The organism is Chitinophaga dinghuensis (genome assembly GCF_003259435.1).
Lineage (GTDB): Bacteria > Bacteroidota > Bacteroidia > Chitinophagales > Chitinophagaceae > Chitinophaga > Chitinophaga dinghuensis.
On record NZ_QLMA01000003.1, the window covers coordinates 173,015 to 230,685 of the forward strand.

At 44.1% G+C, this 57,671-nt stretch carries 48 protein-coding genes and 1 tRNA gene (2 of these 49 running past the window's edge); 36 read left to right on the top strand and 13 right to left on the bottom strand.

All coding sequences use genetic code 11. The features are described from left to right. Positions 1-311: the 3' portion of a nuclear transport factor 2 family protein gene (locus CLV59_RS09720; RefSeq protein ID WP_111591840.1), read on the top strand. The gene continues 199 nt to the left of window position 1, outside the view; 311 of the gene's 510 nt are visible here — the last part of the coding sequence; the start codon falls outside the window, past its left edge; the stop codon is at positions 309-311. Here CLV59_RS09720 and CLV59_RS09725 read toward each other — a convergent pair. Genes CLV59_RS09725 through CLV59_RS09735 form a run of 3 tightly spaced genes read right to left on the bottom strand, consistent with a single transcriptional unit; the run spans position 308 to position 1,831 of the window. After that, positions 308-1,270, bottom strand: coding sequence for an alpha/beta hydrolase (locus CLV59_RS09725; RefSeq protein ID WP_111591841.1), 963 nt, complete (start codon positions 1,268-1,270; stop codon positions 308-310). The two genes, CLV59_RS09720 and CLV59_RS09725, sit on opposite strands and share 4 nt — an antisense overlap. 17 nt (positions 1,271-1,287) lie before the next feature. After that, positions 1,288-1,647 carry a hypothetical protein gene (locus CLV59_RS09730; RefSeq protein ID WP_111591842.1) on the bottom strand — a complete coding sequence of 120 codons (360 nt, stop codon included), beginning with the start codon at positions 1,645-1,647 and terminating at the stop codon, positions 1,288-1,290. Between the two features lies 1 nt (position 1,648). After that, positions 1,649-1,831, bottom strand: coding sequence for a hypothetical protein (locus CLV59_RS09735; protein WP_111591843.1), 183 nt, complete (start codon positions 1,829-1,831; stop codon positions 1,649-1,651). Positions 1,832-1,957: 126 nt separating this feature from the next. Between CLV59_RS09735 and CLV59_RS09740 the strand changes: the two genes are divergently transcribed. The 22 genes from CLV59_RS09740 to CLV59_RS09845 all read left to right on the top strand — a co-directional run bounded on the left by CLV59_RS09740 (position 1,958) and on the right by CLV59_RS09845 (position 24,617). Further along, positions 1,958-4,027, top strand: coding sequence for a carboxy terminal-processing peptidase (locus tag CLV59_RS09740; RefSeq protein WP_111591844.1), 2,070 nt, complete (start codon positions 1,958-1,960; stop codon positions 4,025-4,027). A gap of 89 nt (positions 4,028-4,116) precedes the next feature. Continuing rightward, positions 4,117-4,653, top strand: coding sequence for an RNA polymerase sigma-70 factor (locus CLV59_RS09745; protein ID WP_170137698.1), 537 nt, complete (start codon positions 4,117-4,119; stop codon positions 4,651-4,653). A 50-nt stretch (positions 4,654-4,703) separates the two neighbouring features. After that, positions 4,704-5,852, top strand: coding sequence for a FecR family protein (locus CLV59_RS09750; protein ID WP_111591846.1), 1,149 nt, complete (start codon positions 4,704-4,706; stop codon positions 5,850-5,852). Positions 5,853-5,927: 75 nt separating this feature from the next. Continuing rightward, the gene (locus CLV59_RS09755; protein ID WP_111591847.1) at positions 5,928-9,509 is read left to right on the top strand and encodes a SusC/RagA family TonB-linked outer membrane protein; all 3,582 of its coding nucleotides are present in this window, start codon (positions 5,928-5,930) and stop codon (positions 9,507-9,509) included. Positions 9,510-9,521: 12 nt separating this feature from the next. Then, a complete protein-coding gene (locus tag CLV59_RS09760) occupies positions 9,522-11,024 on the top strand; it encodes a RagB/SusD family nutrient uptake outer membrane protein (RefSeq protein WP_111591848.1) in 1,503 nt (500 codons plus the stop codon). A 29-nt stretch (positions 11,025-11,053) separates the two neighbouring features. Next, positions 11,054-11,923: a hypothetical protein gene (locus CLV59_RS09765; protein ID WP_111591849.1), complete on the top strand. Its 870-nt coding sequence runs from the start codon at positions 11,054-11,056 to the stop codon at positions 11,921-11,923. A gap of 17 nt (positions 11,924-11,940) precedes the next feature. Further along, positions 11,941-12,912 (top strand): TlpA family protein disulfide reductase, encoded by a 972-nt coding sequence (locus tag CLV59_RS09770; RefSeq protein WP_111591850.1) that lies wholly within the window; start codon positions 11,941-11,943, stop codon positions 12,910-12,912. A gap of 68 nt (positions 12,913-12,980) precedes the next feature. Further along, positions 12,981-14,405 carry a TlpA family protein disulfide reductase gene (locus CLV59_RS09775; protein WP_111591851.1) on the top strand — a complete coding sequence of 475 codons (1,425 nt, stop codon included), beginning with the start codon at positions 12,981-12,983 and terminating at the stop codon, positions 14,403-14,405. 66 nt (positions 14,406-14,471) lie between these two features. Next, a complete protein-coding gene (locus tag CLV59_RS09780) occupies positions 14,472-15,590 on the top strand; it encodes an AhpC/TSA family protein (RefSeq protein ID WP_111591852.1) in 1,119 nt (372 codons plus the stop codon). Positions 15,591-15,795: 205 nt separating this feature from the next. Next, positions 15,796-16,224 carry a MarR family winged helix-turn-helix transcriptional regulator gene (locus tag CLV59_RS09785; RefSeq protein ID WP_111591853.1) on the top strand — a complete coding sequence of 143 codons (429 nt, stop codon included), beginning with the start codon at positions 15,796-15,798 and terminating at the stop codon, positions 16,222-16,224. A gap of 123 nt (positions 16,225-16,347) precedes the next feature. Then, positions 16,348-16,911 carry a C1 domain-containing protein gene (locus CLV59_RS09790; protein ID WP_111591854.1) on the top strand — a complete coding sequence of 188 codons (564 nt, stop codon included), beginning with the start codon at positions 16,348-16,350 and terminating at the stop codon, positions 16,909-16,911. A gap of 27 nt (positions 16,912-16,938) precedes the next feature. After that, on the top strand, positions 16,939-17,379 hold the full coding sequence (locus CLV59_RS09795; protein ID WP_111591855.1) for a hypothetical protein: 441 nt from the start codon (positions 16,939-16,941) through the stop codon (positions 17,377-17,379). Positions 17,380-17,394: 15 nt separating this feature from the next. Continuing rightward, positions 17,395-17,880 carry a hypothetical protein gene (locus CLV59_RS09800; protein ID WP_111591856.1) on the top strand — a complete coding sequence of 162 codons (486 nt, stop codon included), beginning with the start codon at positions 17,395-17,397 and terminating at the stop codon, positions 17,878-17,880. Between the two features lie 22 nt (positions 17,881-17,902). Continuing rightward, positions 17,903-18,307 carry a hypothetical protein gene (locus tag CLV59_RS09805; protein ID WP_111591857.1) on the top strand — a complete coding sequence of 135 codons (405 nt, stop codon included), beginning with the start codon at positions 17,903-17,905 and terminating at the stop codon, positions 18,305-18,307. Positions 18,308-18,342: 35 nt separating this feature from the next. After that, the gene (locus CLV59_RS09810) at positions 18,343-19,032 is read left to right on the top strand and encodes a hypothetical protein (protein ID WP_146616155.1); all 690 of its coding nucleotides are present in this window, start codon (positions 18,343-18,345) and stop codon (positions 19,030-19,032) included. 130 nt (positions 19,033-19,162) lie between these two features. Continuing rightward, positions 19,163-19,909: a hypothetical protein gene (locus CLV59_RS09815; RefSeq protein ID WP_111591859.1), complete on the top strand. Its 747-nt coding sequence runs from the start codon at positions 19,163-19,165 to the stop codon at positions 19,907-19,909. A gap of 28 nt (positions 19,910-19,937) precedes the next feature. After that, complete coding sequence (locus CLV59_RS09820) at positions 19,938-20,534, top strand: Crp/Fnr family transcriptional regulator (RefSeq protein ID WP_111591860.1); 597 nt, start codon at positions 19,938-19,940, stop codon at positions 20,532-20,534. Between the two features lie 54 nt (positions 20,535-20,588). Beyond that, positions 20,589-21,038 carry a DMT family transporter gene (locus CLV59_RS09825; RefSeq protein WP_111591861.1) on the top strand — a complete coding sequence of 150 codons (450 nt, stop codon included), beginning with the start codon at positions 20,589-20,591 and terminating at the stop codon, positions 21,036-21,038. Positions 21,039-21,044: 6 nt separating this feature from the next. Beyond that, the gene (locus CLV59_RS09830; protein WP_111591862.1) at positions 21,045-21,776 is read left to right on the top strand and encodes a GNAT family N-acetyltransferase; all 732 of its coding nucleotides are present in this window, start codon (positions 21,045-21,047) and stop codon (positions 21,774-21,776) included. Positions 21,777-21,780: 4 nt separating this feature from the next. Beyond that, a complete protein-coding gene (locus CLV59_RS09835; protein ID WP_111591863.1) occupies positions 21,781-22,659 on the top strand; it encodes a dienelactone hydrolase family protein in 879 nt (292 codons plus the stop codon). A 109-nt stretch (positions 22,660-22,768) separates the two neighbouring features. Further along, positions 22,769-23,206, top strand: coding sequence for an aminoglycoside 6'-N-acetyltransferase (gene aac(6') / locus CLV59_RS09840; protein WP_111591864.1), 438 nt, complete (start codon positions 22,769-22,771; stop codon positions 23,204-23,206). Between the two features lie 307 nt (positions 23,207-23,513). Further along, a complete protein-coding gene (locus CLV59_RS09845; protein WP_111591865.1) occupies positions 23,514-24,617 on the top strand; it encodes a DUF2911 domain-containing protein in 1,104 nt (367 codons plus the stop codon). 87 nt (positions 24,618-24,704) lie between these two features. Here CLV59_RS09845 and CLV59_RS09850 read toward each other — a convergent pair whose 3' ends face one another. The 6 genes from CLV59_RS09850 to CLV59_RS09875 form a co-directional block, all read right to left on the bottom strand. Then, positions 24,705-25,484: a zinc metalloprotease gene (locus CLV59_RS09850; RefSeq protein WP_111591866.1), complete on the bottom strand. Its 780-nt coding sequence runs from the start codon at positions 25,482-25,484 to the stop codon at positions 24,705-24,707. A 29-nt stretch (positions 25,485-25,513) separates the two neighbouring features. Next, complete coding sequence (locus tag CLV59_RS09855; RefSeq protein WP_111591867.1) at positions 25,514-26,557, bottom strand: DUF1735 domain-containing protein; 1,044 nt, start codon at positions 26,555-26,557, stop codon at positions 25,514-25,516. A gap of 27 nt (positions 26,558-26,584) precedes the next feature. Beyond that, positions 26,585-28,162 (bottom strand): SusD/RagB family nutrient-binding outer membrane lipoprotein, encoded by a 1,578-nt coding sequence (locus CLV59_RS09860; protein ID WP_170137699.1) that lies wholly within the window; start codon positions 28,160-28,162, stop codon positions 26,585-26,587. Positions 28,163-28,187: 25 nt separating this feature from the next. After that, positions 28,188-31,622, bottom strand: a complete 3,435-nt coding sequence (locus tag CLV59_RS09865) for a SusC/RagA family TonB-linked outer membrane protein (protein WP_170137700.1) — start codon at positions 31,620-31,622, stop codon at positions 28,188-28,190. A 159-nt stretch (positions 31,623-31,781) separates the two neighbouring features. Continuing rightward, complete coding sequence (locus CLV59_RS09870; RefSeq protein ID WP_111591870.1) at positions 31,782-33,017, bottom strand: FecR family protein; 1,236 nt, start codon at positions 33,015-33,017, stop codon at positions 31,782-31,784. 96 nt (positions 33,018-33,113) lie between these two features. Further along, positions 33,114-33,761 carry an RNA polymerase sigma factor gene (locus CLV59_RS09875; protein WP_111591871.1) on the bottom strand — a complete coding sequence of 216 codons (648 nt, stop codon included), beginning with the start codon at positions 33,759-33,761 and terminating at the stop codon, positions 33,114-33,116. Positions 33,762-34,000: 239 nt separating this feature from the next. Between CLV59_RS09875 and CLV59_RS09880 the strand changes: the two genes are divergently transcribed. Continuing rightward, a complete protein-coding gene (locus CLV59_RS09880; RefSeq protein ID WP_111591872.1) occupies positions 34,001-34,861 on the top strand; it encodes a hypothetical protein in 861 nt (286 codons plus the stop codon). A gap of 250 nt (positions 34,862-35,111) precedes the next feature. Next, positions 35,112-35,630: a hypothetical protein gene (locus CLV59_RS09885; protein ID WP_146616156.1), complete on the top strand. Its 519-nt coding sequence runs from the start codon at positions 35,112-35,114 to the stop codon at positions 35,628-35,630. Between the two features lie 224 nt (positions 35,631-35,854). On the opposite strand, the gene CLV59_RS09890 is transcribed toward CLV59_RS09885, so the two are convergent. After that, a tRNA-Asp gene (locus CLV59_RS09890) sits at positions 35,855-35,928 on the bottom strand. A 167-nt stretch (positions 35,929-36,095) separates the two neighbouring features. Here CLV59_RS09890 and CLV59_RS09895 point away from each other — a divergent pair. Together CLV59_RS09895 and dapA are read left to right on the top strand one after the other, a co-directional pair. Then, the gene (locus tag CLV59_RS09895) at positions 36,096-37,049 is read left to right on the top strand and encodes an acetyl-CoA carboxylase carboxyltransferase subunit alpha (RefSeq protein ID WP_211323787.1); all 954 of its coding nucleotides are present in this window, start codon (positions 36,096-36,098) and stop codon (positions 37,047-37,049) included. 79 nt (positions 37,050-37,128) lie between these two features. Further along, positions 37,129-38,007 carry a 4-hydroxy-tetrahydrodipicolinate synthase gene (gene dapA, locus CLV59_RS09900; protein ID WP_111591875.1) on the top strand — a complete coding sequence of 293 codons (879 nt, stop codon included), beginning with the start codon at positions 37,129-37,131 and terminating at the stop codon, positions 38,005-38,007. A gap of 73 nt (positions 38,008-38,080) precedes the next feature. Here dapA and CLV59_RS09905 read toward each other — a convergent pair whose 3' ends face one another. Then, positions 38,081-38,989: a ribonuclease Z gene (locus CLV59_RS09905; protein WP_111591876.1), complete on the bottom strand. Its 909-nt coding sequence runs from the start codon at positions 38,987-38,989 to the stop codon at positions 38,081-38,083. Positions 38,990-39,018: 29 nt separating this feature from the next. Next, entirely contained in the window at positions 39,019-39,393 is a 375-nt protein-coding gene (locus tag CLV59_RS09910) for an STAS domain-containing protein (RefSeq protein ID WP_111591877.1), read from the bottom strand. Positions 39,394-39,695: 302 nt separating this feature from the next. Here CLV59_RS09910 and CLV59_RS09915 point away from each other — a divergent pair, with 302 nt between their 5' ends. From CLV59_RS09915 to cmk, 5 genes are all read left to right on the top strand, one after another. Continuing rightward, positions 39,696-42,230 (top strand): ATP-dependent Clp protease ATP-binding subunit, encoded by a 2,535-nt coding sequence (locus CLV59_RS09915; RefSeq protein WP_111591878.1) that lies wholly within the window; start codon positions 39,696-39,698, stop codon positions 42,228-42,230. 586 nt (positions 42,231-42,816) lie between these two features. After that, complete coding sequence (locus CLV59_RS09920; RefSeq protein ID WP_111591879.1) at positions 42,817-44,526, top strand: hypothetical protein; 1,710 nt, start codon at positions 42,817-42,819, stop codon at positions 44,524-44,526. Between the two features lie 79 nt (positions 44,527-44,605). Next, positions 44,606-46,420, top strand: coding sequence for an autotransporter outer membrane beta-barrel domain-containing protein (locus CLV59_RS09925; protein WP_111591880.1), 1,815 nt, complete (start codon positions 44,606-44,608; stop codon positions 46,418-46,420). 22 nt (positions 46,421-46,442) lie between these two features. Then, positions 46,443-48,035: a T9SS type A sorting domain-containing protein gene (locus CLV59_RS09930; RefSeq protein ID WP_170137701.1), complete on the top strand. Its 1,593-nt coding sequence runs from the start codon at positions 46,443-46,445 to the stop codon at positions 48,033-48,035. Positions 48,036-48,123: 88 nt separating this feature from the next. Next, positions 48,124-48,813 carry a (d)CMP kinase gene (gene cmk / locus CLV59_RS09935; RefSeq protein ID WP_111591882.1) on the top strand — a complete coding sequence of 230 codons (690 nt, stop codon included), beginning with the start codon at positions 48,124-48,126 and terminating at the stop codon, positions 48,811-48,813. A gap of 475 nt (positions 48,814-49,288) precedes the next feature. Here the strand turns inward: cmk and CLV59_RS09940 are convergent, their stop codons facing one another. Then, entirely contained in the window at positions 49,289-50,164 is an 876-nt protein-coding gene (locus CLV59_RS09940; RefSeq protein ID WP_111591883.1) for an AraC family transcriptional regulator, read from the bottom strand. A gap of 342 nt (positions 50,165-50,506) precedes the next feature. On the opposite strand from CLV59_RS09940, the gene CLV59_RS09945 reads away from it, so the two are divergent. The 4 genes from CLV59_RS09945 to CLV59_RS09960 form a co-directional block, all read left to right on the top strand. Beyond that, a complete protein-coding gene (locus CLV59_RS09945; RefSeq protein ID WP_111591884.1) occupies positions 50,507-53,635 on the top strand; it encodes a SusC/RagA family TonB-linked outer membrane protein in 3,129 nt (1,042 codons plus the stop codon). 21 nt (positions 53,636-53,656) lie between these two features. Then, a complete protein-coding gene (locus tag CLV59_RS09950) occupies positions 53,657-55,174 on the top strand; it encodes a SusD/RagB family nutrient-binding outer membrane lipoprotein (protein ID WP_111591885.1) in 1,518 nt (505 codons plus the stop codon). Between the two features lie 69 nt (positions 55,175-55,243). Continuing rightward, the gene (locus CLV59_RS09955) at positions 55,244-57,064 is read left to right on the top strand and encodes a sodium:solute symporter family protein (RefSeq protein WP_111591886.1); all 1,821 of its coding nucleotides are present in this window, start codon (positions 55,244-55,246) and stop codon (positions 57,062-57,064) included. Positions 57,065-57,077: 13 nt separating this feature from the next. Beyond that, on the top strand, positions 57,078-57,671 hold the 5' portion of the coding sequence (locus CLV59_RS09960; RefSeq protein WP_317048645.1) for a glycoside hydrolase family 130 protein. Its footprint extends 597 nt past the window's final position; the window shows 594 of its 1,191 coding nt (coding positions 1-594); the start codon lies at positions 57,078-57,080; the stop codon falls past the right edge of the window.

Sequence of the window (57,671 nt, forward strand, 5' to 3'; positions counted from 1 at the left end):
ATGACGTAGGTGGTCCGTTGTTTGGATTACCCGCATTAACAGCCTCTGTGAAGGATAATCTGTGTAAAGACAGAGAGAAATTCAAACTGCGTAGAGAAGCGGTTCCTGGAACCGTCAAGGTATATGAATTGGAAAAGAACCATGAAGTATATGGTGCAGTCATTTCCGGCGAACACCGGTTTTATGTATCAGAAGATGGAAAACCAGAGCGACTCACTGGTATCGCCAGGTTCACTCATCTATGGATGTTGCAGAATGGCGAATGGAAAATGACCCGCATCATGAGTTATGATCATCGGGAGGTGAATTAACGGGCGAAAACCTTTTCCAGAAAGGCAGACATGTATTGAATAGTGGGTGAGAACCATGGCTCGAACAGACAAAAAGTATGTGGCGTATTGTCGAATTCATGTACTTCTGTGTAAATATTTGCACTTTGAAGTATGTTGATAAAATCCGTTCTGCCGGCATGGAACCTGGGATTGGAGCTATTGATAAATAATGTTGGCGGCGTATGTGCGTTGGCGTAACTAAGGGCAGATGCCGCATGCCATTGGTCTGGTTGTTCTTCTTTCGTATAGCCGAACCAGTAAGTAGCAGCAGAAGTGGATTTACTGTCGTTGCCTTCGGCAGATTCGGGATGAATGAAAGCGAGTATCCCATCTATAGAAATGATAGCTTGTACATTGCTACTGGCTTTCAGTTTCGCCGGATGCTCCAATGCAGTAAAACCATTGGTGCTTCCTATGAGGGCGGCTAACTGTCCGCCCGCTGAAAAGCCTGCAACAGCAATACGGGTCGTATCAGTATTCCATTTTTTATGATGCACCTTTATCCATCTGAGAGCTGTTTTCAGGTCCTGTATCGCCGTCGGAAATAAAGCATCCGTGGATAACGTATACGATGGTGCATAGCAAATGTATCCCTTCGCAGCCAGTTGTGCCGCCATGGCACGATGCTGCTGGCGGTTACCACTTCTCCACCCGCCGCCATGGATGATCAGCACGCCCGGTAAAGGTCGACGCTTTCCGGTAGGATAGAAAACATCCAGTTGTAAATGATTATAATAAGTTATGTTGGTGTCCATCGCCACGCCTGTAGGTAGCGTATCCGGGGCTAAGCGGATCTCCGGCCATTTTTTAATGGCATTACGATAAGCGGACGAGTTGTTAAAAGAAGTGTCAGGGATATGCGTAATGCCGGATGTTTGCTGGGCAATACTTTCCAGGGCACAGGCACTCAGTAGCAGTATAGCGAATATAGTTTTCATAACGTATATCCAATATACTAAACCTTCTGGAATCGCTGGTGTACAAAATGATAAAACAAAGCGCCACAGAGGTAGGCAACTCCATCGAGGATATCCGCGGTGTATTTTGGAGAAAACGCAGGCATGACAACCTCAAAAACAATGGTGGTATACAGGGCGATGAATAGCAGGTAACGCAGTGGATACGTGTACTGGCTGTCTCTCAAAACCACCGTACGAGTAAAAGTAAGCGCCAGATGCGCGATAACAGGCACGGCTATAAAATCGGTCAGCTGTCCGTTCAGCCAGGGAATCGGTGCTCCCCAGCGCCTGCAACTATGTATGACTATCCATATCACACAATAGCCGATAAACAGTGGATCAAACAGCTTTTTCATTTTACAACACAAAAGTAATGGCCGCCGCCAATGCCAGCGTAACAAGACTTACCATCAGCGCTGCCATGTAAAAGGCGGAATTTTTTAAAGTCTTCTGCACTATATTATCCGTTGGCTTTAATGGAAAAGCCATCTCCCGGATACGTTGCCATAGCGTCTGTTCCTTTTCTTCCTCTGGTAACATATTATTTATATTTAGTACAAATGTACTAAAAAATAGTACAAATGGCCTAATTTAATTTCGAAGTGGTATTTCACCCTTTTTGCAGGTGATGTTGCCTTAATAGCAGTATCATACAAACAGAACTATATGACAATTGCTAAATACTGGGGTTTTCTGCCATTGTTGGCAGTAGGGGTAACTGCTTTTGCAAATAATAACACTGATGAACAGAAAGAACTAAACCGGAAGAATACGATTCGTTTGGTGATGAAGCATATCCGGGAAGAGCATTATGCTCCTAAACCGCTGGACGATGCTTTTTCAAAAATAATCTGGAAGAAATATTTACAGGCGTTAGATGCCAATAAAAGTACTTTTCTCCAATCGGATATAGTGGCTTTACAGCAATATGAAACAAAGATAGATGATGAATTGGAGACGCCGTCCCTTGAGTATTTCAACGCTATTTTTCGTATATCCATGCAGCGTTTGCAGGAATTACAACCGGTATATCGTGCGTTACTGAGCAAGCCAATGAGTTTCAGGGAAAATGAAACCTATCAGCCTGATCGCAGCCAGGCTGCCTTTCCATCGGATGTTGCCGCCCGAAAGGAAGTATGGCGTATAAGTTTGAAATACCAGGTTTTGCAGAAAATGGTAGAAATTCAGCAGCAGGATAAGACGAAAAGTGATGTAGTGGCCGAACAGGAAGCCAGAAAAGCCGTATTGGCAGCTATCGACGGACTTTTCAAAAATCTGCTCGCCAACACGGCTGAAGATGATCGTTTTAGTGCCTATATGAATACGATCACATTAGAAATGGACCCGCATACTTCCTATATGGCGCCGGCGGATGCTGGAATACGTGAATCGATGATGTCTCATCGGTATTATGGATTGGGCCTGGAATTATCAACGAAAGATGGCGCTATTGTTATTAAAAGAGTGTTGTCTGGCGGTACCGCTGATCAGAGTGGATTTTTCAGCGTAGATGATCATATTCTGCAACTGAGCGACGATAATGGCAAAATGGTGGATATTTCCGGGATGAGCATTGTAGAGGTATCAAAGATGATTCGCGGAGAGAATAATACTTCTTTGAAATTGCTGGTACGCAAAGCTTCCGGGGTGGAGAAGATAGTAATCGTAAAAAGGGGAGAGATTAAGGAAGACGCGAATGCCGCGAAGAGTGCAGTGATTACACAAGGCGAAAAGAAACTGGGACTTATCCAGCTGCCGGAGTTTTACTATGATTTCAAACGTCCGGAGGGGGCTCGTTGTGCGGCAGATATCGCAACAGAAGTACAGAAATTAAAAGCAGAGAAAGTAGATGGAATTATAATTGATCTCAGAGGTAATCCGGGTGGATCGCTGGATCAGGTGGTAGCAATGACCGGACTTTTTGTAAAAACAGGGCCGGTAGTACAGGGAAAAGACAGAGCAAATATTGAGTCATATCGTATCCAGAACGGGGATGTTCCCTTGTATGACGGGCCTTTGGCGGTTATGATTGACGAAGGTAGCGCTTCCGCTTCTGAAATATTTTCAGCGGCCATACAGGATTATCGTCGCGGCATTGTAATTGGCAGTCCTTCTTCCTACGGAAAGGGTACCATGCAGAATACTTACCCAATGGGTAAATTAGGAGATGAAGAGAAAGGTATTCCTGATGTCAACTATGGTTCCCTGGCGCTCACTATCAAGAAGTTTTACCGTATCAACGGCGGCACTACGCAGCTGAATGGCGTTATACCTGATATCATTTTCCCAAGCAAGAAACAATTTGCCAAAATACGGGAACGCGACAACGAATCGGCGCTCTTATCTGATTCTATTCCGAAGGCTTACTATATGACTACCAGCACTGGAGAGGCATTGCAAGCTATCGCAGTAAAGGCGCAGCGCCGGATTGATCAGGACACTGCCTTTAATTTAGTGAAACGGGATGTAGCCTGGTTAAAGGCACATGAGGGGATTGTATTCAGTCTTGAAAAGAATGCATTTAAAAAACAACAGAACGAAATCCAATCTTATAATAACGCCATTGATAAGGCATTAAAACTGCCAGCTGATCAACAACTGGCTATCAAAGGCACTTCCATTAAACAACCATCACCAGACAAACTAGCTAAATACGAAGAATGGATGAACAATTGCCGTACCGATAGATATCTTGCCGAAACAGTAGAAGTCCTGACGGATATGACGGTCAAATAGCCTGTGATATAGAAAAAATCCGGATTTTAGTCTATTTTGCGTTGATAAATTAATGGAGGGGGCAATGGAATATGTATCAACCAAATTCGATGGAACCGGCTTCCTTTGAGGAGCTTTTCCGTACGCACTATTCTTTTTTATGCGCAACTGCTTACTATGTCGTAGAAGATGAAGATACTGCCAAAGATATTGTTCAGGATTTTTTCCTCTATTGCTGGGACAAGCGACAAATTATTCAGATTACACAAAATTTTAAAAGCTATGCCACGCGTGCGATACGTAATGCCTGTCTGAACTACCTGAAGAAAAAAGGTAAAATAATATTTAACGACCCTTCCAGTTTTCCTGATGAGGAGATACCGCCGGCCGAAGAGGATAAAGAACTGGAAGAGACACGAAATGCCGCCTTATGGGCGGCTATCGGTCGTTTACCCATACAACGGCAACGCATATTTTTACTGAGTAACCGCGATAACCTGAAATATAAGGATATCGCTGATCAGCTAAATATTTCCGTTAATACTGTCAAAACACAAATTAAACTAGCCTACCAGTTTCTGAGAAAAGAGTGTGAGTGGATGATCATCTGTATCGTCCTGATATTATTATTTTTTGAAAAAAAATAATTTCCTCTTCACCCTTTTTTTAAAGATGGTTGCCTTTAGTATATATCGTTATGGATACACCAGGAAACGACATTGATTGGGATAAACTACTGGATGCATTGGAAAATGCAGATACTTCAGCGCTGAATGAAGACGAGCTGGCTATGTTAGATGCCGCGAGAGAAATGAAGCGCAGGGTAAAGGTGGCAGACAAGTTCCCTACAGAAGAAGGATGGCAGCGGTTTGTAGCAGCACGCGACAAACGGCGGCTAAAGGTGAGCTGGCGCAGACGACTGACAGTAGCGGCGGCAGTGTCCCTGCTGGCGATAGGCACTGGTACATGGTGGTTCCAACATAAACAAACGAAACAGCAACAGCTGCCTGTTATTGCGCAAGCAGATCTGAAACCACAAAATGGCATTCAAATAAAACTGTCCGATGGCAAAGTGCTGACATTGGATAGCACTGGTACCATCGTTCAAGGTATCAATGGGACTACGATTAAAGCCGGCAGTACAGGAATTGTCTACGATGCTGGTACTCGACCGGAACCAGGAATAGTACAATACGATACCCTGGTTGTGCCTAGAGGTAATAAAACGCGTATAGCCCTTGCCGATGGTACGCAGGTATGGGTAAACGCGGGATCTGTGCTGATTTATCCCGCGGCCTTTAATGGCCAGTCCAGAGAAGTAACCGTGCAAGGGGAAGCCTATTTTGACGTGGCTGCCAGTGCGCAACGCCCGTTCAGGGTACATGCTGAAAATGTAACAGTGAATGTCTTAGGTACTTCTTTTAATGTAAATACATACAATTCTAAAACCATACAAACTACACTGACCAGTGGTAAAGTAAGTGCAACCGCCAATGGAAAAAATGTGATACTGTTGCCCGGACAACAGGCCGTGTATCACGCACAGACGGCCGATTTGCAGCAACTGACAGTAGATGTCAGACGCTTTACCGCCTGGAAAGATGGAGATATCTATTTTGAAGAATCTAATTTATCAACCATAGTAAATAGTCTGGGCCGCAGCTTTGATTATGAATTTAAGTTTGAGGATGCATCATTAGAGAAATTGAATTTTACACTGGATATGAACAGACCTGCTAATTTACAACAGGTGCTGGATCAGATCAGGATTACCAACGGCGAAATTTCATTCCGGGTACAAGGCAGAACAATCTATGTAACGCATACTGCACCGGCAGGACAATGAACAAACAGGTAGAAACAAAGCTGGCTATTCTTATGTGAGGCCAGACAGGGAGTTTAATCTTTATATCAAACCAAAATGAAAAAAATGATGGGCTTACCTTCATGCAGGAGGGTTATGCAAGGCTGTGCCATGCCGCTACTGCTGCTATCCCTATTTTTCCTGCTAACAGGCAGATTGCTTGCGCAGGACAACCCGGCACTGAATACTAAGATCAAGTACAAGGCAGTAAATCAGCCTTTAGCCACTGTTTTAAAAGAAATCCGTACTATTAGCGGCGTGCGCTTCACTTATAATACAGATCAGGTCAAGAAAGCGCCAGCTGTTACGGTGGATCAGCAAAGTGGCACATTAAAACAACTGCTGGAACGCGTACTTAGCAATTCTGGTCTTGATTTCGCCGAGTACTTTGGTGGCATCCTTATCTATCCGGATAAGCCCAAAGCCAACCCTGATAAAAGGTTAAGTTTTCCAGTCAGAGGCCGTGTGGTGGATGCCGCTAATAATCCGCTGGGAGGGGCTACTATACAGGTAGTAGGAACACAGGATGGTTCCGTTACATTGCCCGATGGTTTGTTCTCGCTGTTAATGCAAGAGCACCAGCAACTGAGAGTATCCATGCTGGGTATGAAAACAACCATACGTACGGTTACTATGAACGAAGCAAGTGATAATCTGGTGGTCATCAGACTGGATACCGCTGCACAGGCTATTCAGGAAGTAGTGGTAAACGGTTATCAGAAAATCGATGCCCGTATGTCTACCGCCTCAGTTTTTAAACTGAATGCGGCCGATATCATCCAGCCTGGCGTTTCTTCGCTGGACAAAATGTTACAGGGTAAAGTTCCGGGCCTCATGATAATAAATACTACGGGCAGTGTAAACGGAAGACCAACCATTCGCATGAGAGGAACCTCTACTTTCGTTGGAAATCCAAGCCCGTTATGGGTGATAGATAATGTGGTAAGACCTGACCCGGTGGATATCTCTACTACCCAATTGAATAACGTATTATCTGATGCGCAGACAGGTAACTTCTCTCTGGTTGGAAATGCGATCAGTGGTATAAATCCATATGATATTGAAAGCATCACTTTTCTGAGAGATGCTGCCGCTACTGCAATATATGGTGTACGCGCTGCCAACGGGGTAATTGTAGTAACCACCAAAAGAGGGAAGGCCGGACCTATGCAGATTTCGTATAACACCAGTTATTCCTTTCAGCAACGTCCATCCTATCGCAATTTAAACCTCATGAACTCCCAGCAAAGAGTACAGCTATCCCAGGAAATGCATGAAGATGGCCTGGCGCTGAACTCTTATGACGGCCTTAAAGAAAGCATTTCATATGAAGGACTGCTTCAGGCGCTCTATGCCAGAGAGATTACAGAAACGCAGTTCAAAGTGGCCGTTACTAAATTGGGAGCACAAAATACAGATTGGTTTAAGGTATTATTCAGAAATGCCTTTAGTATGAACCATTCGTTACAGATAGATGGAGGCGCTGGCAAAACTACCTACCATGGCTCCATCAGCTACAATGATAATAGAGGAGCCGCCCAGTTGGATGGTAATAAAAATTATACTGCCAATTTATCCCTACATACAGAAGCAGGAAAAAGATTGTCTTTTGATTTTAATCTCATGGCTAATTATTCACAAATGCGTGGATATTTTTCAGGTGTAAGCGTATTGAGTTATGCCCTGCAAACTTCCAGGATTCTGGATCCTAATATTGTTTATCCGGTAAGGCCAGCTGATATTGGTTTTTCTGCGCTGCCATTTCCGCCCCCTATCACCTTCAATATGGTGAATGATTTGACCCAGTCCGAGAATACCAACAGTAAAGGATCTCTCCTGACAAGTTTAACGCTGAATTATAAAATCATGAGTGGCCTGTACTTCCAGAATGTATCCAGCGTAATCACAGATGCAGTTGAATCTATGTCGGCAGCTTATGAGGGCAGCCGATATATCTCTCAAATACGTGGCTGGCCCTTAGACTATGTTCCTACTGATAAACAAATTGCAATATCAAACCTGCCCTATGGTGGTATCGCTAATCTGGCCAATCAAAATGTACTGACATATAGTACCCGTAATATGCTGACCTATAATGCCAGTTTTTTTAACAACAGAGATCAGTTTATCGTCTCTGGTGGTACTGAGATCAGCTCCAGCCAAATAAAAGGGCAATCTTCTGTTGAACCGGGCTATTATCCTGACAGAGGAATGAGCTTCTATCCAGACTCCAAAAGCTTGTTTCTACAAAGTAAACATAGTCTTACCAGAACTACCAACAATACGCTTGGAATGTTTGGGACGGCTACCTACAGCATGAATAATAAATATGTACTGGGTGGAACCATACGTACAGATGGGTCCAACAGATTTGGACAATATTCTAATGCTAAATTCCTGCCCAACTATGGATTATCGGCCAGATGGAGTGTAGGGAATGAATCATGGTTACAAACCAGTCGTCTAATCAGTGGACTGGATCTAAGAGCAACATTTGGCACACAAGGAAATGTGGTAACAGCGGTAGGGCCTGAGCTGATCGCGACCTATTCGCCCGTAGGAACAGATATTAATCCTGCAACAGGTATACCGTTGCTGGGAATTAAAAGCCTGCCATATCCCTATCTGCGCTGGGAAAAAACTGCTCAGTGGAACTTTGGAATTGATCTTTCCTTGTTCGATCGCAGAGTGAATGTAAGTGGTGATTACTATCTGAAACGTAGTAAAGACCTGATAGCGACCAAAGTGCTTCCATATGAGTATGGAGTGGATGTGATGTACAAAAATGCGGGAAGACTCCTCAACAGGGGAGTGGATTTCCACCTCAGCGTGGAAGTAATCCGACGTAAAAATACTAATCTGATAATCGCCTTTAATAATAGCAAAAATTTCAATGAAGTAGGGCCAAATGATTTCCAAAATGATTTCAGCGCTTACCTGAATGGGCAGGCATTTATTCCAGGCAAACCTATTAGTGGTTTTTATTCATACAAGTATACAGGATTGAGCCCTGTCAATGGGACGCCTACTTTCAGTAACCTGAATGGTAAAACTTATATGGAAGGCGATCCATCAACTTACCTGGTGTATTCCGGCCAAATGCAACCTGTCATCACAGGAGGGGTTTCACCTACTTTCAGGTATAAGAACTTTTCTGCCAGTATGTTGCTTTTCTATTCGCTGGGAGGGCATAAACGTTTGAATACACTGAATCCACAGGTGGCTGGTACTGCGAGTGTGCCTAATCCTTTTGTCAATGTGAACAAAGCATTATTGGACCGCTGGCGTAAACCTGGCGATGAGAACAGAACGAATATTCCTGCCATTGTTGACCAGACAACCAACACTGCGATTCCTGATTTCCCGGATAACCTATACTCAGCTTACGATAAATCCGACTATAGGGTGGTAAGCAACAACTTTATTCGTTGTAAGCAACTGAGTTTCAGTTACCTGCTTCCAAAACCGCTGGTGACTAAAATCGGAGTGAAAAATATCTCTGCCGGATTATTTGTTTATAACCTGTTTACCATCGCTAATAAAGCGTTACAGGGGCAGGATCCTGAAATAGACGGAGTGGGTACCTCTGCTTTGCCTCTAACAAGGCAATATGGATTCAATATGAATGTGATTTTTTAAAAAAATGCGCGTATGAGAAATAGCATAATTATCGCCGTATTAGCATTAGGTTTGGTATCCTGTAAGAAATTTCTGGCAGAACAGTCCCAAACCGATGTCATTCCTAAAACAGCCAAAGATTTTGGAGAAATCCTGTATACCAATGGATATCCTACCACATTCACTTTCCTGCAGCCATATTTAACGCTAATGGATGATGATGTGGAGTGTTATAACGGACCCTCATTGTCTGATCAACTAGCGGTCATTACAACAAATGCGGGCGCATTTCAATGGCAACCAGATTTTATTGATGTCTGCACACGTGCCGGCAGCGTAGAGAAAATGAATTTTAATTCATGGAGAGCCTATTATCAGTTGATTCTTGGTACCAATGTGGCACTTCAATACCTGGATAATTCCAATGGTACCGCCGCTGAAAAAGCCATGTATAAGGGAGAAGCTTTTACCTTAAGAGCATTTTATAATTTTATGCTGGTAAACATCTATGCCAAACCTTATAATGATTCCACAACGACGCCGGATCAAAGTCCTGGTATCCCTTTGAAATTAGATGCCGACCTGACAGATCAATTACCAGTTAGGAATACAGTTAAGGAAGTATATGCTCAAATCACTGCTGATCTGGATAGCGCTATTTATTATCTGGGGAAAAATAAAACAGAGCAGAAACTTTTCCGAATATCCCATGTGGCGGCACATCTGCTGGCAAGCAGGGTATATCTGTATATGGAACAATGGGATAAAGTAATTGAACATGCCGATTACGTACTCGCTTACCATCCGCAGCTGATGAATCTGCAAAACTGGGGATATCCTGATGTGTCTACAAAACCCATCCTGGGGATTGGCAATGTTGAGTCTATCTGGTATTATGGCACGGTGGCAGAAAAAACGCCGATGGGAGCAACTGGCGCTTACAGTATTTCACACGATCTGGCAAATACCTATGAATCCAACGATCTCAGAAATGGAATTTATTTCCTTAACGTTCCTCCTGAATGGAAACCTTACTTCGCAACAGACTTTATGCTGAGTAAATTTACCCTGGAGGCAATAAATGCTGCAGGGCAGGTAAATATGGGAAGCAGCTGGCGCAGTTCAGAAGCCTATCTGAACAGAGCAGAAGCTTATATCCAGCTATATAAAACGAAAGGTGATGCCACCGCTGCGCAGCAAGCGCTGACCAGTCTGAATACGCTCCGTCAATACCGGTTCGATCCTGCCAACTTTGTACCATGGACCATTCGTCCGGCAGCAGAACTGTTGCAAATGTGCAGAGATGAACGCCGCCGCGAATTATGCTGGGAAGGCGCTCATCGCTGGATGGATTTGAGAAGATATGGTATGCCTGCCATTAAACATTATTATCAGCCAATCCAGGGCATGATCCAAACGTTCACACTGCAGAAACATGATCCACAGTATGTAATACCCATACCGAATGAGGTATTATTACGCAATCTCAAACTTTCGCAGAATCCACAGCTAGGAAGCCTTAGACAACCTGAATAACACTATACGATCTTTAAAAAAACGATTTTATGCGTACGATCATTCAACGTATAATCATAATAGGATTATTGCCGCTATTCCTGCTGTCAATGTCCGCCTGCCATAAAGAAAAACTGGGAAAGACAGAAGTACCAGACTTTTATGTACTCCCGCAAGGCAATCAACCCTATGATGATTCCATTGTGGCATTTCATAAAAAGTATGGTTCTTATATCCTGTATAACTTTAATGAAAAAGACTTCAGATTTGATTTCATAAGATATCTGGATGCTAGCGCTAAAGTGGGCAATCCTGCTTATGTTGCCAATACCTTGCAGTTTTTTAAATCGCAATGCCTGAATTATTATCCGGAAACCTATCTCCAGAAAACCATGCCATTCAGGATATTGCTCTCTGCCGCCATCGATACTATGTTTTATCAGTCTGTCACTAGAGAACTGCACCGATCTTACTCCGGATTTTATGCCACCAGAACCATGATGGCAATCGGATGGACAGATAGCACATTGCTACAACAAACGCCTGAAAGATTAAAAGAATTGCGTGGTTTCATGCATATGGCATATACGCAACAGGCGTTGTTATCAGGAGCACTGAAATTGCCGGATGATTACCTGAAGTATACACTTCCTTCTTATACCAGCATTGCTGGCTGGAACTTAGGCGAAATAGGACAGGTCGCAGATGTGAATTTTTTAATTCCTATTGAACGTAATGAGGCATGGGACTTCGCCACTTTTGTAGGGATGATCACATCTCATACAAAGGCTGATCTGGATACAACCTTTTTAAGTGCTAGTTATGATACTAAAGGCCTGGTGAATCTTAAGTATAATGTTGTCATCCGGTTTTATAAAGAGCTGGGAATTGACCTCCAGGCAATAGGCGAACTCCCTTAAACATTAAATCAACAAACATGCGTTACCTTATTTATACACTGATCGTACTGCTTATGTGCATGGGCGAAAGTGATGCGCAGGCAGGAAAGGACCTACTTGCTTTTCGCTCCCCGGCTCCTCCGTTTTCCCTCGGCACCACCAGTGGCCGCCAGATAACATTATCTGACTTCAAAGGGAAAATGGTGGTCATCTATTGCTGGGATAACGAGGATAAAAACAGTCATGTACTGGACACCATGCAGAGGGTAGTAAAGGAATACCAGGAAGATACATCCATTGTTTTTCTGGCAGTAACCACTCAGCCTATAGCGCCAGGCGTCTTCCCCAATAAATCAAGACTACTCAATGTGAAAATTACAGAGGCGCTTAAAAATTCCTTTTTTAAAGACTATGGCGTTGCCCAACTGCCAAAGACAATCATGATTGGCAGACATGCAGACATACTCACAACGGGCCTGCCAGAAGGAATGTTTGCTATTTTTCTCAAACTAATGAGTCAGATAGAAGAAAGTGCCGATGAAGCAAATCATCCTCCTTACTGGGATTATAAAGCAAGAATAGGAGATCTGGTGCCGGGAGATATTAAACTAAAAGTAGTGGATGGGAAAACTTACACTATGTCGCAGTTACGCGGACAGGTAGTGTTACTGGAGTTCACTGCCAGCTGGTGCGGCGTATGCCGCGAATTAATGCCCCACCTGGAAAAAGATATCTGGCAGGCATTTAAAAGCAAAGGCCTGAAAGTATTCGGCGTTGACCTGAAGGAACCGCCGGCGACTATACGAAAATTAGCCAGTGCTACAGGTATAACATACCCGCTGGTACAAGACGAAGACGGCAAAATATTCTATCATTTTGTGAGAGATATAGGAAGCGTTACCAAAGTAATGCTGATCGACAAATCCGGTCATATTGTATACCTAAGCTCTAATAAAATGGACCAGGCAGAACAAGCCACCCTACGGGATAAAATTGCTACTATGCTGTAGAAAAAATTCTCCTTTTCAATTCACCCTTTTTTGTTAACCCCTTGCCTTTATTTAAACCATAATACTGAATGATGAAGGCTATACGTTTTTTCTTGTTCTTGTTACTATGCCATACGCTAACGTATGCTACCACTCCGCCAGTAACAACACTCCATGTAAAAGTAAATATCTTGCCAACTTATTCCGGAATGATCAACCTGAATACGCTTGACAGTAAGTCGGACCTGTGTAAAGGAGAAATGTTCTTCCTGGATAAAAGCAAGCCTGTTGCTGTTTTCTCAAGGCCGTTGGCTGCTGCTACGCAGATTATGTCTCTCAATGGTTGTTCATTACTGACGAATGCAGGCGATCAGGTAAACCTGGAGCTCTTCCCTTTATACCGCGGAACCGAAGTCATTCAAGGCAGATTCAGACCTGTTTGCAGCGGAAAAGAAGGTGCAAGACAAGTATTACCTTACCAGATCGATAGCCTGTATAGCAAAGCAGATTTAACTGCCATTACCACTACGCAGCAAGCTACTGATTTCATCACCGCTACCACTGCCAAAGTAGCTAAACTGATCAGCGCTGCGAAAGTGATCAATCCTGAGAACTTAGCCGCTTTACAATCTTTTGAACAAAGCAAACAACTACTCTTTAAATTCAATTTCCTGGATGCACACAAAGAACTGGCCCGCACAAAAGAAATAGGCGACTGGTACTTATCCGGATTCGACATTGCAGCTCCCGGCCTCTCTGCCATTGGAGATGATGAATTAAGTCGCCAAACCACTCATCTGTGGTGTACTGGCAGAAAGATGCAGGACAGCATTATGACAGAGGCCACTCAGACACAGGAAATTTTATTGCTGTGCAAAGCGAACAGGATAAAAACGCGAGTAGGTATCGACTGGCTGGCCCTGGAAGGACGGACGAATGCCTTTACGCCTGATATGAAACAAATATATCCGCTTATCAAGGAAGCGGTGAAATACAACCCTCAGGCAACTCGTACGCTGGATTCCCTCTATCAATCCTATCAACAAATGACACCTGGCACGCCAGCTTATAATTTCGCGCTGGAAAATGATAAAGGAGAAGTGGTTCGCTTGTCTGATCTGAAAGGGAAAATCGTTATCCTGGACATCTGGGCAATGTGGTGCACCAGCTGCGTAGCTTCCCTGCCACATTTCAGAGAACTGGCCGACTCATATAAAGACAAAAAAGATATCATCTTCCTGACGATCGCCTGGGAAGATCCTTCCTCAGCCAATCGTGCGAAGTTGAAACAATTTTCTGTGGAGCATAAAATAGATGGCGCAAATAATTTATTTCTTACAGCCGATAGAACAGATCCGCAAGGCAAAGCTTTCGTTGAACGCTACTGCATGACAGGTATCACCCGTTGGGTAGCCATTGATCAGGATGGCAACATCATGAACGGTAACCTGGGACACCCACTGGTAGAAGGCTTTGATCAAAAGATCGCGAACTGTTACCAGAAAAGAAAATAAACGACTGTCACTTACCACTGCATAAGATTCAAAAACATTTTTTATCCATTTTTAAATATAAATACCATGTTAAATAAAGGACTGTTCTTAGGCCTCGCACTTTGTACTGCAATGGGCGCCAGCGCACAAAAAAGATTACAGTTGGATGTAACCATAAAAGGATTACCAGAAGGAGATAGCGTATTCCTGTGGGCTCCGCTGCCACAGCATATAGATACCGCTGTAGTAAAAAATGGACATTTCAGATTTGACAGAGATATGTCAGAAGGTGGTACTACTTATATCTTGCAGGTAGGTACCAGTGGAAAACAAGAGCATGGAACCTTCATGTACCTGGAAGCAGGTAAAGTGAATATCACCGGTAATGGTCCATACTTTAAAGATGCAACCTATACCGGAAGCCCATTTGTAGCCGACTGGGTAGATATTCAAAAGAATATCATCTCTATGAATGCACCTATAGAAGCGAAAAGAGAAACGTTGTACAAGAAGCTGGAAACGGCTGTCAACCTCGGAGATCAGGACGCTGTAAATGCATTGCAGACGGAAGTGAACAAGTTGGAACAACCTATGCTGATGGCTAGCTGGGATTGGATCATGAAGCATCCAAATTCAGGTGCTGCCTCTTTCCTGATAAATGCCAACTTCGGGCAAAAACTGAGCAAAGGCGAATTCCAGGATCTGATGGTGAAAATGGGGCCGGAAGTGAAAAATACCTTTACCATCAAGAAAATGTCTACCAATGTATTCGGAGGTGATAAAATTCTGGGTATGCTGGATAAAGCGGCGCCAGCATTCGTATTGAACGATATGAATGGGAAAACAATCTCCCTGGCCGATTATAAAGGTAAATATGTATTGGTGGATTTCTGGGCTAGCTGGTGTAAGCCATGCAGAGAAGCAGTTCCTGCTTTAACCGCTACCTACAATAAGTTCAAAGATAAAGGTTTCACGATCGTGTCTGTATCAATGGACGATAAGAAAGATAAATGGCTCCAGGCAATTGCTGAAGAAAAAATGCCATGGGCACAGGTGTCTGATCTGAAAGGAGGGGAGAGTCAGGTGGCAAAAGATTATGGCGTAATGGCGATCCCTGCTGCATTTCTCGTTGATCCTAACGGAAAAGTTATTGCGTTGGGAACTGGCGAGCAATTAGAGAAAAAATTAGCAGAAGTGCTGAAATAATTGAAAACCCGACCATACGATTAAAGGCTATCTCAGGAAATGAGATAGCCTTTTTATTTACGTCTTTGCCGTATTTTTTAGGGAGACGACAACTGCACTGCCCTCCATCTGCTCTACAGGAAAGGGTTTTAGGGCTATCAGATGCGTGTCTCCCTAAATTATTTTCATAGTTAGCCGACTAACGTCAATTTATTACCTTTGCCGGATGAAGTCAGGCAAACCGCATAACTCACTGAACGGGTTATTAGTTGAGATCAGCAAGATCAGAAGAAACAAGAGCAATGAATTATTGTCAGGAACGGGAATACACGCAGGTCAGGATATTCTGTTATACTATCTTGATTTGGAAGACGGACAAACAGTATCAGCCCTGGTAGAGAAAATGGGAATACAGCAGGGAACCATCGCCGCTATGATTGAGCGTATGGTGAATGCAGGAATGATTACCAAAAAGAAAGATGCCAGCGATAAACGTATATCCAGGGTCTTTATCACTAAGAAAGGAAAAGCGGCCCACCAACAGGTAACCGATACCTGGCGGAAAATGGAAAGTATTACCGCTAAAGGACTTTCCCCCATCGAACAAGCCCAGCTCATTACGCTGCTGGAAAAAGTTAGAGATAATCTCTCCTGATAAAATCGCCGGTAATACACCGGCGATCTTTGTTTTACGCATCTTATCATGTGGGCTGTTCGGCCAAAACCGGAATGAAAATTGCCCTACCTTCGGAGTATCAAAAATGTGAATGCGTTTACTATGCAGCAATCTAAATGCCCTAACTGTGGCGCCAACGTCAATATACCTATAGCAGTAGATTATCATGAAATAGTCGCTGTACCTTGTACTTACTGTAATTCACAATTCACTGCAAAAAATCCTGCCTATAAACCGGACGCTTACAATCCTGAACATGAGGCCAGAGAAATCGCAGAACTGGAAGCATTCGTGAAAAAGATGGATGAACCAGTTGCCTACGATCCGAAACTGGAAGCGAGAGAAATGGCGCAAGTAGAAGCGCTCATGAGAGAGATAGATGAACCAGGCATTAGTACCTATGACCCGGAGCAGGAAGCAAAAGAATTAGCGGAGTTGGAAGCATTCGCAGGAATATCCAATACCTCTCATATCCCTGAAGGAAAGAAAAAAAGTAAAGTAAAGAAGATTGTAGGATTCGTATTGGCATTCCTGTTTTTCCCCGTTGCAGGCGGCAGCTGGTCGGCTGTATTCCAGCAACCAAGTGCGGTTACCATCATCGCGGCAATTGTCCTTACCGGCCTGGTGGGGTATTTTATCTATCTTGGTAAAAGCAATATGGAATAAATATTTGTAGATAAATTCATCCCTATCATGAACCAGGTAAAATGCACCAACTGTGGCGCAGCTATATTCTCTTCGGCAGTAGCAGCCGAAAGCCAGGCTACCGTTACTGTTAACTGTCAATACTGTGGCAGCCAGTTTGAAACGCGAAATCCCAACTACAGCCCTCATACAACAGCACCTGTAAATATTTATAAGACAGAAATCAAGTATACTTATACAGAACCAGCTCCACCGGAAAGTGCCTGGAAAGCTGCATCTGATCTGCAACATAAAATAACTAAAGTGTTGGGATATATTATGGGCGGCATCGGTGCATTATTTGCACTTGTTATGTGGATAGTCGCATTTTTGCCAGATACAGACATGCCGGTTGGAGTGCCAGTGATCTTCTCCCTTCTCGTATTTGGTATATTCATGCTGGCAAGGGCTTCTTCCAGGGAGCTGAAAAGACGGCATGGGAAATTATAATGTTTATCTTACAATATGGACCAAGTAAAATGCCCAAGTTGTGGAGCCACCGTATTCTCTGCTCCCATTGCTGAAAATCAACAGGAAGTAACCCTTAACTGCCAATACTGTGGCAGCCAGTTCCAGGTTAACAGGGATGGCTATACGATGCCCGTGAAAAAAACACAACCTGCTCCATCACAGCATAATGTGGGAATCCCGGCCCCGCCCCCTGGCAGCCTGGTGAAAGTTTCCCCTAAGTGGCTACTGACTGTCGGCATGATATTCGGTTATCTTGGCGCAGCAGGGGCATGTTGTTCCATCATCGCAGGACTCCTCAACAAGAATAATGAGCTTATCCATAAAGTGTTTGGGATAGCTTTCCTACTACTCATCTTTATAATGCCGTTGTCTATCCTGGGAAGGAGATGTCAAATCGCATTGAAACACAGAATAGAAGAGGAGAAAGCCGCCGCTGAAAGATGGGCGCAGCAATCCTCACAAAATAAAGAACAAGCATAATTCCTATTACCCTTATTACCTTATGAATCAAGTAAAATGCCCTAACTGTGGAGCAACAACGTTCTCCAATGTCGTAGCAGATAAACAACAAAAAGAAATTACGATCGCCTGTCAATACTGCAACAGCCAGTTTAAAACAGAAAACCCGGATTATGTAGCGGAAATACAGGAGCCTAGAAGGCCCACTCCCGCGCCTGTCTCTGAAGAGGAGAAGCAATACAAAAAGTATAAATTATGGTCCACTCAAGGTTATGTGGGCGGTGCATTTATGGGTTCTGTTGGACTTATACTTTGGAAGTCCTATCTCAAAACAGGAGAAGGAGATAAACGATTGGGCGCCGTTCTCTTATTAATTGGAGGTGCCATACTTATCTGGAGTGGCTGGGCCTACGGAAAGAAAAAGAAATCATTTCAGCAGAAGCCATAGTTACGGGTCTTCCGCACAATATTAATTCCTAACATATGGATGAACCGACTGTCGTCCCTCTTCTTGATGGATGTAAACTCCTTACTCAAGGAGCCGAAATGGCATTGCTGGATGCCTCCGGAAAGGTGCTCTTGCCTTTTGCATTGCATCAGATCCGCTATAATGCGCCATTACAGGCATACATCGTCAGAGAGAATAAACTATATGGGATCTTCCTGCCAAACCAGGGATGGTTGTTACCGCCTGCCTATACGTCGATAAAACCTTTGAAGCCTTCTGCTGTCGGTTATTTTAATGAACGATTAGCAGTTGTAAAACATCTGGATAATGCGGGCGTATTTGTCATAGGAGATAATCCCCGCTGGATGATGCCGATGGTTTACAGGCATTTTATGCACTTAAGCCTCGGATTTCTTGCCTACAGAGAGAAGGGTTTTTGGGAAAGCTGGGGATTGGCAGATTTTCATGGCCAGTTGCTGGGTAAATGTTGTTTCTTTAGTATTAATGGTAAGAATGGGTATTTGAATAATGGAGTTGCACTTGGCTTTTTTGACAGAGCAATTTATATATTGCATGGGGATGGAAATGCGGTAAGAATCAATAGGAGTCAGGCAGAAGCGGAACTTGCTTTTTATCCCGAAGAATTCTATACTAAACATCAAATACACTGCTTTAGGGAAGAAATCAGATATGGTTCTTTAGGGGGATTTCGAGGACCATTCTGATAATGTAATAGTAAATGACCGATGCTCTATATGACCGAAACCCGGTTCAATCCTAGAATAGGATGAATATATTGAAAAATATAAATCAAGATAATAAGTCAGTTTTAACCATCATATAAACCTTTTCACTTTGAATTTGTCCAGCTATTTGTCCGGTTTGTTGCCTAAGTATCTTAGCCTGATAGCAGAACAACGACCGTTCGTTATTACGGATGAGGAATTGACCAAACTGCTGAATGCACATCCTGCCCATCTGGAAAGCAGGAGATTACTAACAGCGTCTGAATGTATATCCCATAAATTCGATCAGGCAGCATTTCACAGATACGAAGAAAAATACCAGGTTAAATTGCCGGTATTTGCGAAATACCTGCTATCGGAACTGGGGCAGAGCAGGATGTTGGGAATAACCCTGGCGGATATTAGCAAAAAAGAAATCTGGGCGCCAGAATGCTATTTGACATATGATTTTTTTATTGCCTGTGTACATGCGGGAATGAAGCAGGAAAAAATTGATACCCTGATTTCCCAGTATCAGCTGCACACAAATAGATTTATCGATGAGGAAGCACAACGAATATACGAGGGTTTCGGATGTGAGGTAGATAAGTGCGTCATCAAATTATTGTTTATAGGACACGGTTCCTGCGCAGGAAGCCAATATGTGGTACTGAGTGAATGTGATGCGGGTAGAATTGTTCACGATGGCGATGCTGCCGGTGAAAACTATGAGTACAATGGCGAAACATTTTGGCTGGATTCTTTTGGTAGAATGCAAGTCCCTCCTTTTGAGGAATATTGTATAATACTACTGGAAAGAAGATTAAAATACTTGTATACTCGGGAAGAAATAGATAGCTTGCTGCAGGGAATTTAATTTCTAACATTAACAGCAAATAGCAGTAATGGAGGAAACACAATATTTATCCGCCTTTAAGGACAAAATTTTATCCTACTACCCCGTATCGGAAGAGGCGTTCGAACTTTTTAAAAGTATTACGGTTTTTCAAACTATCGAAAAAGGCGAAATATTATTACGTACCGGACAGGTATCCAAACATATTAACTTCATCTGTAAAGGGGCTATCATCGCCTACTTTACAGACAATGAAGGAAATACTTACAATAAAAATATCTTCCTGGAAAATCAGTTTGCCGGATCTGCTGTTTCTGCTATGTTAAAAGCGCCCTCGGAATTCGCTCTCCAGGCAATAGAAGATACGATCATAATCCGGATGGATTACAGTTTGTACAAAGAATACATTTATAAAAATGATGACCTGAAAAGCTTCTACATTGCTTACCTGGAGAAAAACTGGATCATCGACAAAGAACAAAGAGAAATTTCTCTCGTAATGGAAAATGCAACGGTTAGGTATCAGAAGCTCCTGGCTACCTATCCAGACATAGATAAACGAATCCCCTTACAGCACATCGCGTCTCACCTGGCCATTACACCCACCCAGCTAAGCCGTATCCGGAAGGAACTAAAGGAAAAGTAACCCGACTCAACATATGTAAAGAGTGCTACAAAAGTATAAGGCTACTTTTGTCCAATGAATCAATATTTCTATTCAACAGTGGCCTTTCTGGGTGGTATTTTCCTGGCTTTACAGGCGGGCTTTAATGCACAGTTGGGAACCATATTGAAGAAACCCATCTTAGCCTCCATTTCCCAATCAATTAGCAGTTTACTATTCGCGACAGTTTTCTTTTTACTGTTCTCCAATCAACTCCCCAGTATCCAGACGGCCAAACAAATTCCCTGGTATCTTTGGTTTATCAGCGGCCTGTTCAGTGTAACCGGTATCACGCTATACTATATTACAATTCCTAAATTAGGTATGGCAAAGATGATTTCTTTAGGCTTATGTGGACAACTTCTGATATCCGCTTTAGCAGGACATTTTGGTTGGCTGGGACTACCAGTAGAGGCTATCTCATGGAGAAAAACAATAGGAATAGCAGCTATGTTAACAGGTATTATTTTAATTAATTCTAAATAAAGTAGCATGGAAAATTTGAATCAGCAGAGTATAGATAACCTGACTTCTTTATGGTTGGCAGCAGGTATAGCATTCGGCAATTATCAACAACATACCGCATTCGATTCCATTCAGGTGCCTGGATCGGAATGGCCCAACAGAATCTGGCTGAAGAGCGCCATTTCCCCGGAAGTATTGAGTGATGCGGCAGATTTCAGCAGGAATAATCAGCTGCCTCTCACATTGAGTCATTGGGGCGATTTTGAAAATAGTTTACAGCCCCTGTTTGAAGCGGCCGGCTTTGAAGCGAAATCAACACAAATTGGGATGTCCCTGAAACTATCCACTCCTTTTGAACATCCCGGCCGGATCAGCTTGGAAACAGTGACCACTTCTGAGCAGGCGAAGATTTGGGCTGAACTATATCCACAGAGTTTTGGTTATACTATTTCCGCAGAGATTCTAGAAAAGGCAAATCATACGGTCCAGTTTTACCTGGTCAGGAAAGAAGAACAGGCTATCGGAACAGCCATGATACTGGAATCGAATGGAGTTGTCGGGATTCATGGGGTAGGCATTATCCCGGATTTCAGAAAGCAGGGTTTTGCAGAAGAGGTGATGGCGGTCTTACTAAACAATGCAATAGCAAAAAATATAAAACTGGCTACCCTGCAATCCTCCGCCATGGGAAAAAATATATACCAAAAGTTAGGGTTCACAGCAGATTTTCTGATGACCAATTATCGGTTGAAAATTTAAACTTATGAACAAAGCAGATATCAATCCTACAGTTTTTGAATTGTACAACGATTACGCGCATAACCGCATCAGCAAAGAAGATTTTACGGACCGGCTATCGGCTTACGCTACCAACGGCTGGACGGTCCCTGCACTGATATCTTACCTGACGCCGGACTATATAGCCGCTATCCAGGTGAAAGCAGATGATCCGCGCATTGTCTCCTCTTATATAACCTATCCATCTCCCAAAGGAGGAGGCACTATAAAAGCCTTGCTATGTATCCCTGCCGGGAATACTGGAAAACTCCCGGGAATTATAGTAGTGCATGAAAACAGGGGACTGAACCCTCACATTGAAGACGTCGCCAGACGCGCCGCCCTGGAAGGGTTTATTAGTCTCGCTCCGGATGCTTTAAGTCCGTTAGGCGGTTACCCCGGAAATGATGATGATGGACGTGCCTTGCATAGTAAAAGAGATCCAAAGGAAATGCTGGAGGATTTCATCGCTGGCTTTACCTACTTACAACATCATGCAAATTGCAATGGGAAAATAGGCGTGGTAGGGTTCTGCTTCGGCGGTTGGATTTCCAATATGATGGCGGCACGCATTCCGGAATTGCTGGCAGCCGCACCATTCTATGGAATGCAGGCCCCGCTGGAAGAAGTACCTGCTATCCAGGCTGCGCTACAGCTACATTATGCTGCCTCTGATGCGAGCATCAACGCAGGCATCGCGGCTTATGAAAAAGCGTTGCAGGATAATGATAAGGACTTCGTCGTTTATCATTACCCGAATACCCATCATGGCTTTCATAATGATACCACGCCAAGATATGATAAGGATGCCGCTGTGCTGGCATGGACGCGTACCATTACTTTTTTCAAAAAGAAGCTGCAATAACTGTTTAGCACTCCATCTACATATATTAAAGCCGGATGAATGTATCACTCATCCGGCTTTCCTGTTTATTTTTAAGTAATTTCAGTCATTCAGAAACGATAGTAAGCTTATGGAAATAGAAATACTTTCAGTAGAAAACCTGCCCTCATTGATGCCCCTGGTTGCTGGCCTTTGGAGTGATGGTGATATAGAAGAGGAAACTGATAATTTCCAACAAATAATACCTGCTCAGGATGAACTTTGCTTGCTTGCCAGAGAACAGGAAGAATACATTGGATTCATCCATGTGGGTATTCGGCAGGATTATGTAGAAGGTGCAATCGATTTACCGGTTGCATATGTGGAAGCGGTGTATGTGAAGCCGGCGTTTCAGCAGCAGGGTATTGCCAGAAAATTAATGTTGGCAGCAGAAGACTGGGCCAGGAAGATGGGACTCAGTCAATTGGCATCTGATACAAGTATCTCCAATAATACCAGTATAGATTTTCATAAGAAGATTGGGTTCGAAGAAGCAGCCAGGATTGTCTGCTTTATAAAAAAGTTATAAGTCTTCACAAGATCGCTTCATTATCAACAAAGAATTGATTTGTAGTGTAATATAAAAGAGTGGTACTGTATCTGTTACTGCACTATCTGTTTCCCCATGCAGTCACTATTTTGATGGACGGTCAAAAAAGCCCCTTCTATGCCGGCCTTGTCTGCCGGAATATTCCTAACTTTTATAAATGTTGTTACAAAGATAACTACTGCTATTTGCGCCCCTATGGTAGACGAACTACAGGCTACCTACATCTCGCCATAGGTGCGAAAAAACTGGTATCTATTATTATTCCTCACACTACAAAAATCAAGTAATGAAAAAGACAATCATTGCCTGTGTATTCCTGTTAACGACCATTTCTACTTATGCACAATTCAACACAGTACCTAGTGGTGATAATAAACGCGCTTCCGTCAGCGAAGGTATTGGCATTACACAAGTGACCATTAATTACAGCCGCCCTGGCGTTAGAAACAGAGAGGGGCACATCTGGGGAGAGGTAGTACATAAAGGTTATGCTAACCTGGGCTTCGGTACCTCTAAAGCTGCACCCTGGCGTGCTGGCGCTAATGAAAATACCACCGTTACATTTTCCACAGATGTAATGGTAAACGGTCAGCCACTGGCTGCCGGTACCTATGGCTTCTTTGTAGCCTATGACCCCAATGAAAGTACCCTGATCTTTTCCAAAAATGCTAGCTCCTGGGGCAGCTTCTATTATGATCCGAATGAAGATGTGCTGCGTATAAAAGTTAAGCCTGTGGCCACAGACAAAAGTGTGGAATGGCTGAAATATGAATTTATTGATGAAACGCCCACCAGCGCTACTGTTGCATTGGAATGGGAAAAACTGATGATCCCATTTAAGATAGACGTAGATCTGGTAAAAACACAGATCGCTTCTTTCCGCAAAGAATTAAGAGGTACCAGTGGCTTTGCCTGGCAATCCTGGGACGCAGCAGCCAGCTTCTGCGCACAGCATAATACAAACCTCCCGGAAGCCCTGTTATGGGCCGATTCAGCCACCAGCATCAGCACAGGAGGCTCACTGAGCTTCCAGGCATGGAGTACTAAATCTGCTATCCTGGACAGCCTTGGCCGCCACGAAGAGGCTATTACTGTCATGAAAAAGGCGCTGCCCTTCGGAAGCCTCAATGATCTGTATTTCTATGCCCGGCAACTGGCGCATCTGAAACAAGGAAAAGAAGCCTTCGATATCTTCAAGTTAAACTACGATAAACACCCCGACGAATTCCTCACCAACGCTGGCATGGCCCGGGGATACTCCGCAATCGGCGACTATAAAAAAGCATTAGGCTATGCCCAGAAATCCCGCGCACAAGCGCCAGACCTGCCCAATAAAGACAGACTTGACAAAATGATAAAAACCCTGCAGGAAGGAAAAGATATTAACTGATAGTCCTGCTTGCAAAAGACTATAAAACAACAAACCTCAGATCATCAGATCCGAGGTTTGTTGTTTGTTTAAAAATTCATACTAGAATTAATAAACGTCATATGGCGGTTTCAGACTATAATACCAATTAATTTGTGCCAGATCGCCTTTTGTGAAAATGTAAAACGGATTAGTGCCAGCATCAAAATCAGTGGGTGCTTCATCATATCCTGTCAATGAATACAGCGAATTATAACTAGACATAATCGCCAGAGAAGGGTCCTGAGCTGTTTTATGAGTATTAGGGATCGCCATTTCCGCTACGTTGGCATCATAATCTCCGCCAGATACGGCACCTGTATGTCCATACCCAAGCGTATGCAGGAATTCGTGAACAATTAAGCGGGTATAATATACATGCGCCCATTTTAAACTGGTCTGATTTAAATCGAGGTTAATAGAAATCAGATCGCCCACTCTGCCTGATCCATCAGGGATATGTGCCCATGCTGGCGCCGAATTTGTTCCGCTGTTATCCCCTCTGATCACCACATCATAAGTGGTTCCCAGTGTAGGCAGCACATCGCCGTAGGTGATACTGGTAATGTTGATATTGGGAGATATCTGACTTAGGTACTTTTGGGCTACAGGAAGCGCAGATTTAACGGCCATTGCAATCACGTTTCCGTCGGCGCCGGAAAGCTTGTTATCCACGAATACAGTGATGTTTTTGCTTCGAGTAAAATCTACCTTTTTATTAAACCAGATATTGTCTGCCGGTTTAATGGAGGTCAGATTATTTTCGAAATACAATTCCTCCTGTTTGCTGGGTTTGCTGCAGCTAAAGCATAATAGTAGGGCTGCTATGATGAAATATTTTTGTTGCATAAAGAACGTGTTCCAGGTTAAATAATAAATTAAGGTCGGTCACTTACAAAAGTCAGGTTATCATAAAACCAAACTTTAGATCCTTTCCATCCGCCTGTAAAGGAGCCATCATACATGAGGTAATAGGCTTTTACATTTCGGGTAACAGGGTCCCAGGCGGAATTGGCTGCCTCTGTAGGATCTGGACTTAATGCAGCAGAACGCCCTCTTACCGGATCTGGCTGTCCAAAATAATTGGTGACACGCGTGATCTGACCATTCCCGTTAGGATTGAAATGCAGTACAGGGCAAAAGTATCCATACCAACTCCAGGCGTTACCTGATTTACTCCAGAGCAGATGCCCATTTACCGGCTGATTGTTAGGATCTTTGGAATTAGGATAATCGTGATATACATAAGCATCTCTCATCAGACAAGTGGAATCATCTATCGTCACCAGTTCTACTGTTGTACTACCAATAAAAACATTATCAGGAACCTGGTAGTCGGTCATACCACCGGAGCGCAGTGAATAGAAGCCATCGTATTTATTTCTAACGACCATTTTATAATATACATAGAACCTGTCAGCGCTGATAGATAACGGTTTGGGCACTTCGGCAATATTATAGGCGATCATGTATTTGTCGTCCGACAGCACTTTCAGCGTATTCACCACCAGTTTAAAGTATCCCACATTTTTGCCGGCAGGTATCGTCACTTTCAAATTTTCACTGACAATGGTGTTCTCCGGAAAGAAACTCCAGTTCGTTCCCTGAGCGAGGTTGTATTTAGCAATTGCAGCCGTATCTCGTGCAAGCGTTACCGTTACATCATGATCCAATGGACCAGTGGTGCTGCCGAGGTAAACCGGAATGGTCATGGTATCTGTGGCGCTCAGAGTGGATGGCAGCCTGCTGATTGTTTTCATCCGGCTGTTGATGGAGGTGGTAGCCCCATCATCCAATGGCGCTAATTCCACAATTTTGGTGGCCGGTACATCAGACACGGATATACCGAATTTATCTTTCAGGCATGACTGCATGGTAACTGCCAAAAGACTTATATAGATTAGGTTGATATGTTTTTTCATCTTTAAATAGTTTGTAAGGACTATAAATTATCTTCCCCAGAATATTTTTTTGGTGAGTAAATCTTCTCCTTGCGCTTTTACATTCACTGCGTTGGTAGCGTATTCCAGGCTAGGATAGAATACTCTTTTTGGTAAGGCAGGCGCGCCTGGATATTTGGAACCATAGATGTAAGTAGGCCATCCCGTACGTCTGAAATCGGCATATGGTTCAAATGGATTTACGCCATTCATGGAAATCCATTTCTGTGATAAGATGGTTTGTAGTGGATCAGAGCTTAAGTCAATATTGAAATTGTTGACCTTACCGGTGGTCTGTGCCATGTAACCATTTGCATCTGCAATAGCGTCTGCTGGCTGATAATAAAGATTACCAGATGGATCAGGCAATGAACCTTTGTACAGGTAAGTGAAGTTGGCACGAACGCCATTTTTGTATAACTCTTTATAGTCGCCAGGAATAAGGCCTCTGTAGGCTGCCTCTGCCTGGAGGAAAAAGCTTTCGAAAGCGGTGAGCATTGGTATAGGCTGATTCACATTTTTGATAATGCCAAAGCCATTGCTACCCGCAAAACTGCCATTAACATTGTCTCCCCATGATAAACCTGATAGTGTATCATTGTTGGCAGTAGGTACGCCGAAATAACCTCCTTTAAAATGGTCCGGGTTTTTATCATACGGGGCATACATTCTGTATAGACGCCAGTCGCCATATCCATTGAATCCATCCCAATAGAAGTTAACCGCAGCGGCATTTGCGCGATAGTAATTGTAGCTGGATGTTTGCTGGTTTTGACTGATGTTCCAGAATCTCTCCACGAATGGATTACCTTTTCCGCTTTGATTGAAAAATCCTGGGTTTGCATTTCCTTCCGACTGCACATTTGAAATGTATCCGTCAGTTGCTGCACTAGTCAATAAATGTTGTAATGCAGTGGCATAGTAAGGCGGTTTAGTACCTACCTGACTCACTCTGAGCAAGAGTCTTAACTGGAGAGTGTTAATAAATTTAATCCAGTTAGACTTACTGCCATTATACATAATATCCCCTTTCGGTAAGTTCCCGTTCCAGTTTTTAATCAAGTCCCTGGCACTGTCCAGTTGCTGATATAAGTCATTGTAAATAGTGGCCGCATCATCGTAGGCAGGCGTAGGATATCTGTCTATTTGCAACGCCTGTGTGTAAGGAATATTTCCAAACAGATCAACCAGGTTATGATAACAGATAACGTTCATCGTTTTCACAATACCTCTGTAGAAGTTATTACCGTTGGCATGTTGATCTATGTACCGCAAATTACCGAGGTATCCGTAGTAACTGGTCCACATACCCTGGAACCACTTATTGTCGAAAGTGTAATTGAACACGTATGAATTCACAAAGGAGCCACCGCCGATCGTCCAATATCCCATCCAGTAAGACATGTCGTCGGAGCCCATATGCTGTATGTAAGCAATGTTCTTCAACTGTGGAGATAATACCAGGTCTACATCGACATTGTTGGGATTATTGGGATTGTTTTCATTTATATCGAAGTATGTTTTTGAACAGGAAGAAATCCCGGCGATCAAGAACAATACGATTATATATTTAGTGAGTACTTTCATTTTGTAAAAGTTTCCTGTTGAATAATTAGAATCTGACACTGATATTTCCGCCAATGAATCTGGTTGGTGGCGTTTGGGAGGTATTGGTGGTACCATCTGCATTATAGCCGCCTCCAATATTGAATTCGGGATCAGTCCAGATATTTTCGGATGGTCTCCACATAAACAGGTTCCTGCCGGTAACCGCTATAGTAGCTCCTTTGATGATTTTAGTTCCTTTGAAAACAGATGCTGGGAAGGTATAAGACAATACTACTTCTCTGAGCTTCCAGAAAGCGTTGCTGGTCACATATGGTGTACCGATTGTACTATATGCCTGCCAGAATTGATACACATTCGCGATCTGTCTGGAAGTATTGGGTACATAGTGCCCGCTGCCATCATCATAAACGGAGTTGGGGAATACAAAACGCTGACGATTTCCATAAGTGGAATGTTCAGAAGCGCCTGTCCAGTCTAATGTTTGTCCGATCTGATTGAATAATACGCCACCGCCTCTGTAATCTGCTACTATGGAAAGTCCGAAGTTCTTAAAGGAAACAGATGTATTCAGGCCCAGACGGTATGGCTGAAAAATGGAGCCCATGAATTTGTAGGCCGCTGCACGGGTAGGATAACCGTTATTGTCTACAATCACTTTTCCAGTGGCAGGGTCTCTGTTGAAGTCTGTTACCTTCAACGCAGGGAAGGCATAGCCTACTACGGCATAGGCGTCATTGGTCATTGATAGATCCGCGCCTCCGTTAGGCAACGCTACCACCTTGTTTTCAATATAAGTGAAGTTGGCGCCTATATCCCATCTCAGACCATTAGACCTGTTGTCAATGAGATTCACTTTTAAATCAGACTCAACACCGAAGTTGGAAGTCTCTCCGCCATTCACAAGCATAGAAGAAAATCCTGTTGCAGGGGATACCTGAGAAGGGATGGTCTGATTTTTTGTTCTTTGTTTGAAAACTGTTGAAGTGAAGTTGATTCTATTCTTCAACAGGCTCACCTCAATACCGGCTTCAATTTCAGTGGTACGTTCATCTCTTAGGTTAGGATTTGGCGCCAGCGAATTTTTAGTGTAACCAACACTATTATTATAAGGATAACCAGACGCCACATTGAAAGACGGAGTGGTCAAGTAAGCGCCATAAGTACTAACATTGCTTAAGTTAACCTGACCAGTCTGGCTGTACGCGAGTCTCACCTTACCAAAACTGATAACATCATTGTTAAACATTTCTGGGAAAGCATCTGAAAGAATGAAGGCTGCATCTGCAGATCCATAAGAGAATCTTCTGTGTGCAGCAGCGAGAATGGAAGTCCAGTCGAAACGATAGCTACCATGCAAGAACAGAAATTTGTTCACGCCAAAAGATAAATCAGCAAATGCTGCCTGTTGATTACGTGCTGCCTTGCTCTCTGCGGCATACTGCTGGCCAATGTAACTGGAAACATTATAAAAATCATTGAATGCAAGGGTATTGGCGCCAAAGCTTTCTGTATTGTATTTATCCTGAACGATGGAATGACCTAACAACAGTTTGGAGTTAATAGCCCTCGACAATTGCTTTTTATATGACAATATGAAATCTCCCGTTAATCTAGATTCAAAGCTGGAGCCACCATTCGCGGTAGGCAATAGTACTTTCCTGTTAGATGCCTGCGTCCCGCCTGGAATATTATAGGGATTGGTTTGCTCATAGTCAGAATATTTCCAGCCGTTGCCCGTATTCTTGTAATTAAAGGAACTATAGGTGTAACCGAAGCGGTAACTGGCTTCTAAATTATCGGTGATCGCAATTCTTGCTGCTACGTTTCCTACGAATTTATTATCTGTACTCTTAGATCTGAAGTTGTTCAGGTTCCACCAGGGATTATCATTCCAGGCATTGTAGTAGTTGTCCGGAGAAGAAAAGAACCCGGTTTTGAACCAGTTCAAATCCACATGTGACGGGGAGTTCAGGATTTGATTATATAAACTTCCTCTGTCCCAAATCTGGTCGGTATAGGTATTGGTATAGCCCAGTGTATAGTCAAGACTCACAATATTGTATTTGGTACTTCCATTAAGTTTAAAGAAGTTCTTGGTGAGTTTGTTTTCCGGTACGATATCAGATCTGTCTGTACGCTGATAGGCAATATAGGTAGATGAATTTTGTGTGGAGGTACCGAGTGACAAGTCATACTGTTTAGTGATGCCTGTCTGGAAGAAATCGGTACGTGATCCTTTTTTAGGAGCGTAGGTGGTTCTGATCACCGTGTCTTTATAAGTTCCATCGTTGTAGAATATACGTTTGGGCGTACCTACGTCCACCATACTACCGTCGTATTTAGGACCGAATTGCTGGTTCTCAAAAGGAACATTGATAGTTTGTCCGGTGATAGGATCTACGTAAGCGGATTCGCCTCCCCAGCCACCATAGGTGTATTGAAGATTTGGCAGTTTGGAAATGCTTTCCCACTGTACGCTCGTTTTGAAGTTGATTTCTGTTTTGCCGGCGGCTGGTTTCTTAGTGGTAATCACCAGAGCGCCATTGCTACCCATAGAACCATACAGAGAGGCGGCAGCGCTACCTTTCAGAACGTTCACACTTTCAATATCATTCGGGTTGATATTATTCAGGATGTAAGGCTGTACAATGGCTCCGTCCAACACAATGATGGCGGAGTTGTTCCCTGTAATAGACCTGTTACCGCGTAAATTAATTTTATAAGAAGGGTCCAGGTTATTGTCCTGTGTTTGTACAGAGAGCCCGGATACTTTACCAATTAACCCGGAGGTGGCATTGATATTTTCCGCCTGGTTTAATTCCTTGCCAGAGATAGTAGTGGCGGCATAGCCCAATTCCTTAGGCTGACGTTTAATACCATAGGCTGTAACCACTACTTCCGGTTGAAAAGTAGCTTTGAGTTTTAAGTGTACAACCAGTGGCTCATCGTTGATAATCTGCACTTCTTCTGATTGCGTACCTATATAAGAAAACACAAGAATTTTAGAACTGGTGGCAGGAACAGAAATTTGAAAATGGCCATTGGCATCAGTACTGGTACCAAGCGAGGTCCCTTTAATTCTGATGGTTACTCCGGTTAACGGAGTGCCTTTTTCATCTGTAACAGTACCCTTAACAAACTGTGTAGACTGCTGAGGAGTGGAATTGTTATTCCGATTGTGGGCATCCGCTTTCAGCACAATGATATTGTGTCCTACTATAGAATAATTCAATGGTTGCCCTTTTAAGCAGCTGGCCAATGCATCTGCTACAGGAACATTGTTCAGGTTTACTGAAACAGGAGTGGTGGATCGCAGCGCATCATCTTTGTAAAAGAAGACATAGTCCGTTTGGCGTTCTATGGCCGAAAATATTTGTTCAATATTCAATTTTTCACCCTTCAGCGTAACATTCTGTGAATACGATTTGGCGCTTAACTGTAAACTGACCGTCAGTAAGAAAACAAAGATCGTTTTCATCTTGCATAGCTTTAGGTCAGGGCGTGGAAATCCTTGTATTCTCTCAAATACATTTTTTAAGAAAATCATATTTTTTGGTTGAGAAATGAGCAATAGACGTTGGTCTCTTAAATTCAAAAGCGCTTTTGAAAATTCAATGATCCCTATTTGATTGATACTTTATTTTATAATAATCGTGGAGTTATTTATCTCATATTTGATATTGTTTAGATCTAATATTTTCAGGAATTCAGCCAGACTTTCCGTACGTTTTAGTTTGCCGGTGAATTTTATGTCTGCTACATTGCCTTCAAACTGAACATTCACATCGTACCATCTTTCTACTTGTCTCATAACGGCAGAGAGAGGTACCGCGGCAAATTGGGTATAGCCGTTTTTCCAGGCTATTACCGCATTTACATCTGCTGATGTAGTGAGATACATGTCTCCTTTCCTGCTGATGTTTACCTGTTGGTTAGGTTGTAATACCTGCGATTGCAGGGAGTTATTCACATGTACTTTTACTTTTCCTTCCAGTAGGGTCGTGCTGACTACCGGTTCATTTGAATAGGAGTTGATATTGAATTTTGTTCCTAGTACTTCAATGCGGCAACCGCGGTTATCTGTTGCATTGCTGGTAGCTTCTACGATGAATGCTGCCGGCTGATCATGATGGCCCGACAAGTGTTCCACTTCGAAATAAGCTTCTCCGGTGATGTATACCTTGCGTTCTCCGGCGGGAAACACAACCGGGAACCTAATGGAGGAAGCCGCATTTAACCAAACTTTACTACCGTCGGACAATTGCAGGAAATACTGCCCGCCGCGGGGAGTAGTGATGGTATTATAAACTATTTGGTCTCCATCTTTTCCTGCAGCGCTGTAAATAACTGCTCCATTCTGGTTTTTCACAACACGGCCTTGGCCTTGTGTGGCAAGCAATCCATTGGGAACGCTGTCCAGGAGGATAGTCTGTCCGTTGCTAAGGATAAGCGTGGCTTTGTTGCTGCTGTTACTGGTAGAAGACTTCCTGCCAGCTATTTCACGAGTAGCCTTGTTACCGGATTGATGAAGGACATAATAACCAGATAGGCTGATAAGGACTGCAACCGTGGCTGCGGCAGCCCATTTCCACCATCGCATGCGACTTATTTTGACTGGAACATGGGGAACAATTGCTGTATCAGATGTTTGCGGGAAGATGTCATTCAATATTTTTTCGGCATCTTCCTGACTCAGGAATGTATTTATTTGTTCAGGGTGCTGGTGAATATCCTCAATAGTCTGGGCAATCAGCTCTTTTACGATTATCTCATTTCCGGTAAGGGAGAAAAGTTCGTATAGCTCTGATAGTTCTTCCGTGGAACAGTTATCATTTACATATTTGTGGAATAATTCCAGCAATCGATCCTGCATAAAAGCTGATTATAAGTGCCTTCAATAATATTAGACGCACGGCACTTATACAAAGGGGTAGATGAAAAAATATTTTTTTTCAAAAAAACAGGGCGATTAATTAACGTATTTATAATCAATAGGAATTTCGTTCGAAGGAACGGAATGATCAGGATGATCGGTGAGGTGAGGGGAGTAGTTGGACACGCAAAGAAAAATGACCAGAAGGAAACTCTGATCGCGCAAATAGGCTTGAATTACTTTATTGGCGGCCATTATATGTTTCTTGACGGTCTCTTTTGAAATTTTCAATTGGGCCGCTATTTCATCATGGGTAAATCCTGCCGTTCTGCTGAGGTGATATACATGCTTTTGCTGTGGTGTCAACTGTTGGGCAGCCATAGAAATAGAGGCTTGCAGGTCGCGCAGTTTGAGCGCTTCTTCCGTGCCGGTATCGCTATCGACACTGTTTTCCTGCATCATACTGATAATTTTTCCTTCCGCTTTCTTTTTTCTTAACCTACTATAGATGTTATTCCGCACCATGGTGTGGAGATAGGCATTGAAATTTTCAATTTCATGGAGCGATGCTCTGTTGAGCCAGATAGTTGTAAACACTTCCTGTAATACATCTTTGCTGTTACTATCTGATTTCAATAACTTTTGTGCAGCGAAATATACTTTCGCTTTATATTTTTCAAATAGTCTTACAAATGCAGTTTCGTCTCCCTCCGCTATCGCAGGCAAAAGTCTTGTATCCTCCATTGTTAGCCAATTACGTGGTCGTACTAAAGTAGTAAAAAATTGATTACAAGTTTAGGTAGACACGGTGGCACATGCCGGAAAGTATTATGGAAAAGTAGGCCTGTGCCCCTGGAGAATGGACTATTTATAGCCGGAGAGGTTATTTTAAAATTGAATGGCCTGTACCTGAACTATTCGTGTCAATCACCAAAATTCTTCTATTTTTGGCTCATCTATACCCAATTAAACCACATTAACCTATGAAATATCTAATCATCTCCCTATTACTATGCTGTGCCTGCTCAACGCCACCACACAGAGAGAACTTTCTGCTCCATGCTAAAAATGACTGGAAAGAGGACGAATTAAGAGGTAAGCCCAGGAAAGTTGTTGAAAATGAATATGAAAATGGTAAATGGACAAGTATCCTTACCTGTGAATACAATGAAATGGGCTTTCTTACCAGAAAGGATAGAATCAGGATTCAGTCTAGTGGTAATATTGACACCAGCCTGTGTAGGTATGAGTATGATACCATAAATGGAATCAAAACCATTAATGAATCGTATGACGGCTACAAACAAACACCCAATCAATTTTGGTATAATACCAAAGGGCTGTTGATCCGCGATACCTCATTTGAACGTAGCAACAGATACCGCTATGATGCGCAAAACAGGCTGGTGGAAGAAATATTCAGCTCTTCAGGCAAAGATGTCAGGAGAACAGTTTATGATTATTACCCGGATGGAAAGGTTAAGAAAGGAGAATATGACCTGGGCGGGGAAGGCAAGAAATCCGAATCCATCACTACGGATTCCACTGAGATCCACCTATCCTTTCATAAAGGAGATACCATCGCCAAAGTATTTTATCAGAAGGATAAATTCGGCAACATTATCTTTAGTACGAACGATATTGCCTGGGGATGTCTGACCAGAGCTGATTACATAAAATACTACTACAATGCGAACAATGAACTGGTGAAGGAGGAATATGTAAGTTCATTCGGTAGTCCGAAAATTATTATCCACGACAACCACAATGATAAAGCTGGTAACTGGTTGACGAAAGAATATGACGAAAAAAAGCTAATTAGAACGATTACCTATTGGGAATAATAGAATGATAAAATCTATTTCTGTCCATGATCGCTCCCGAATTTTAAACGAGGGCGATCATGTTTAAATGCTGAAAATTCGCATTTTCACAGTTATATCCGAATGGTGTTTTTCCAAAATATCCAATTTTGAAGGTCCCCTGGGTATGTAGATGCCAGTATACATTCGTTTATTCTGTATGCACAGGTATTCTTGCGTTCAATAGGAGCCAGGCCGACATTATTTTCCTATAATCTTTATTAATTAGTATATGAAAAAGCTATTGACAATTATGCTGTTAACCATATCAGGGTTGAAATTATCAGGCATGTCTTCTAAAGGAGATAGTATTTACTATGGTAACAGGAGTATCTGGTATGTTTTCTACGAAGAAGGGCGTACACCGCTGACGGTGGAAATAGGAGGGATTAAATACGGCTATCATGATCAGATGCAACCTGTTAATGAGAACGGAATAATTGCCAGGAGCGATGTGGGTACATTGTACCGGAAAGATGGGAGTGTATACTACCAGAATACAGCGATCAAGATTGATGTCAAGCTCAGTAAGCGATCTATCAGCGATAAACTGAACGCGCAGCGGAACAAGATATATACAATCATGGCGTTGTCGCAAATTCGTGGACTTGAAGGGCAGTATAAGGCCGAAGGCTTTAATATGGGAGGGACTAATGATGATTTTCTGTATTATAAAGAAAATGTGCACCTGCCTTCCGGGTATCAGCCGGGTTATCTGAAGCGATTTTATGAATTTATCTCCAAAAAATAGTAGTGTAGTCACGCTGTGGCTACCTGCTTCCTCCAAAAAAATGGGTATGAAAGCGAAATTGCAAAAACTCATTTTTTCTGAAGGAATCGTCTATGATCGCAAAAATGAGGTACTTCGAACCGAAAAAGTAAAGGAAGTATTTGCACTAATCGCAAGCCTGTCGGGCAACACCGGCTCAAATGAAAAAGGGACAAACCATACTGATGATGATTTGTCCCTTTTTGCGGACTGGACGGGACTCGAACCCGCGACCTCCGCCGTGACAGGGCGGCATTCTAACCAACTGAACTACCAATCCGTATATTTTTGTAGAAGATACTTGCTATCTTTCTGTTTCCCAAGTGGTTGTGTTGTTCCGTTTTGGGATTGCAAAGATAGCAACAAAGTTTTCATTTTAGCAAATCTTTTTTAAAAAAATTTTTCAGCACTATCTTTACACCGTACTTTAACCAATTTATTCAAATTATGCAATTTCTGGATTTCGAAAAACCTATCGAGAATTTATATGAGCAGCTGGCCAAGCTGAAGGAAAATGGTGAAAAGTCAGGTGTAGATGTTTCCGCTACTGTAAAGGAGTACGAAGCTAAGATCGAAACCACTCGCCTGGAGATTTACGATCACCTGACCGCTTGGCAGAGAGTGCAGCTCAGTCGTCATCCCGATAGGCCCTATACTCTGGCGTATATCGAAAAGATGTGCAACAACTTTGTGGAACTGCACGGCGACCGGAATGTAAAGGACGATAAAGCTATGGTAGGCGGCTTCGCCGACCTGGACGGCGAAACCGTTATGTTTATCGGTCAGCAGAAAGGGGTCAATACCAAAATGAGACAGCTCAGAAACTTCGGTATGGCCAATCCGGAAGGTTATCGTAAAGCCCTCCGCCTGATGAAACTCGCGGAAAGGTTCAACAAACCTATCGTTACACTGATCGACACTCCCGGTGCATATCCTGGACTGGAAGCGGAAGAAAGAGGCCAGGCAGAAGCCATTGCCCGTAATCTCTTCGAAATGGTGAAACTCCGCGTACCAGTTATCTGTATTATTATCGGTGAAGGCGCTTCCGGTGGAGCCCTCGGTATCGGTATCGGTGACCGCGTACTCATGCTGGAAAACAGCTGGTATACCGTTATCTCCCCTGAAAACTGCTCTACCATCCTCTGGCGCAGCTGGAACTTCAAAGAGAAAGCAGCCGAAGAACTGAAACTCACTTCCGACTACATGAGCCAGTTTGGCCTGGTAGACGGCGTTATCCGCGAACCACTGGGCGGCGCCCACGTAAATCCGGATGAAATGGCTGATATCCTGAAGAAACGTATCAAGGATGCGCTCGCTGAACTGAAAAATATCGATCCGGATACCCGCATCGAACAGCGTATCGACAAATTCTCCCGCATGGGCTTTTACGAGGAGCGTTAAAAAATAATTTAGAGAACACGATAAAAAATTAGAATTTCGGCCTCCGAAATTCTAATTTTGTTTTTTCGTAATTACAATCATGGAACAATTAAGAGGCACCGGGGTAGCTTTGGTTACACCCTTTAAAGCAGATGAAAGCATAGACTGGAACGCTTTGGAAAAGCTGATCAACTATGTGATTGAAGGCGGTGTAGACTACGTTGTAACTCTGGGTACAACTGGCGAAACACCAACACTTTCTTCAGAAGAAAAGCTGGATTTGATAAAGTTCACCTTCGAAAAGGTCGCGAAGCGGGTGCCGGTAGTAGTAGGTATGGGTGATTATAATACGAAAGATGTAGTCAAACGCCTCGAGTCTACGCCAATACTGGCAGAAGCAGCAGCCATCCTCAGCGTAGCGCCTTATTACAGTAAACCTACGCAGGAAGGGATTTATCAGCATTATAAAGCCATCGCTAAAGCCTCTCCTAAGCCTGTTATCCTCTATAATGTTCCTGGTCGTACAGGTCGTAACATGACCGCAGAAACCACCCTGCGCCTGGCACATGAAGTAGAGAACATCGCAGCCATGAAAGAAGCTTCCGGCGATATGCTCCAATGCATGCAGATCCTCCGCGATAAGCCGAAAGACTTTATCGTTGTCAGCGGAGACGACGCCCTCGCCCTCGCCCAACTGGCCTGCGGCATGGATGGCGTTATTTCCGTAGCAGCTAACTACTTTGCAGCGGATTTCTCCGCCATGGTAAACGCTGCCCTCAATAACGACTTCCCAGGCGCCCGCATCCTCAATAACAAGATGATGCAAGGATTCGATTACATGTTCTGTGAGAACAATCCTGCCGGTATCAAGGCTTTCCTGGCCCATAAAGGCCTCATGGAAAATTATTTCCGCCTGCCGGTAGTTCCTGCCTCCGATAACCTCTATCAGCAAATCGGAGCATATCTGAGCAAATATTAATATAGGAAGACATAGATCAAAAAGGCCGCCTCCATCGCTGGAAGCGGCCTTTTTAATGCCTTTTTAGGACGATTTACACCAAAAAGGTCACTCCCTCTTCGGCAATGTCTGTATTGGGAAAAATGGGCCTCGTCTGCTCTAAAAATGGATCGAGCTCCGTATACATAGAGGAAAAATGCCCGATCAACAGTCGCTTCGCATGTGCCGCCGCCGCCAGTGAGGCCGCCTGAACACTGGTACTGTGAAACCGCTCCGCCGCACGACCCTCCAATTCATGGAGGTAGGTGGTTTCATGATAGATAACATCCGCATCCTGTAAATAAGGGAGCAAATTGACATCATAAATCGTGTCTGCACAATATACATATCGCTTACCCTTTTCCGGTGGAATGGTCACCCAGTCGTTCTTTACAAGCAACCCGTCTTTCCGGAGATAATCCGCCCCTTCCTGTAATTTACCATAGTAAGCCGCAGGAACTTCATATGCTTTCGCCTGATCTGGTATCAATTTTCGCTTTTTCTTACGAAGCTCCACCGAGAATCCGAAACAGGAAATCCGGTGCTGCGTGGGAAAACAGCTGACCGACAGATCCTTGTCTTCCAAAATCACTCCGGTATAACCCGGCATCAACGGCACAAAATTTATTTCATAACGCAATGCTGTGCCGGAACATTCCATCTGGATCTGAATAATCTGCTCCAGCTCGGGAGGCGCATAAATACTGAGCGGATCCACTCGGCCCATCAGGTTTAAAGTATTCAGCAGTCCTATCAGACCAAAATAATGATCTCCATGCAGGTGACTGATGAATATATAGCGCAGCTTCCCACGCTTAATCCGATACTTCGCTATCTGCAACTGCGTGCCTTCCCCGCAATCTATCAGCAGCAACTGATCATTGCAGGTGACAATCTGAGCCGTTGGATACCTGTCCAGGGTAGGGATCGCCGAGTTATTTCCTAATATCGTTACACCAAACATTATATCTTTTTACTTGCCTGAGGCTAAATTTATTCCAATCCGTCCAATAATTCACGCTCTAATTCCTCCATCATCACCAGGTCTATCGCTTCCGCCATAGTAGGCGCTAAATTGAAATTATCAGGAGCTGCTGTTTTCAGCAGTTGCGTTAAAGTACTGTTAATACCTGTAATCGCACAGCTGCGATTATTGTCATACATATGTGAATAGACTGCTAAAATGGCTTCAATCCCAGATTCGTCGGCCGTTTCCAGCAAATGTAAATCCAGTATGAGATTGCGGGATTCCAAACCGGGAAGGGTAGTAGCGGTTGCTATAAATGAGGCTGACAAATTAGCATCCAAAGCATTGATTTCTGGACAAAAAACTACTATTTTTTCTTTGGTATCAATTTTGAATTTCATGCGTTGGATATTGTTTTATATTTTAGTAAAGATCAAATTTCTGACTTTTATAATGGGCACCCGCCTGGAAAAAATACCCTGAAGTGAACGAACAAATACCGCTGTTCCTTCGTAGATATTTTAAAAAGACCCGTACCCGTTTCACCACAAAAATAAATATTACTATTAAAGTGTAAGATGCCGGAGTGCAAAAAAGGAATAACTTCAATCCGGCAGACACGCTGTCAAGGGAAATCAGAATTATTCGTTATTATTGTATAAGCATGCCCCCGTAAGGGTTTTTCTAATCTAATTTATTCACAATGGACCAGAATTTTTCACCGCAAGTTAAGGAGATCATTTCGTTCAGCAGGGAGGAAGCTTTACGCTTGGGAAATGATTTCATCGGTACTGAACACCTGCTGTTAGGTATAATTCGCGAAGGCGAAGGTACGGCCATAAAGATTCTGCAGGCGCTGAATGTAGATCTCTACGAACTCCGCAAGGAAGTAGAATTGGCCGTGAAAGATAAGACGGGGAAAAATATTCCAAACATTAATAGTTTGCCCCTGACCAGACAGGCAGAGAAAGTTATCCGGGTTACCGTACTAGAGGCCAAAGCCCTCAAAAGCGCCACCGTGGAAACTGAACACCTCATGCTGTCTATCTTAAAGAATAAGGAAAACGTTTGTACACAAATCTTACAACAATTCGACGTGGACTACGATACTTTTAAAAACGAACTGGGCTTTGTAAAATCTACTGATCCAAAAGCAGAATTTGACGATCCGGGTGAAGAAGAGTTTGAAGATGAGAGAAAGAGCTACGCCTCCAAAGCCAAACAGACAAACACTAAGTCCAAAACCCCGGTACTGGACAACTTCGGTAGAGACATCACAAAACTGGCTGAAAGCGGAAGCTTAGACCCGATCGTAGGCCGTGAACAGGAAATTGAACGCGTTTCCCAGATTCTCTCCCGTCGTAAAAAGAACAATCCAATCCTCATCGGCGAACCTGGTGTGGGTAAAACTGCTATCGTGGAAGGCCTCGCCCTCCGCATTGTTCAGCGCAAGGTTTCCCGCGTACTGTTCGATAAACGAGTAGTGAGCCTCGACCTCGCCGCACTGGTTGCCGGTACCAAATACCGCGGTCAGTTCGAAGAAAGGATGAAAGCCATCATGAACGAACTCGAGAAAAACAGAGACGTAATCCTGTTTATCGATGAAATTCATACGATCGTTGGCGCAGGTGGAGCTTCCGGTTCCCTGGATGCTTCCAATATCTTTAAACCTGCCCTCGCAAGAGGAGAACTCCAATGCATCGGCGCTTCTACCCTCGATGAATACCGTATGTACATCGAGAAAGATGGTGCGCTCGACCGTCGTTTCCAAAAAGTAATGGTAGAACCGCCTAGTGTGGAAGAAACCATTCAGATCCTCAATAACATCAAACCACGCTATGAAGAATATCATAACGTGAGTTATACAGACGATGCTATCGAAGCATGCGTTAAACTGAGTGATCGCTATATGACGGATCGTCTCCTCCCAGATAAAGCCATCGACGTACTGGATGAGGTAGGCGCCCGCGTTCACCTGAAAAACATCAATGTTCCGCAAAATATCCTCGATCTCGAAAAACAAATCGAAGATATCAAGCAGGAGAAAAATAAAGTAGTGAAAAGCCAACGCTTCGAAGAAGCCGCTGCTCTGCGCGATACTGAAAAGAAACTGGGTGAAGACCTGGAACGCGCTAAAGCAATGTGGGAAGAAGAAGTGAAACACAAACGCTACCCAATTGATGAAGAAGCCATCGCGGAAGTAGTCAGCATGATGACCGGTATCCCTGTGAAAAGAATGGTACAGGCAGAAAGCGACAAATTACGCCGCATGGGCGAAGACCTCAAAGGCGCAGTGGTAGGCCAGGACGAAGCTATCAGCAAAGTCACCAAAGCCATCCAGCGTAACCGAGTAGGTCTGAAAGATCCTAAAAAACCAATCGGTACATTCATCTTCCTCGGCCCTACCGGGGTGGGTAAAACTGAGCTCGCCAAATCACTGGCACGCTACATGTTCGACTCCGATGATGCACTGATCCGCATAGATATGAGCGAATACATGGAGAAATTCTCCGTAAGCCGCTTAATTGGTGCGCCTCCGGGATATGTTGGTTATGAAGAAGGCGGTCAGCTGACTGAAAAAGTTCGCCGTAAACCTTACTCCGTTATCCTCCTGGATGAAATCGAAAAAGCACACCCAGATATCTATAACCTCCTGTTGCAGGTACTGGATGATGGTATCCTCACCGATGGCCTCGGCCGTAAAGTGGACTTCAAAAATACCCTCATCATCATGACTTCCAACATCGGGGCACGCCAGCTGAAAGATTTCGGCGCAGGTGTAGGTTTTACCACCACTACCCGCGTAACCAACGAAGAAGAGAATACAAAAGCAGTGATCGAAAAAGCACTGAAACGTACCTTCTCTCCTGAGTTCCTGAACAGAATTGATGATGTAATTATATTTAACCAGCTCACTAAAGAGCATATCTATACCATCATCGATATCACGATGCAGAGCGTGCTGAAACGCCTGAACAGCCTGGGCTTCAGCCTGGAACTGACAGACGATGCCAAAGGATTCCTGGCAGATAAAGGCTACGACCAACAATTCGGCGCCCGCCCACTGCACAGAGCCATCCAGAAATACCTGGAAGACCCTCTGGCTGAAGAAATCCTCAACATGAATATTCATGATGGCGATATTCTGGTTGCTGACCTGGATAAGGAAAACCAAAAACTGGTTTTTACCCTGAAAAACAACTCCAATAAAAGCAAATCAGAAAAATCAGAAGCGTAATAACTCTTTTGAATAAACGAAAAGCCGTCTCTACTCAGTAGAGACGGCTTTTTTTATCCCCTCCATTCCTTCCAACCCATCAAAAATTTCCATCATTTTTTTTACCCTGCTTCTCATAAATCTGCATATAACACATTTATGTTATGTAAAATTTTTATATTAAAAGAAAAATATATTTATATTTGTCGCGTAATATTTAATGATAATATGTGGAGCGGCTTGTCTGTACACCGTTTATAAGGAATGTATCCCTGTTTAAGGTGGAAATAATCGCAGAAAACTTTTGCCAAAGTTTTGGTAACAGGAAAATGGTATTATCATGTCATTTTTCCCGCTTGATAGATAGTATATTTTTGCATTATATAAAACTATAGTCCTAACTAGCTATTGTCTTATAAATTATTACCATTTGAAAAAGAGCGATCCTTATTGAAAACGCCTGAAGAAAAGTGAATAGTCCTATGCCTGGTTTTTCTATGAATGCCCTTTTGTGTGTATATAGAAAAAGTGAATGAAAAACCTGCATGTAGCAAACAGACAATGTCCCTATTTATAACTGTTTATTAACGATTTTATCCGTATATCTATGACTAAATCTTTACAATTCGCAGTCCGCGGTATGTTGTTGGGTGGTCTGGCGATGGTGGCATCACAGGCAAACGCACAGCTGAAAGTAGGTACCAATCCTACAAAAGTGGAAAAATCTGCGATCCTTGAGCTCGAATCAGACAAACAGGGTCTCTTACTGCCTCGCATTGCTGATACCTCCGCAATGACCAACCTGAATCCTCCAAACGGTATGATCATCTTCCTGACAAAAGCAGGACAGGAAGGATTGTATGTACGTGACAACTACACCTGGTCACGCTTACAAAAAGGCGGTCAATCCTGGGATATACTGGGTAATGCGCTGGATGCTACCAAAAATCCTTTCGTGGGTTCTACCAACAACGTTCCTTTTGTTTTGAAAGGTAACAATGTGGAAGGTCTCAGAATCGACAACGGTAATGTAACTGTTTCCAACGGTATCACTATTAAAAACCTCCAGAATGATGCTGCCGCAGTAAATGGTATGATGGTAGATCCTACTACCGGCGTGGTTTCCTGGCGTCAGTTCGGTACCGCTGCATTCGTGGATGCTTTCGGTATCAACGGCGATAAAACGCCTGACTTCAACCTGGAAGTTCCAACCGGTGCGCCATATAAATTTGTGGCTCCATCTGCTGGTCACCTGCAACTGAGCATCCCTAACCAAACTGGCGATGGTACTACTACTGCAGGTTTACTGACCCTGGCTGACTGGCAGAAATTCAATGCAAATGCACAATATCTGGTAGTTGCTAACTTTAACAACACATCCAGCCAATATGGTATCGTAATCGATAGTACCAGCATTCCAGGTAACAAAAGATTTTACCTGACTGCTGCTGATGCAAACAACCCGGGTGGTGTGTCTATCGCTAACCAGACCTTCGCAGGTGAAAAAACCTTCATGGATAAAATCACCGCACAAGCTGGTCTCGATGTAACCAACGGTGATGGTAACTTCAGCAACAATGTTACCGTAACTAAAAATGTTACTGTGAATGGCGACCTGACTGCTAACGGTAACGCTACCATCGTTAAAGATGTAACCTTACCAGGTATCCAAACCAGCACAGATGCTAATGATAACACTGTACTGATCCTCGATGGCGCTAACAAAGTGGTGAAGAAAGCATTGCCAGCCAGCGCTTTCACTCCAGTAACTTACGATAAAGCACACACCGGTACTGACCTCGATGTTCAGTACGATGGAACTGCCAATAAAGTAACTGTTAGCGTTCCTTACGCTGGTTATGGTGGACAAACTGTAGTAGGCGGTCTCGTGTCTAACGTTAAACAACCTATCTTCGGTCAGAAAGATTTCGATTCTACCATTAGCGTGAAAACAAATGCACTCGTGGGTGCAACTGGTGTTCCTACTTCTACCCTCCAGGTACAAGGTTCCGTATCTATGGCTATCAAAGAAGTAACCAGCTCCTATACACTGACTGTAAACGACTATACTGTAGTAGTTAAATCTGCTGCTATCGCGAATGTAACACTGCCTTCCGCAGCTTCCGTTCCTGGTCGTATCTATGTTATCAAGAAAGCTCCAAGTGGCGGCGCCAATAACATCGATAATGAAGTAGATGTTAAAACCTCCGGTGCCGATAACATTGAAGGTGGTAATGTTTACCCTATCTACAATGACTGGACTTTCATCACCGTTCAATCTAACGGTGTTGATACCTGGTACATCATTAAGAAATAATGCAGTAATGCATCACAACGGTCATGCCTATACGGCATGACCGTTATATCCTCTCCCCTGATTACATAAAATAAGTTGTATGAAGCTGAATGGAATGTTGAAACTTTGTGCAGTCGGTCTTTTATTTACATGCAGCAGCCAGCTGTATGCCCAGCAGCTAAAACTGGGAACTAATCCTACCCAAATTACCAAAAGCGCATTGCTTGAACTGAATAGCAACAGCCAGGGCCTCCTCCTGAACCGTGTGCCACTCAGTCAGCTTTCCGGAAGTGGTACGCTTGCCTCCGCACCAGATGGAATGATGGTCTTTGTGGATGATGCCACAGAAAAATCACTCTTCGTGCGTAAAGGTAATTCCTGGAAGAAAGTAGTGGACCTCGGTAATATCACTATCGTTCAATCCTTTAATACCCGCACCGGAGACGTATTACCACTCGCTGGAGATTATGCCAGCTTCTATGCTCCGCTCTCCCGAAACCTTAGCATCAATTCCGGCAATGCCGCACTCACCATTGATGTACCCAGTCAAAACCTGAATGCTGATCGTACCTGGACGATCACCGCAAACAATACCAACCCATTGTGGAACGCTAACGCCCTTTACAATATTCAAATCGATAATTCCACCGCTCCTGTAGAAGGAGACCTGATCAGATTGGTGAGCGGTAAATGGAAGTCAGTAAGTAATACCACTATTCTCAATAATACAACCGGTACGCCACAAGCGGCCACCATCAACATTTCTGGTCCTGCGACCTTCAGCGGATTGATGAAACTGTCGGGTCCCATCAACTCCACTGCTGATATCGTTACTACGCAAACAGTATCTACTTCTATACTCAACGCTACTGGTAACATCACCACCGGAGGAAGCCTGATCCTCTCTAATTATACTGCCGGCTCTGTACCCTTTATCGGTACTTCTAAAGCACTGGCCGAAAATAACAGTAAGTTCTTCTGGGATATTACCAATGCCAGATTAGGCGTGGGTAACAATGCACCAGCTAATGTGCTGGAAGTTTCTCCTGCAACCATCACGACTCCTCCAAGTAATGTTTCCGGACTTCGCCTGACAGGCCTCGGCTCCGCTTCGCCAGCCGCAGCCTCCAACAAGGTGCTCTCCGTAAACGCTAATGGAGACGTAATTGTACAGGATAACACGACCTACCTCAACTGGGCGATGAGCGGAAACGGTAATGCCACCACTGCCAGTTTCCTCGGAACCACCTCTGATATCGATATGGTGGTGAAGTATAACAATAAGGAGTTGTTCCGCGGATCAAAAGGTAATAACGGATATTCCAATTATAGTACGGTGCTGTTCAATGGCGCAAAGCCATATAATGCACACCCATTCATTGTCCGTGCAAATGGAAATGATATTATGGCCTTCCAGGATTCTACCGGCACTATTAAATACCACTGGAATTCCCTTGGAGGGGGCCTGAATTTCGTAGAATCCAATATTGCAGATTATCGCATCTTCATGAGAGATAATGCAAATGGGGGAGGAGTAGGTATAGATACCAATACGCCGACAGCGACGTTGTCTGTTAATGGTTCCTTCTCTACCAATATCAGATCTACAGGTTCCAGCATTACACTCGCTGATAATGACCATACCTTAATCCTAACCGCAACAGGCCTTACCATCACCCTCCCTGCAGCAGCTGCTTCCAACAAGGGCCGGGAATATGTAATAAAAATGGGTATTGCACCAACAGGCAATAATACCCCTTATACGTTTATCTTAAAAGGCAGTGGTACACAGACAATCGACACAGGAGGTAATACAATTACAATTGGCAATGGTAGTAATAGCGCTTCACTGAAGTATGGAGCAATGACAACCGTGCAGTCTGATGGCACCAAATGGTGGATCATCGGTTATTAATAAACCTTTCTTACGGGATTACATGAGAAAACTTTTACTCATACTGTTTTTACTGCTCCAAATCTCTCCCAGGCTGCATGCCCAGCAAGGCATCTATATTCCAATGGGGAGCACTGTCTGGTTGTACAACAACACCCAGATAGGCATTTTCAGCAGTGTGACAAATGATGGTATTCTCGGTTCCAATCCCGGCAGCACATTATACATCCTCGGCAAACGCTGGGTAAATGGCCTCAACGCCACTCTCCCAGACGAAAGCGCCGACGGTAAATCTGGCGTAGGTGGAAACTTCCTCTTTTCCTCCCTCAATCCTGTCCTCGGCGACGTAGGTCAACAATCTATCTACGGTAACTACAGTGCTATTGGCCGCCAGGGAACCAGCTTCCCCAATATGGAAGTCAATAACGGTAAAGGAATCATCCTCGATGATCTCAGCGACCTCAAAATCAGAGGAACCCTGCACTTTACCAGTGGAAAAATATATCTCAATGGCTGGAATCTTGTAATAGGAGAGAAAGGCCCCGGTAATATTACCGGCTACAGCGATCTTCGCTATGTGGTAACCGGTAATACCTTCGCAGGCGGCTATCTCTACAGAACCGGCATTAACTCCGCTGCCAATAAAGTAGTATTCCCTGTCGGCGCAGACGACCTTTCCTATTCTCCCGGAGCCATACTCCTGGACGGCGGCGTTACAGACAACTTCGGTATGCGGGCATTCGATAGCGTATACACCATGGCTATCGGTGGTACCGCCTATAAAGATACTTTCGTCAATAAAACCTGGAATGTTCAACGCATGGATAATACCGGCGGTAAAGCAACGGTAATCCTGCAACATACAGATAATACAGAGCTGCCCGGATATAAGCTGAAACGCGACAGCAGCTTTATCTCCCGCTTCGGTATCACCGGATGGGATAAACTGGCCAGCACTCCCTTTAAACCGCTGCCCGGTACCCTCAGCACTACCACAATGCTGCAGGCATCTACCATGCATATGCGCGAGCTCATTGATATGGGGCCCAATACCTATTTCTCCAAAACTATCCTGAATGTGAAAATGGACCCGGCGGTATTCCTGTCGTTTGACGCGTATCGTACAAGTCCAAGCATGGCGCAGCTCGACTGGACCACCTCCAAAGAGGTTAATAACCTGCAGTTTGAAGTGGAACGCAGATACGAAAAAGACGAAACCTTCAGCACCATCGCAGTGGTGCCCTCCAAAGCTATCAACGGCAACAGCAGTTCGCCGCTCTCCTATACCTTCAACGATCCTAACGACTACGACGATAATACCTATTATCGCATAAAAGCCGTAGCAAAAGATGGTACGATCACCTACTCTGAAGTCAGAATGGTGCCTCCGGTATTCACTGTACAAGTATATCCAAACCCGAACCATGGCAACTTCCACGTGAAGATCCGCGGTACGAAAGACGATATGTACCTCCAACTCATCAATACATGGGGTCAGGTACTCCGTCAATACACGGTGAAGAAAGATGCAGATATCCAGTTCAATCATATGCCTGCCGGCGTATACTACCTGGTGCTGGTCAATAAGGATACAAATAAGAAAGTTTACACTACAAAAGTGATCGTATTGCCATAATCGGCCGCAGATTTGCTTTTTTCAAAGAATTGCGTCAATTTTGTAGGGTTCTTTCCGTAGGCATAAGCAAAAACAAAATTTGACGACTTTGAAAAAAATAATCATCACGATAGATGGCTACTCTTCATGTGGCAAAAGCACACTCGCAAAACAACTGGCCAGAAAACTGGACTATGTGTATATCGACAGCGGCGCTATGTATCGTGCGGTTACCCTGTATTTTCTTCAAAATCGTATAGACTGGACCACTACCTCCGCTGTAGTAGCCGCCCTGAAAGATATCCACCTGGAATTTGTACCCAATTCCCTCACCGGTATGTCCGATATGTACCTCAATGAGGAAAATGTAGAACATATGATCCGGGAAATGCTGGTGGCAGAAAAAGTAAGCGAAGTGGCCGCCGTGAAAGAAGTACGCGATTTTGCCGTGGCGCAACAAGTGAAAATGGGCGCCCGCAAAGGCATCGTAATGGATGGCCGCGATATCGGTACCGTCGTATTCCCCCATGCAGAACTGAAAATCTTCATGACCGCAGATATCACTATCCGCGTAGAACGCCGCTTTAAAGAACTGTACGCAAAAAATAAACAGATCTCCATCGAAGAGGTGAAACAAAACCTCGAATTAAGAGACTACATAGACGCCAACCGAGAAATTAGCCCACTGCGAAAAGCAGAAGATGCTATCATTCTGGATAACAGCCATTTAAACCTCGATGACCAACTGGAACTGGTGATGCAGTGGGTAGAAGATGCTACAATGGCGCACTCCTCATAAAATAATATTTTATATTATTAAAATCCTTTTATACATTTGCGATAGCGCTTCCAAAGCTGAAGCGCTGATCCCAATAATTTTCCTAATCCTGAAGAATTTCCTCTCTAAACCTTATCCTTCCTGAAAAGCAATTGCAAGGAACAGGGAAGTCGTTTGTGCGGATGAATGATGTTGCCGTTTGAGCCCCGACTGACTGCATAAGACCTATATACTGGTTTTTGTGATCTGATAGCGTATTCCTAACCGAATACCAGCCGAGAAATGTCTTATTCGCTATATCCCAATAGAGCCTTTGCTATTAACCGATTATTACAGGTATTTTTTATATATACAATACCGGAATTGCTATGCTTTCCGGCGAGTCAACTTAATGTGGGATGGCATGCTTTGCATGGTTTACTCCCATATTTTCAGTAGGTGTATTCGGTTAATAGGAAGAAGGGGCGAATTCTTTCGCCCTTTCGCCTTTTTATACCTATATGAAAGTACGGGTACCCGCAAAATTCTTCCTAAACTCAGAAGGAGTACTGCCCTTCTTCTTCTTGAATATCCGGTTGAAATTGGACAGATTCATAAACCCACACTGATAACATATCTCAGATACCGAATGCGTTGTGTCTATCAACATACGCGATGCATGACCTATCCGAATCTCATTCAAACTGTCTATAAACGTTTTCCCCGTCCGCTTTTTAATAAAGCGACTCAAGGATACCGGCGTCATATTTACATGCTTAGCCAACTCATTTAACCCAATATCCTTGTCAAAATGCTGCTGCATATATTCGAAAGCCTTCTCTATACGGCGACTATTATACGTATTTAATGATTCTGCAGGCGCACTGCTAAGCACCCGAATATTACGGGAGATAGAAAGATCATGAAGTATCGATAACAACTCCAAAACAGAATCAAACCCCGTTTTATGCGGCAACGCCAGCAACCTCGGCTTAACCGCTACAATCGTTTCCCTGCTAAAAGAAATCCCCTTGCTGGCATTCTCAAATAAAGACCGGATAAAACTCAGCTGATTACGCCGCAACAACTTCGCATCCAGCAACTGCGCATGAAATTGTATCGTTACCTCCGTAATCTTTTTACTCCTGCAATGATGATCCAACCATACATGCTCCACACTCGGCGCTACCAACACCAATTCCAGGTCGTCAATGTCTTCCACATGATCCCCCACAATTCTCCTTGCCCCAGCCGCATTCATAATAAAGTTGAGTTCATATTCCTCATGATAATGCAACGGGAAATTAAAATTGCTCTTCACCCTGCTGAATATCATGAAACAATCATGCTCCGTTAAGGGCGTAATCTCTTTGTATGCCTGAGTCTTGCGCATATTTGTTCAAGTCTGTTGATATAAATATAATACATTTTGGTATTAAAAGTATTATGATGGTAGCGAATAGTGATTATAGATAAAAAGGTAATTAATAGCGTAAAATAGGGTGTTTTGCTTGATAGTTTTAGGGAGACACGAAGTATTCGCTGCTGGTTTTGTAAAACTTGGGATAAAAAAGTATCACTGTTGCGTCGTTTTATAAAATACTTTTGATTCAATGTTCTGAGACAGTAACCAACGTTATGAAGGCCAACCTAAATCGCTGCCAGAACAAAAATTATCAACACATAAATCAGATCGCTGACAGACAAAATTTTCAATTCCATTAAACATTACGCTATGCAATTACAGCACAGTATCCCTTCAGTATTGTTCAGGAAAATACGGCAAGCAGGCCTCTTCTTAGCACTGCTGCTGTCTTTCTCCAGCGTCCTTCTGGCGCAACAGGTGCAGCTAAGCGGCACAGTGACCAATGAAAAAAACGAACCGCTTCCTGGCGTTTCCGTTGCCATCAAAGGCACTGTGAATGGTGTCCTCACCAATGTAGACGGTAAGTTCAAAGTAACTGCCGCTGCAAACGCTACGCTTGTCTTTTCCCTCATCGGTTATGAAACAAAACAAGTGCCCGCAGCAGGCCAAACCAATCTGGATGTAAAACTCCACGAACAACTCACCCAACTCAGTGACGTTGTGGTAACAGCTATGGGTATCAAAAAGGAAAACAAAGTGCTAGGGTATGCCATCACCCAAGTGAAAGGCGAATCCATGACAAAAGCCCGCGAAACCAACGTAATGTGGGGCCTCCAAGGTAAAGTGGCAGGAGTGAATATCACCAAACCTGTTACAGGCGCCGGCGGCTCCAGCCGCGTAATCATGCGTGGTGGCGACTTCGGCTCAGGCCAGCCACTCTACGTGATCGACGGGGTACCTATGCGTACGGAAAACAGAGGTAGCATCGATAATATGTACGGCGGCTCCGATGCAGGCGATGGTATCTCCTCCATCAACCCAGACGATATCGAAACCGTCAACGTACTGAAAGGTAATACCGCTGCTGCCCTCTACGGCGCAAGAGCCTCCAATGGCGTAATCGTTATCACCACCAAAAAAGGTACCTCCCGCAAAGGTATCGGCGTGGAAATAAACAGCACCTACAGCATCGAAAGCGCTATCGACTACACCGCTAAAGACTATCAATATGTTTACGGTATCGGTACATATGGCAACAAACCTACTTCCGCTGCTGAAGCACTGGCCGATGGCCGCGGCAGCTGGGGCGCTAAACTCGACGGCTCCTCTGTAATCCAGGGCGACGGCGTTTCCCGCCCTTACTCCGCCAGAAAAAATAACGTGAAACATTTCTACAAAGATGGTAGCACCTTCACCAACTCTGTAGCACTCACCGGCGGTACCGAAACACTCAACTTCCGATTCTCTTTCGCAGACATGGACAACAAGGATATCATGCCTAACTCCGGCCTGCACAGAAATAACTTTACCCTCAACACCAACGCAAAACTGGGTAAAAACCTCACCGCTACTATCAATGCACAGTATATCCGCGAAAAAGCTAAAAACAGACCTCAGCTGAACGACTATACTTCAAATGCTGCTGTTGCTGCATGGCTCATGCCTACCAACTACGATATCCGCGACTGGCAAACTACCCGCAACCCAAGCGGTGGCGAAAACCTGTGGACTACCAACAACTACTGGGCTAACCCTTACTTTGTTGCGTATGAAACACCTTCCGGTAACAAAGACGATCGCTTCATCGGTTCTGCCGACCTGAAATACGATATCACGGAACACCTGTATGCTCGCGTACTCACCGGTACCGACTTTACCTACCGCAATAGCTTCAGCGTATGGCCTTCTGGCGTTGGGTTCTATCCAAATGGTTCCATCAGCCAGTCTACCGTTTACCGCGGCGAATTCAACGGCCAGGGAATGGTGGGCTACAACCGCGCATTCAACAAAACCTGGTCCCTGAACGCTTTCGTAGGTGGTAATACCATGAAACGTAAATACACCAGCGTCTCTTCCAGCGGCGATAAATTTATCGTTCCTGGTTTCTATGCTATCGGTAATACTACCACTAAAAATGGCGGCTATAACCTGAGCGAAACACAAATCAACTCTGCTTTCGGTTCCGCAGAAATTGGTTTCCACAACTACCTCTACTTATCACTGACTGGTCGTAACGATTGGTTCTCTACATTAGATCCGGCAAACAATAATATCTTCTATCCTTCTGTAGGCGCCAGCTTCGTACTCTCTGATGCATTTACCCTGCCTTCATGGGTGAGCTTCGCGAAAGTTAGAGGCTCCTGGGCACAAACAGGTAGCGATGTGGATATCTCTGCCTATCAGCTGAACCTGCCTTTCGGTTTCAATAACTCTATCAATGGTATTCCTTTAGGTACCATCGGTAGCGGTACTGTACCAAATGCAAAACTGCACCCTCAGGTAACAACCACCTATGAAGGTGGTATCGAAGCCCGCTTCCTGGATGGCCGCGCTGGTATCGACCTGGCTGTATACAGCCGTCAGGTAACAGATGCGATCCTGAATTCACCAGTTTCCAATACTTCCGGTTATACTAATACCTTCAGAAATGCGGCTGCTATCGGTAACACTGGAGTGGAACTGTTATTAACTGGTACGCCTATACGTAAAGATAACTTCCAATGGCAGACCAGCTATAACATGGGTTATAACAAAAGCAACGTAAAAGCATTGATAGATGGTAAAACTTCCATGGTGCTGGCGCAGAACCGCTCCGGCCTCTGGGGTGATGGTGGCGTTCCTTCCTATTCTTATGCTGCTGTAGGGCAACCTTACGGCATCCTGGAAGGTACCACCTACACCCGTGATGCACAAGGCCGCATCGTTTACGACGATAAAGGTCTTCCTGTTGTAGGCGCTATCGCGAAACTGGGCAACGGTATCGCTCCACTGACAATGGGCTTAAGCAACTCTTTCACTTACGGCTCATGGAACCTGGACTTCCTCCTGGATGCTAAATTCGGCGGTAAAATATTCTCCGGTACCACCAACCTGGCATGGTATCAGGGGCTGAGCAAAGAAACACTCCCTGGCCGTGATGGCGGTATCATCGGAGATGGCGTTACTGCTGATGGTAAAGCAAATACAGTGAAAGTAAATGCGCAGGACTACTACCAGTTCATCGCCAATAACATCACTGAGCAGTTTGTATACGACGCTTCTTTCATAAAACTCCGCCAGATTGTACTGGGTTACAGCCTGCCTAAGCGCTTCATCAAAAACTCTGCTTTCCAGTCTGTTTCTCTGTCATTCGTAGCAAGAAATCTCCTTACACTTTATAAGAAAGTACCAGTAGTAGATCCTGAATCTGCTTATACTACTGGTGGTGGTCAAGGCTTTGAAATGCTGGGTCTGCCTGCTGTAAGAAGCTTCGGTCTGAACCTGGGTGTTAAATTCTAATTACAGTTAAAGAGAAAATTTATGAAAAGAAAATATCTGGTATATATCGGTGCTTCCCTCATGCTGCTTTCTGCCAGCTGTACGAAAGACCTGGAAAATGTCAATAAAAATCCGAACAGTACTACCTCCATTCCTCCATCTACGATGCTGAGTAATGTGGAACTGGCTACCGCTACGCTGGGCCGTGGTACTATTCGCCGTACCAACCTGAGTTTCGATATGATGGCGGTACAACAACTCGCTTCTACCGAAACCATCGACGGCGGCGAAGGAGATAAATACCTGAAAAGCGATAACGCCGGTAACCTACAGGATGATTCCTATACGCTGATCATCAACAACGCGGTACAACTGATCGAAAACGTTAAAAAAGACCCTACGCAGATTAACCTGCTGAGTGCCGCCAGAATCTGGAAAGTACTCGTCTTCCAACGCCTGACAGACGCTTATGGCGATGTGCCTTATTTCGATGCAGGTAAAGGTTACATCACCGGTAACGTTACGCCTAACTACGATAAACAGTCAGACATCTACGCGGATATGCTGAAGGAATTATCCGAAGCAGCAGCTGCATTCGATGCTTCCAAAACGCCTTTGGGCAGCGCTGATATCGTGTACAACGGCGATCTCAGCAAATGGAAGAAACTGGCTTACTCCCTGATGCTGAAACTGGCTATGCGTATGGAAAAACAGGATATCGCCAAAGCGAAAGACTGGGCTTCCAAAGCAATCGCCGGCGGTGTGATGAGCGATCCTACAGATGTTTGTATCATCAAACATTCTTCCGAAAGAAACGATGTCGCCAACCCAATTACGTATACCTTTAACAGTTATACACTGGCTGATACCAAAATCAAAATCAGCAAAACTTTCCTCAATCAACTGGTAAGCACCAGCGACCCAAGAAGAGGCGTGTTTGTAAGTACTGTTAGTGGAGACACCACCCTGGCTAACCTGAAAGCCCTGCCCAATGGCCTGGACATGAACGGTTTCAATACTGCCTTCCCTGGCGATCAATTACAATCTTACGCTACTTTAAATACCAAAGTCATCCTGACTTTAACTGCTCCTACCTTCCTGCTGACGCCTGCTGAAGTACAGCTGCTGCAGTCTGAAATGGTGGTGAAAGGCTGGATGAGTGGAGATGCTGCCGGTCTGTATGCACAGGCTGTTACCAGCTCCATGAAACAACAGGCTGCTTATGGCGCTGGTGGCACTATCACCGATGCGCAAACACAAGCTTACCTGACGGCAAATCCATTCCCTGCGGCTGCAGCCGATCAGCTGAAAGCGCTGGGTACTCAATACTGGATCGCTACTTTCCTTAATGGCTGGGAATCCCACGCGAACTGGCGTCGTACCGGCTATCCAGTACTGACTCCAACAAACTATGCCGGAAATATCACGAATGGTCAGATACCTAGAAGACTCACCTATCCGCTGAATGAGAAAGTGAACAATCCGAAAGGTCTACAGTCCTCATTAACCAATCAGGGTAAAGATGAATATATGACCCGTGTTTGGTGGGATAAACAGTAAATTACTTTCACAACAACGCCGGGGGAATATATCCCCTGGCGTATTTTGTGAAAATCAAAAACCTTAAGAATGCTGCAATTAACTGACTGGATCATTATCGGAATTTACCTGGGTATTATTGTCCTGATTGGATTACTATTAAGAAGAAAAGCAAAGCAAAATAAGACGGCGTATATGTTGGGAGGAAAGTCGCTCCCATGGTACATGCTCGGACTCTCCAACGCTGCGGATATGTTCGACATTTCTGGTACCATGTGGCTGGTGACGCTCACCTTCGTATACGGCATGAAGAGTATCTGGATTCCGTGGCTATGGCCTATCTTCAACCAGGTGTTCATGATGGTGTTTGTCAGCGCCTGGCTCAGGCGTTCTAATGTCAGCACCGGTGCAGAATGGATCATTACCCGCTTTGGGAATGGTAAAGACGCAGCACTCTCTCACACCATTACAGTTGTTTTTGCTTTGATCAGCTGCCTGGGTTTCATGGCATATGGCTTTGTAGGCTTAGGTAAATTCATGGAAATATTCATTCCTTGGTCCAATATTGCACCTTACATACCATTCACTGTACAACCGGAATATGTGCCGCACCTCTATGGCGTAGCCTTTGCACTGTTCGCGGTATTCTACAGTATCCTGGGTGGTATGAGTAGTATTGTTTGGGCAGACGCGGTTCAGTATGTAATTCGTACAGCCGCCGCCGTTATAATTGCAGTTATTGCGATGAGAGCCCTCGCGGTTCACGCACTCAATGTCCCTGAAGGATGGATGAATCCTTTCTTCGGCTGGAAACTTAACCTCGACTGGGGGCGTATCATTCCGGAAGTGAATGAAAAAATTAACAGCGACGGCTACACGCTGTTTGGCGCTTTCTTCATGATGATGGTCTTCAAAGGCCTGCTGGTAAGTCTTGCAGGTCCTGCGCCCAACTACGATATGCAGAAGATCCTCAGTACCCGCAGCCCGCAAGATGCCGCTAAAATGAGCGGTTTCGTATCCATTGTGTTAATGCCTGTAAGATACCTCATGATCATCGGTTTTGCTGTACTTGGACTGATCTACTACAAACAGCTCAATCTGAAAACCGGGGACCATATAGATTTTGAAAAAATATTGCCTGCTGCCATCAGCAGCTTTGCGCCAGTGGGCGTGATGGGCTTACTGGTTGCCGGTATGCTGGCTTCCTTCATCGGCACATTCGCCGGCACGCTGAATGCGGCCCAGGCTTATATAGTGAATGATGTCTACCTGAAATATATTAACCCTGACGCCAGTAACAGGAAAATCAGCAGCGTAAACTATCTGGCAGGTATCCTGATCGTGATCATCAGTATCGTTATCGGCGTATTTGCGAAAGATGTGAACAGCGTATTACAATGGCTGGTATCCGGATTATGGGGCGGTTATGTGGCGGCCAATGTGCTGAAATGGTACTGGTGGCGATTCAACGGATACGGCTTCTTCTGGGGAATGCTGTCCGGTATCGCAGCTGCGCTTATTTGTCCTTATATCTTCACAGGTCTGAACCTGTACTATTTCCCAGTGATATTAGTGATTTCGTTGGTTGGTTGCATCGCCGGAACATTAGCTACTCCTCCGGTAGATGCAAAAACACTGGGACAATTCTATTACAATGTACGCCCATGGGGCTTTTGGAAACCGGTCCTCCAAAACATGCAGGCAGCATACCCTGACCTGGAACCCAACCGTAATTTCCGCAGAGACATGTTCAACGTTGTTGTTGGTATCATCGCACAACTGTGCCTGATGGCTTTGCCTATGTACCTCGTACTGGAGCAACATACGCCTATGTATATCACTGGCGCTATCCTCGTTGTAATGCTCTTCCTGCTGAAAAAATACTGGTGGGATAACCTCGATAAAATATGAAGCGATATAAATTATGAGAATGCGAGAAACTTTCGGTGAACGATTAAAGCAATTACAAACAGCCCAGGATGCGCTGATACAACTGGAGAACAAACCGGTGCTACCCGGCAACGGTATCTTTGAACGTTATCAGTATCCCGTCCTAACGGCTGCGCATACCCCTCTGTCCTGGCGTTACGATCTGAACGAACAACGTAACCCTTTCCTGATGGAACGCTTTGGTATCAATGCGACCTTCAATGCCGGCGCCATCAAATGGCAGGATAAATACCTGATGATGGTACGCGTAGAAGGGGCTGATCGCAAATCCTTCTTCGCTATCGCTGAAAGTAAGGATGGTATCCAACAATGGCAATTCCGCGAAATACCGGTGGCCATTCCTGAAACCGAAAACCCTGATGTAAACGTTTACGATATCAGACTGACCGCCCACGAAGATGGCTGGATCTACGGCCTTTTCTGCACAGAAAGAAAAGATCCCGCTGCAGCTCCCGGCGATATGTCTTCTGCCATCGCACAATGCGGCATTGTCCGTACCCGCGATCTGGAATCATGGGAACGCCTGCCTGATCTGATGACCAGCTCTCCACAACAACGTAATGTGGTG

What these genes read in the sequence shown, in the direction of transcription:
- CLV59_RS09945 (WP_111591884.1), top strand. Translation starts at nt 50,507, where the DNA reads ATGCAATTACAGCACAGTATCCCTTCAGTATTGTTCAGGAAAATACGG.
- CLV59_RS09755 (WP_111591847.1), top strand. Translation starts at nt 5,928, where the DNA reads ATGAAAAAAATGATGGGCTTACCTTCATGCAGGAGGGTTATGCAAGGC.
- CLV59_RS09745 (WP_170137698.1), top strand. Translation starts at nt 4,117, where the DNA reads ATGGAACCGGCTTCCTTTGAGGAGCTTTTCCGTACGCACTATTCTTTT.
- CLV59_RS09790 (WP_111591854.1), top strand. Translation starts at nt 16,348, where the DNA reads ATGCAGCAATCTAAATGCCCTAACTGTGGCGCCAACGTCAATATACCT.
- CLV59_RS09765 (WP_111591849.1), top strand. Translation starts at nt 11,054, where the DNA reads ATGCGTACGATCATTCAACGTATAATCATAATAGGATTATTGCCGCTA.
- CLV59_RS09915 (WP_111591878.1), top strand. Translation starts at nt 39,696, where the DNA reads ATGGACCAGAATTTTTCACCGCAAGTTAAGGAGATCATTTCGTTCAGC.
- CLV59_RS09740 (WP_111591844.1), top strand. Translation starts at nt 1,958, where the DNA reads ATGACAATTGCTAAATACTGGGGTTTTCTGCCATTGTTGGCAGTAGGG.
- dapA (WP_111591875.1), top strand. Translation starts at nt 37,129, where the DNA reads ATGGAACAATTAAGAGGCACCGGGGTAGCTTTGGTTACACCCTTTAAA.
- CLV59_RS09795 (WP_111591855.1), top strand. Translation starts at nt 16,939, where the DNA reads ATGAACCAGGTAAAATGCACCAACTGTGGCGCAGCTATATTCTCTTCG.
- CLV59_RS09820 (WP_111591860.1), top strand. Translation starts at nt 19,938, where the DNA reads ATGGAGGAAACACAATATTTATCCGCCTTTAAGGACAAAATTTTATCC.
- CLV59_RS09955 (WP_111591886.1), top strand. Translation starts at nt 55,244, where the DNA reads ATGCTGCAATTAACTGACTGGATCATTATCGGAATTTACCTGGGTATT.
- CLV59_RS09895 (WP_211323787.1), top strand. Translation starts at nt 36,096, where the DNA reads ATGCAATTTCTGGATTTCGAAAAACCTATCGAGAATTTATATGAGCAG.
- CLV59_RS09930 (WP_170137701.1), top strand. Translation starts at nt 46,443, where the DNA reads ATGAGAAAACTTTTACTCATACTGTTTTTACTGCTCCAAATCTCTCCC.
- CLV59_RS09830 (WP_111591862.1), top strand. Translation starts at nt 21,045, where the DNA reads ATGGAAAATTTGAATCAGCAGAGTATAGATAACCTGACTTCTTTATGG.
- CLV59_RS09735 (WP_111591843.1), bottom strand. Translation starts at nt 1,831, where the DNA reads ATGTTACCAGAGGAAGAAAAGGAACAGACGCTATGGCAACGTATCCGG.
- CLV59_RS09940 (WP_111591883.1), bottom strand. Translation starts at nt 50,164, where the DNA reads ATGCGCAAGACTCAGGCATACAAAGAGATTACGCCCTTAACGGAGCAT.
- CLV59_RS09760 (WP_111591848.1), top strand. Translation starts at nt 9,522, where the DNA reads ATGAGAAATAGCATAATTATCGCCGTATTAGCATTAGGTTTGGTATCC.
- CLV59_RS09730 (WP_111591842.1), bottom strand. Translation starts at nt 1,647, where the DNA reads ATGAAAAAGCTGTTTGATCCACTGTTTATCGGCTATTGTGTGATATGG.
- CLV59_RS09855 (WP_111591867.1), bottom strand. Translation starts at nt 26,557, where the DNA reads ATGAAAAAACATATCAACCTAATCTATATAAGTCTTTTGGCAGTTACC.
- CLV59_RS09770 (WP_111591850.1), top strand. Translation starts at nt 11,941, where the DNA reads ATGCGTTACCTTATTTATACACTGATCGTACTGCTTATGTGCATGGGC.
- CLV59_RS09785 (WP_111591853.1), top strand. Translation starts at nt 15,796, where the DNA reads ATGAAGTCAGGCAAACCGCATAACTCACTGAACGGGTTATTAGTTGAG.
- CLV59_RS09850 (WP_111591866.1), bottom strand. Translation starts at nt 25,484, where the DNA reads ATGCAACAAAAATATTTCATCATAGCAGCCCTACTATTATGCTTTAGC.
- CLV59_RS09885 (WP_146616156.1), top strand. Translation starts at nt 35,112, where the DNA reads ATGAAAAAGCTATTGACAATTATGCTGTTAACCATATCAGGGTTGAAA.
- CLV59_RS09920 (WP_111591879.1), top strand. Translation starts at nt 42,817, where the DNA reads ATGACTAAATCTTTACAATTCGCAGTCCGCGGTATGTTGTTGGGTGGT.
- CLV59_RS09905 (WP_111591876.1), bottom strand. Translation starts at nt 38,989, where the DNA reads ATGTTTGGTGTAACGATATTAGGAAATAACTCGGCGATCCCTACCCTG.
- CLV59_RS09880 (WP_111591872.1), top strand. Translation starts at nt 34,001, where the DNA reads ATGAAATATCTAATCATCTCCCTATTACTATGCTGTGCCTGCTCAACG.
- CLV59_RS09780 (WP_111591852.1), top strand. Translation starts at nt 14,472, where the DNA reads ATGTTAAATAAAGGACTGTTCTTAGGCCTCGCACTTTGTACTGCAATG.
- CLV59_RS09950 (WP_111591885.1), top strand. Translation starts at nt 53,657, where the DNA reads ATGAAAAGAAAATATCTGGTATATATCGGTGCTTCCCTCATGCTGCTT.
- CLV59_RS09870 (WP_111591870.1), bottom strand. Translation starts at nt 33,017, where the DNA reads ATGCAGGATCGATTGCTGGAATTATTCCACAAATATGTAAATGATAAC.
- CLV59_RS09775 (WP_111591851.1), top strand. Translation starts at nt 12,981, where the DNA reads ATGATGAAGGCTATACGTTTTTTCTTGTTCTTGTTACTATGCCATACG.
- CLV59_RS09875 (WP_111591871.1), bottom strand. Translation starts at nt 33,761, where the DNA reads ATGGAGGATACAAGACTTTTGCCTGCGATAGCGGAGGGAGACGAAACT.
- CLV59_RS09845 (WP_111591865.1), top strand. Translation starts at nt 23,514, where the DNA reads ATGAAAAAGACAATCATTGCCTGTGTATTCCTGTTAACGACCATTTCT.
- CLV59_RS09860 (WP_170137699.1), bottom strand. Translation starts at nt 28,162, where the DNA reads ATGAAAGTACTCACTAAATATATAATCGTATTGTTCTTGATCGCCGGG.
- CLV59_RS09865 (WP_170137700.1), bottom strand. Translation starts at nt 31,622, where the DNA reads ATGAAAACGATCTTTGTTTTCTTACTGACGGTCAGTTTACAGTTAAGC.
- CLV59_RS09750 (WP_111591846.1), top strand. Translation starts at nt 4,704, where the DNA reads ATGGATACACCAGGAAACGACATTGATTGGGATAAACTACTGGATGCA.
- CLV59_RS09910 (WP_111591877.1), bottom strand. Translation starts at nt 39,393, where the DNA reads ATGAAATTCAAAATTGATACCAAAGAAAAAATAGTAGTTTTTTGTCCA.
- CLV59_RS09835 (WP_111591863.1), top strand. Translation starts at nt 21,781, where the DNA reads ATGAACAAAGCAGATATCAATCCTACAGTTTTTGAATTGTACAACGAT.
- CLV59_RS09725 (WP_111591841.1), bottom strand. Translation starts at nt 1,270, where the DNA reads ATGAAAACTATATTCGCTATACTGCTACTGAGTGCCTGTGCCCTGGAA.
- CLV59_RS09810 (WP_146616155.1), top strand. Translation starts at nt 18,343, where the DNA reads ATGGATGAACCGACTGTCGTCCCTCTTCTTGATGGATGTAAACTCCTT.
- CLV59_RS09925 (WP_111591880.1), top strand. Translation starts at nt 44,606, where the DNA reads ATGAAGCTGAATGGAATGTTGAAACTTTGTGCAGTCGGTCTTTTATTT.
- CLV59_RS09805 (WP_111591857.1), top strand. Translation starts at nt 17,903, where the DNA reads ATGAATCAAGTAAAATGCCCTAACTGTGGAGCAACAACGTTCTCCAAT.
- CLV59_RS09825 (WP_111591861.1), top strand. Translation starts at nt 20,589, where the DNA reads ATGAATCAATATTTCTATTCAACAGTGGCCTTTCTGGGTGGTATTTTC.
- CLV59_RS09800 (WP_111591856.1), top strand. Translation starts at nt 17,395, where the DNA reads ATGGACCAAGTAAAATGCCCAAGTTGTGGAGCCACCGTATTCTCTGCT.